Source organism: Streptomyces sp. NPDC091281 (assembly GCF_044757425.1).
Classification (GTDB): domain Bacteria; phylum Actinomycetota; class Actinomycetes; order Streptomycetales; family Streptomycetaceae; genus Streptomyces.
The window spans coordinates 565,228-619,866 of the sequence record NZ_JBIVUY010000004.1; the positions used below are offsets into that span (position 1 = coordinate 565,228).

Annotated in this window: 56 protein-coding genes (2 of these 56 cut by a window edge); 18 read left to right on the top strand and 38 right to left on the bottom strand. The window is 72.1% G+C overall.

Going from position 1 to position 54,639, the window contains the following annotated elements; all coding sequences use genetic code 11:
• The 6 genes from ACIQPQ_RS14120 to ACIQPQ_RS14145 all read right to left on the bottom strand — a co-directional run.
• Positions 1-650 carry the beginning of a DoxX family membrane protein gene (locus tag ACIQPQ_RS14120; RefSeq protein WP_401303415.1) on the bottom strand. Its footprint begins 1,030 nt before the window's first position, so 650 of the gene's 1,680 nt are visible here — the first part of the coding sequence; its start codon is at positions 648-650; its stop codon lies off the left edge, out of view.
• Between the two features lie 136 nt (positions 651-786).
• On the bottom strand, positions 787-1,728 hold the full coding sequence (gene rlmB, locus ACIQPQ_RS14125) for a 23S rRNA (guanosine(2251)-2'-O)-methyltransferase RlmB (protein WP_383769047.1): 942 nt from the start codon (positions 1,726-1,728) through the stop codon (positions 787-789).
• A 131-nt stretch (positions 1,729-1,859) separates the two neighbouring features.
• A complete protein-coding gene (gene cysS, locus ACIQPQ_RS14130; protein WP_383769044.1) occupies positions 1,860-3,260 on the bottom strand; it encodes a cysteine--tRNA ligase in 1,401 nt (466 codons plus the stop codon).
• Positions 3,261-3,415: 155 nt separating this feature from the next.
• Positions 3,416-3,946: a 2-C-methyl-D-erythritol 2,4-cyclodiphosphate synthase gene (ispF, locus tag ACIQPQ_RS14135; RefSeq protein WP_401303417.1), complete on the bottom strand. Its 531-nt coding sequence runs from the start codon at positions 3,944-3,946 to the stop codon at positions 3,416-3,418.
• Positions 3,936-4,697 carry a 2-C-methyl-D-erythritol 4-phosphate cytidylyltransferase gene (gene ispD, locus ACIQPQ_RS14140; protein WP_401303419.1) on the bottom strand — a complete coding sequence of 254 codons (762 nt, stop codon included), beginning with the start codon at positions 4,695-4,697 and terminating at the stop codon, positions 3,936-3,938. Before ispD ends, ispF begins: the two co-directional genes overlap by 11 nt.
• Positions 4,698-5,143: 446 nt before the next feature.
• Complete coding sequence (locus tag ACIQPQ_RS14145; protein ID WP_003953493.1) at positions 5,144-5,626, bottom strand: CarD family transcriptional regulator; 483 nt, start codon at positions 5,624-5,626, stop codon at positions 5,144-5,146.
• A gap of 698 nt (positions 5,627-6,324) precedes the next feature.
• Between ACIQPQ_RS14145 and ACIQPQ_RS14150 the strand changes: the two genes are divergently transcribed.
• Complete coding sequence (locus ACIQPQ_RS14150; RefSeq protein WP_401303420.1) at positions 6,325-7,041, top strand: DUF461 domain-containing protein; 717 nt, start codon at positions 6,325-6,327, stop codon at positions 7,039-7,041.
• A gap of 152 nt (positions 7,042-7,193) precedes the next feature.
• Here ACIQPQ_RS14150 and ACIQPQ_RS14155 read toward each other — a convergent pair whose 3' ends face one another.
• Together ACIQPQ_RS14155 and ACIQPQ_RS14160 are read right to left on the bottom strand one after the other, a co-directional pair.
• Positions 7,194-7,874, bottom strand: coding sequence for a response regulator transcription factor (locus tag ACIQPQ_RS14155; RefSeq protein ID WP_010358452.1), 681 nt, complete (start codon positions 7,872-7,874; stop codon positions 7,194-7,196).
• Positions 7,871-9,154, bottom strand: a complete 1,284-nt coding sequence (locus tag ACIQPQ_RS14160; RefSeq protein ID WP_383769035.1) for a sensor histidine kinase — start codon at positions 9,152-9,154, stop codon at positions 7,871-7,873. The genes ACIQPQ_RS14155 and ACIQPQ_RS14160 overlap by 4 nt, the downstream gene beginning before the upstream one ends.
• Positions 9,155-9,405: 251 nt before the next feature.
• Here ACIQPQ_RS14160 and phoU point away from each other — a divergent pair, with 251 nt between their 5' ends.
• Both phoU and ACIQPQ_RS14170 read left to right on the top strand, forming a co-directional pair.
• Positions 9,406-10,107, top strand: a complete 702-nt coding sequence (gene phoU / locus ACIQPQ_RS14165) for a phosphate signaling complex protein PhoU (protein ID WP_383769032.1) — start codon at positions 9,406-9,408, stop codon at positions 10,105-10,107.
• A gap of 163 nt (positions 10,108-10,270) precedes the next feature.
• Positions 10,271-10,423 carry a hypothetical protein gene (locus ACIQPQ_RS14170; RefSeq protein WP_401303423.1) on the top strand — a complete coding sequence of 51 codons (153 nt, stop codon included), beginning with the start codon at positions 10,271-10,273 and terminating at the stop codon, positions 10,421-10,423.
• A gap of 254 nt (positions 10,424-10,677) precedes the next feature.
• On the opposite strand, the gene ACIQPQ_RS14175 is transcribed toward ACIQPQ_RS14170, so the two are convergent.
• Positions 10,678-12,267, bottom strand: a complete 1,590-nt coding sequence (locus ACIQPQ_RS14175) for a family 16 glycosylhydrolase (protein ID WP_401303424.1) — start codon at positions 12,265-12,267, stop codon at positions 10,678-10,680.
• 218 nt (positions 12,268-12,485) lie between these two features.
• A complete protein-coding gene (locus ACIQPQ_RS14180) occupies positions 12,486-13,127 on the bottom strand; it encodes a type III effector protein (protein ID WP_401303426.1) in 642 nt (213 codons plus the stop codon).
• A gap of 184 nt (positions 13,128-13,311) precedes the next feature.
• Here ACIQPQ_RS14180 and ACIQPQ_RS14185 point away from each other — a divergent pair, with 184 nt between their 5' ends.
• Entirely contained in the window at positions 13,312-13,743 is a 432-nt protein-coding gene (locus tag ACIQPQ_RS14185; RefSeq protein WP_401303428.1) for an Hsp20/alpha crystallin family protein, read from the top strand.
• Positions 13,744-13,973: 230 nt separating this feature from the next.
• Positions 13,974-14,426, top strand: coding sequence for a DUF2267 domain-containing protein (locus ACIQPQ_RS14190; protein WP_401303430.1), 453 nt, complete (start codon positions 13,974-13,976; stop codon positions 14,424-14,426).
• Positions 14,427-15,156: 730 nt separating this feature from the next.
• Here the strand turns inward: ACIQPQ_RS14190 and ACIQPQ_RS14195 are convergent.
• Positions 15,157-15,918 carry a phosphoglyceromutase gene (locus ACIQPQ_RS14195; RefSeq protein ID WP_383769013.1) on the bottom strand — a complete coding sequence of 254 codons (762 nt, stop codon included), beginning with the start codon at positions 15,916-15,918 and terminating at the stop codon, positions 15,157-15,159.
• A 185-nt stretch (positions 15,919-16,103) separates the two neighbouring features.
• Between ACIQPQ_RS14195 and ACIQPQ_RS14200 the strand changes: the two genes are divergently transcribed.
• Entirely contained in the window at positions 16,104-17,474 is a 1,371-nt protein-coding gene (locus ACIQPQ_RS14200) for an MDR family MFS transporter (RefSeq protein WP_401303432.1), read from the top strand.
• 54 nt (positions 17,475-17,528) lie between these two features.
• Here ACIQPQ_RS14200 and ACIQPQ_RS14205 read toward each other — a convergent pair whose 3' ends face one another.
• Positions 17,529-18,071 (bottom strand): DUF2000 family protein, encoded by a 543-nt coding sequence (locus ACIQPQ_RS14205; RefSeq protein WP_401303434.1) that lies wholly within the window; start codon positions 18,069-18,071, stop codon positions 17,529-17,531.
• Positions 18,072-18,120: 49 nt separating this feature from the next.
• Here ACIQPQ_RS14205 and ACIQPQ_RS14210 point away from each other — a divergent pair, with 49 nt between their 5' ends.
• The gene (locus ACIQPQ_RS14210; protein WP_401303436.1) at positions 18,121-19,017 is read left to right on the top strand and encodes an AraC family ligand binding domain-containing protein; all 897 of its coding nucleotides are present in this window, start codon (positions 18,121-18,123) and stop codon (positions 19,015-19,017) included.
• A gap of 40 nt (positions 19,018-19,057) precedes the next feature.
• Here ACIQPQ_RS14210 and ACIQPQ_RS14215 read toward each other — a convergent pair whose 3' ends face one another.
• A complete protein-coding gene (locus ACIQPQ_RS14215) occupies positions 19,058-19,600 on the bottom strand; it encodes a YbjN domain-containing protein (RefSeq protein ID WP_401303438.1) in 543 nt (180 codons plus the stop codon).
• Positions 19,593-20,927 (bottom strand): D-inositol-3-phosphate glycosyltransferase, encoded by a 1,335-nt coding sequence (gene mshA, locus ACIQPQ_RS14220; RefSeq protein WP_383769000.1) that lies wholly within the window; start codon positions 20,925-20,927, stop codon positions 19,593-19,595. Before mshA ends, ACIQPQ_RS14215 begins: the two co-directional genes overlap by 8 nt.
• A 365-nt stretch (positions 20,928-21,292) precedes the next feature.
• On the opposite strand from mshA, the gene ACIQPQ_RS14225 reads away from it, so the two are divergent.
• The 3 genes from ACIQPQ_RS14225 (at position 21,293) to ACIQPQ_RS14235 (ending at position 25,515) form a co-directional block, all read left to right on the top strand.
• On the top strand, positions 21,293-22,195 hold the full coding sequence (locus ACIQPQ_RS14225; protein ID WP_401303440.1) for a class I SAM-dependent methyltransferase: 903 nt from the start codon (positions 21,293-21,295) through the stop codon (positions 22,193-22,195).
• A 302-nt stretch (positions 22,196-22,497) separates the two neighbouring features.
• Positions 22,498-23,622, top strand: a complete 1,125-nt coding sequence (locus ACIQPQ_RS14230; RefSeq protein WP_401303607.1) for an NlpC/P60 family protein — start codon at positions 22,498-22,500, stop codon at positions 23,620-23,622.
• 270 nt (positions 23,623-23,892) lie between these two features.
• Positions 23,893-25,515: a PP2C family protein-serine/threonine phosphatase gene (locus ACIQPQ_RS14235; protein WP_401303442.1), complete on the top strand. Its 1,623-nt coding sequence runs from the start codon at positions 23,893-23,895 to the stop codon at positions 25,513-25,515.
• A 139-nt stretch (positions 25,516-25,654) separates the two neighbouring features.
• On the opposite strand, the gene ACIQPQ_RS14240 is transcribed toward ACIQPQ_RS14235, so the two are convergent.
• From ACIQPQ_RS14240 to ACIQPQ_RS14250, 3 genes are all read right to left on the bottom strand, one after another.
• Positions 25,655-25,972 carry a DUF2516 family protein gene (locus ACIQPQ_RS14240; RefSeq protein ID WP_383768989.1) on the bottom strand — a complete coding sequence of 106 codons (318 nt, stop codon included), beginning with the start codon at positions 25,970-25,972 and terminating at the stop codon, positions 25,655-25,657.
• 226 nt (positions 25,973-26,198) lie between these two features.
• The gene (locus ACIQPQ_RS14245) at positions 26,199-26,945 is read right to left on the bottom strand and encodes a hypothetical protein (protein ID WP_401303444.1); all 747 of its coding nucleotides are present in this window, start codon (positions 26,943-26,945) and stop codon (positions 26,199-26,201) included.
• A gap of 121 nt (positions 26,946-27,066) precedes the next feature.
• Positions 27,067-27,540 (bottom strand): helix-turn-helix domain-containing protein, encoded by a 474-nt coding sequence (locus ACIQPQ_RS14250; RefSeq protein ID WP_401303446.1) that lies wholly within the window; start codon positions 27,538-27,540, stop codon positions 27,067-27,069.
• Between the two features lie 223 nt (positions 27,541-27,763).
• Between ACIQPQ_RS14250 and ACIQPQ_RS14255 the strand changes: the two genes are divergently transcribed.
• Entirely contained in the window at positions 27,764-28,378 is a 615-nt protein-coding gene (locus tag ACIQPQ_RS14255) for a DUF6461 domain-containing protein (RefSeq protein WP_401303447.1), read from the top strand.
• Here the strand turns inward: ACIQPQ_RS14255 and ACIQPQ_RS14260 are convergent.
• The gene (locus tag ACIQPQ_RS14260) at positions 28,350-29,720 is read right to left on the bottom strand and encodes a hypothetical protein (RefSeq protein ID WP_401303449.1); all 1,371 of its coding nucleotides are present in this window, start codon (positions 29,718-29,720) and stop codon (positions 28,350-28,352) included. The two genes, ACIQPQ_RS14255 and ACIQPQ_RS14260, sit on opposite strands and share 29 nt — an antisense overlap.
• A 384-nt stretch (positions 29,721-30,104) precedes the next feature.
• A complete protein-coding gene (locus tag ACIQPQ_RS14265; RefSeq protein WP_401303450.1) occupies positions 30,105-30,995 on the bottom strand; it encodes a TniQ family protein in 891 nt (296 codons plus the stop codon).
• 514 nt (positions 30,996-31,509) lie between these two features.
• Here ACIQPQ_RS14265 and ACIQPQ_RS14270 point away from each other — a divergent pair.
• Positions 31,510-33,492, top strand: a complete 1,983-nt coding sequence (locus tag ACIQPQ_RS14270; protein WP_401303451.1) for a hypothetical protein — start codon at positions 31,510-31,512, stop codon at positions 33,490-33,492.
• 73 nt (positions 33,493-33,565) lie between these two features.
• Here the strand turns inward: ACIQPQ_RS14270 and ACIQPQ_RS14275 are convergent, their stop codons facing one another.
• The gene (locus tag ACIQPQ_RS14275; RefSeq protein WP_401303452.1) at positions 33,566-34,684 is read right to left on the bottom strand and encodes an FAD-dependent oxidoreductase; all 1,119 of its coding nucleotides are present in this window, start codon (positions 34,682-34,684) and stop codon (positions 33,566-33,568) included.
• Between the two features lie 53 nt (positions 34,685-34,737).
• Here ACIQPQ_RS14275 and ACIQPQ_RS14280 point away from each other — a divergent pair, with 53 nt between their 5' ends.
• The 3 genes from ACIQPQ_RS14280 to ACIQPQ_RS14290 all read left to right on the top strand — a co-directional run bounded on the left by ACIQPQ_RS14280 (position 34,738) and on the right by ACIQPQ_RS14290 (position 37,853).
• A complete protein-coding gene (locus ACIQPQ_RS14280) occupies positions 34,738-35,430 on the top strand; it encodes a TetR/AcrR family transcriptional regulator (RefSeq protein ID WP_401303454.1) in 693 nt (230 codons plus the stop codon).
• A gap of 166 nt (positions 35,431-35,596) precedes the next feature.
• Positions 35,597-36,481, top strand: coding sequence for an aminoglycoside phosphotransferase family protein (locus tag ACIQPQ_RS14285; RefSeq protein WP_401303455.1), 885 nt, complete (start codon positions 35,597-35,599; stop codon positions 36,479-36,481).
• 256 nt (positions 36,482-36,737) lie between these two features.
• Entirely contained in the window at positions 36,738-37,853 is a 1,116-nt protein-coding gene (locus tag ACIQPQ_RS14290) for a MerR family transcriptional regulator (protein WP_401303457.1), read from the top strand.
• Positions 37,854-37,920: 67 nt separating this feature from the next.
• Here ACIQPQ_RS14290 and ACIQPQ_RS14295 read toward each other — a convergent pair whose 3' ends face one another.
• The 5 genes from ACIQPQ_RS14295 to ACIQPQ_RS14315 all read right to left on the bottom strand — a co-directional run bounded on the left by ACIQPQ_RS14295 (position 37,921) and on the right by ACIQPQ_RS14315 (position 43,588).
• A complete protein-coding gene (locus tag ACIQPQ_RS14295; protein ID WP_401303459.1) occupies positions 37,921-38,649 on the bottom strand; it encodes a class I SAM-dependent methyltransferase in 729 nt (242 codons plus the stop codon).
• A gap of 5 nt (positions 38,650-38,654) precedes the next feature.
• Complete coding sequence (locus ACIQPQ_RS14300; protein WP_401303461.1) at positions 38,655-39,125, bottom strand: hypothetical protein; 471 nt, start codon at positions 39,123-39,125, stop codon at positions 38,655-38,657.
• 131 nt (positions 39,126-39,256) lie between these two features.
• Positions 39,257-41,509 carry a phosphotransferase gene (locus ACIQPQ_RS14305; RefSeq protein ID WP_401303462.1) on the bottom strand — a complete coding sequence of 751 codons (2,253 nt, stop codon included), beginning with the start codon at positions 41,507-41,509 and terminating at the stop codon, positions 39,257-39,259.
• A 307-nt stretch (positions 41,510-41,816) separates the two neighbouring features.
• Positions 41,817-42,731: an HAD family hydrolase gene (locus ACIQPQ_RS14310; protein ID WP_401303464.1), complete on the bottom strand. Its 915-nt coding sequence runs from the start codon at positions 42,729-42,731 to the stop codon at positions 41,817-41,819.
• Positions 42,680-43,588 carry a winged helix-turn-helix domain-containing protein gene (locus ACIQPQ_RS14315; protein WP_383768969.1) on the bottom strand — a complete coding sequence of 303 codons (909 nt, stop codon included), beginning with the start codon at positions 43,586-43,588 and terminating at the stop codon, positions 42,680-42,682. The genes ACIQPQ_RS14310 and ACIQPQ_RS14315 overlap by 52 nt, the downstream gene beginning before the upstream one ends.
• A gap of 217 nt (positions 43,589-43,805) precedes the next feature.
• Here ACIQPQ_RS14315 and ACIQPQ_RS14320 point away from each other — a divergent pair, with 217 nt between their 5' ends.
• Positions 43,806-43,988, top strand: coding sequence for a hypothetical protein (locus ACIQPQ_RS14320; RefSeq protein WP_383768966.1), 183 nt, complete (start codon positions 43,806-43,808; stop codon positions 43,986-43,988).
• Here ACIQPQ_RS14320 and ACIQPQ_RS14325 read toward each other — a convergent pair.
• The 3 genes from ACIQPQ_RS14325 to ACIQPQ_RS14335 all read right to left on the bottom strand — a co-directional run bounded on the left by ACIQPQ_RS14325 (position 43,978) and on the right by ACIQPQ_RS14335 (position 47,359).
• On the bottom strand, positions 43,978-44,898 hold the full coding sequence (locus ACIQPQ_RS14325) for a winged helix-turn-helix domain-containing protein (protein ID WP_401303467.1): 921 nt from the start codon (positions 44,896-44,898) through the stop codon (positions 43,978-43,980). The genes ACIQPQ_RS14320 and ACIQPQ_RS14325 overlap by 11 nt on opposite strands.
• 396 nt (positions 44,899-45,294) lie before the next feature.
• Positions 45,295-46,551, bottom strand: coding sequence for a GNAT family N-acetyltransferase (locus ACIQPQ_RS14330; RefSeq protein ID WP_401303609.1), 1,257 nt, complete (start codon positions 46,549-46,551; stop codon positions 45,295-45,297).
• A gap of 226 nt (positions 46,552-46,777) precedes the next feature.
• On the bottom strand, positions 46,778-47,359 hold the full coding sequence (locus tag ACIQPQ_RS14335) for an aerial mycelium formation protein (RefSeq protein WP_383768959.1): 582 nt from the start codon (positions 47,357-47,359) through the stop codon (positions 46,778-46,780).
• Between the two features lie 192 nt (positions 47,360-47,551).
• Here ACIQPQ_RS14335 and dtd point away from each other — a divergent pair, with 192 nt between their 5' ends.
• On the top strand, positions 47,552-47,977 hold the full coding sequence (dtd, locus tag ACIQPQ_RS14340; protein ID WP_401303469.1) for a D-aminoacyl-tRNA deacylase: 426 nt from the start codon (positions 47,552-47,554) through the stop codon (positions 47,975-47,977).
• A 37-nt stretch (positions 47,978-48,014) separates the two neighbouring features.
• On the opposite strand, the gene ACIQPQ_RS14345 is transcribed toward dtd, so the two are convergent.
• The 6 genes from ACIQPQ_RS14345 to ACIQPQ_RS14370 form a co-directional block, all read right to left on the bottom strand.
• Positions 48,015-48,980, bottom strand: coding sequence for a YgfZ/GcvT domain-containing protein (locus ACIQPQ_RS14345; protein WP_401303471.1), 966 nt, complete (start codon positions 48,978-48,980; stop codon positions 48,015-48,017).
• Between the two features lie 10 nt (positions 48,981-48,990).
• Complete coding sequence (locus tag ACIQPQ_RS14350) at positions 48,991-49,443, bottom strand: Fur family transcriptional regulator (protein ID WP_401303473.1); 453 nt, start codon at positions 49,441-49,443, stop codon at positions 48,991-48,993.
• A gap of 16 nt (positions 49,444-49,459) precedes the next feature.
• Positions 49,460-50,035 (bottom strand): FABP family protein, encoded by a 576-nt coding sequence (locus ACIQPQ_RS14355; protein ID WP_383768948.1) that lies wholly within the window; start codon positions 50,033-50,035, stop codon positions 49,460-49,462.
• Positions 50,036-50,302: 267 nt separating this feature from the next.
• A complete protein-coding gene (locus tag ACIQPQ_RS14360; RefSeq protein ID WP_401303475.1) occupies positions 50,303-51,133 on the bottom strand; it encodes a hypothetical protein in 831 nt (276 codons plus the stop codon).
• Positions 51,130-51,915, bottom strand: a complete 786-nt coding sequence (locus ACIQPQ_RS14365; RefSeq protein ID WP_383768943.1) for a hypothetical protein — start codon at positions 51,913-51,915, stop codon at positions 51,130-51,132. Before ACIQPQ_RS14365 ends, ACIQPQ_RS14360 begins: the two co-directional genes overlap by 4 nt.
• On the bottom strand, positions 51,912-52,688 hold the full coding sequence (locus ACIQPQ_RS14370) for a hypothetical protein (protein ID WP_401303477.1): 777 nt from the start codon (positions 52,686-52,688) through the stop codon (positions 51,912-51,914). Before ACIQPQ_RS14370 ends, ACIQPQ_RS14365 begins: the two co-directional genes overlap by 4 nt.
• Before the next feature lie 106 nt (positions 52,689-52,794).
• Between ACIQPQ_RS14370 and ACIQPQ_RS14375 the strand changes: the two genes are divergently transcribed.
• Positions 52,795-53,157, top strand: coding sequence for a DsrE family protein (locus ACIQPQ_RS14375; RefSeq protein WP_383768939.1), 363 nt, complete (start codon positions 52,795-52,797; stop codon positions 53,155-53,157).
• Between the two features lie 16 nt (positions 53,158-53,173).
• Here the strand turns inward: ACIQPQ_RS14375 and ACIQPQ_RS14380 are convergent, their stop codons facing one another.
• The 4 genes from ACIQPQ_RS14380 to ACIQPQ_RS14395 all read right to left on the bottom strand — a co-directional run.
• Positions 53,174-53,560 (bottom strand): VOC family protein, encoded by a 387-nt coding sequence (locus tag ACIQPQ_RS14380; protein WP_383768937.1) that lies wholly within the window; start codon positions 53,558-53,560, stop codon positions 53,174-53,176.
• Positions 53,561-53,570: 10 nt separating this feature from the next.
• Positions 53,571-53,831: a DUF3099 domain-containing protein gene (locus ACIQPQ_RS14385; RefSeq protein ID WP_383768934.1), complete on the bottom strand. Its 261-nt coding sequence runs from the start codon at positions 53,829-53,831 to the stop codon at positions 53,571-53,573.
• A 103-nt stretch (positions 53,832-53,934) separates the two neighbouring features.
• Complete coding sequence (locus tag ACIQPQ_RS14390) at positions 53,935-54,222, bottom strand: DUF1416 domain-containing protein (RefSeq protein WP_004986406.1); 288 nt, start codon at positions 54,220-54,222, stop codon at positions 53,935-53,937.
• A 145-nt stretch (positions 54,223-54,367) separates the two neighbouring features.
• Positions 54,368-54,639, bottom strand: the 3' end of a protein-coding gene (locus tag ACIQPQ_RS14395) for a sulfurtransferase (RefSeq protein WP_401303480.1). 574 nt of this gene lie beyond the right edge of the window; the window shows 272 of its 846 coding nt (coding positions 575-846); its start codon lies off the right edge, out of view; it ends in the stop codon at positions 54,368-54,370.

Below are 54,639 nucleotides of genomic sequence, written 5' to 3' on the forward strand. Positions count from 1 at the left end.
TCGCCGTGCCGCCTGCCGCGCCGGGCGGTCTCGGTGGCCGTCGGCTCCGGGGAGAAGTCGTCGAACCGGTCGCCGTCGTAGGCGGACCGGTCGGGTCCGGGCTCGTCGTAGGCGCTGCCGGAGCTCCGCATCGGCGGCAGCAGCCGCTGCTCGGCGCCGGGGGTGCGCTGGGCGCCGACCAGCGGGGTTTCGAGGGTCTGCGCGGTGAGGTCGCCGTCATAGCCGTCGTCGACCCCGACGCGGGGGATGACCTGGGTGGCTCCGGCGTCGGCCGACGGCGGTTCGCCGTGGCCCACGCTGCCTGCCCGGACGGCCTGCAACAGGCGGTGCGCGCCGGTGTCGTCGGGGGCGGACCGGCCGCTCCAGACGACCGGGCGGCGGCGCGCGGCCCCGGCCGGGGCGCCCGCCCGGTCCGCCGCCCCGACGGCCGCCATGCGCGCGGTGTCCTCGGTGGCGCTCAGGTGCCGGGCGATCCGGGGCGACGCGGTGCGCCGTGCCGACGCCCCGAAATGCACACGGAAACTCGCGTGACTGACGATGATCTGCGCCGGATCGCTCGGCACCTTCACCATGCTCAGCGCGGGAGCGTCGTCGAATCCCGACGAGCGGTCCCCCGTGGGTGTGCGGGGTGTTCTGGTGTCCACACTCATCTAACCGAGTGACGTGTGTTTAGGACACTGCTTTGACCCGCCGGATCTGTCCGGACCGCGTCAAGGTCCCGCACCAGCGGATGCGCGACCGCGCGGCGGGGCCGGGGGGTGGTGCGGCCCCGGCCCCGGCCGCGTCTCAGGCCCGGCGCCGAGCCGCCTCGTACAGCACGATGCCGGCCGCGACACCGGCGTTCAGGGACTCGGCGCCGCCCGGCATGGGGATGCGGACGCGGTGGTCGCAGGTCTCGCCGACCAGGCGGGACAGGCCCTTGCCCTCGCTGCCGACGACGATGACGACGGGGCCGTCCAGCGCGGGCAGTTCACCGAGGTCGGCCTCGCCGTCGGCGGCCAGCCCGATGACCGTGATGCCGGCCTTCTTGTACGCCTCCAGGGCGCGGGTGAGGTTGGTGGCGCGGGCCACCGGGGTGCGGGCGGCGGTACCGGCCGACGTCTTCCAGGCGCCGGCGGTCATCCCGGCGGCGCGGCGCTCGGGGACGACGACGCCGTGGCCGCCGAACGCGGAGACGGAGCGGACGACCGCGCCGAGGTTGCGCGGGTCGGTGACGCCGTCGAGGGCGACGATTAGCGGGTCCTCGCCGTCGTCGTAGGCGGCCGCGGCGAGGTCCTCGGGGTGGGCGTACTCGTACGGCGGGACCTGGAGGACGAGGCCCTGGTGGTTGAGGTTGTTGGTCATGCGGTCCAGCTCGGGGCGGGGGGCCTCCATGAGGTTGATCCCGCCGCGCTCGGCCGCGAGCTGAAGCGCCTCGCGGACCCGCTCGTCGTTGTCGATGAACTGCTGGACGTAGAGCGTGGACGCGGGCACGCCCTCGCGGAGCGCCTCGACGACCGGGTTGCGGCCGACGACCAGCTCGGACGTGGACCGGCCGCCGCGCCCGCGGACCACGGGGCGGCGCGCGGCCTGCTTGGTCTTCGCGTTGGCGACGCGGTTCTTCTTGTGGCCCTTGCGCATCTCGGCGGGCGGGGTCGGGCCCTTGCCCTCCAGGCCCTTGCGCCGCTGGCCGCCACTGCCGACCTGCGCGCCCTTCTTGCCGGACATGCGGCGGTTGTTTGCGGCCATGACCTACCTGTTCTGTGGTGAAGGGGCGCGTGGACGTCGGCCACGCGCCGTGGGTTCTCAATGCAGTGTGCCGCCCGGGGACCCGGGCGGCACAATCGATCAAGCCCCGGCCGGGTTCCGGCCCGGGGCGGTCAGCGCGGGCCGAGCGACCAGCGCGGCCCCTGCGGGCCGTCCTCGATGGCCAGCCCGGACTGGTTGAGCTGGTCGCGGATGGCGTCCGCCGTGGCCCAGTCCTTGCGGCCGCGCGCCGACTCCCGCTGGTCGAGGACGAGGCGGACGAGGGTGTCCACGACGCCGTGCAGGTCCTCGCCGCGGTCGCTCTCCCCGGCCCAGTGCGGGTCGAGCGGGTCCAGGCCGAGGACGCCGAGCATGGCGCGGACCTCGGCGAGGCGGGCCACAGCGGCTTCCTTGTCGTCGGCGGCGAGGGCGGAGTTGCCCTGGCGGACGGTGGTGTGGACGACGGCGAGGGCCTGCGGGACGCCCAGGTCGTCGTCCATGGCCTCGGCGAAGGCGGGCGGCACCTCGGCGGCGGGCTGCACGACGCCCCCGGCCTTCTCGACGACGCGCTGGACGAAGCCCTCGATCCGGGCGAACGCCGACTCGGCCTCGCGCAGCGACTCCTCGCTGTACTCGATCATCGAGCGGTAGTGCGGGGTGCCCAGGTAGTAGCGGAGCACGATCGGGCGCCACCGCTTGACCATCTCGGAGACGAGGACGCTGTTGCCGAGCGACTTCGACATCTTCTCGCCCGCCATGGTGACCCAGGCGTTGTGCACCCAGTACTGCGCGAACGCGTCGCCGAAGCCCTTGGCCTGGGCGATCTCGTTCTCGTGGTGCGGGAAGATCAGGTCGAGGCCGCCGCCGTGGATGTCGAAGGCGGTGCCCAGGTACTTGTGGGCCATCGCCGAGCACTCCAGGTGCCAGCCGGGCCGGCCGCGCCCCCAGGGCGTCTCCCAGCTGGGCTCGCCGGGCTTGGCGGACTTCCACATCGCGAAGTCGCGCGGGTCGCGTTTGCCGGTCTCGCCGTCGCCGGAGGGCTGGAGCAGGTTGTCCAGCTCCTGGTTGGACAGCTCCAGGTAGGCGGGGTAGGAGCGCACGTCGAAGTAGACGTTGCCGTCGGCCTCGTAGGCGTGACCGCGTTCGATGAGGCCGCGCATCATCTCGATCATCTCGGGGATGTGCCCGGTGGCGCGCGGCTCGTAGGTCGGCGGGAGGCAGCCGAGGGCCTGGTAGCCGTCGTTGAAGGCGCGCTCGTTCTCGTAGCCGATCGCCCACCAGGGGCGGCCCTGGTCGTGCGACTTCGCGATGATCTTGTCGTCGATGTCGGTGACGTTGCGGATGAAGGTGACCTCGTAGCCGCGGTGGGCGAACCAGCGCCGCATGATGTCGAAGTTCAGTCCGGACCGGATGTGCCCGATGTGCGGGGCCGCCTGCACGGTGGCACCGCACAGGTAGATCGAGACACAACCCGGCTGCAACGGGGCGAAGTCACGAATCTGCCGGGCGTTGGTGTCATACAGGCGAATGGTCACGCCTCCAGGGTAGTGGGCGGGGGCCGGTGCCCCACGCCCTTCCCCCCAAGGGCCACAGATTCGTGACACGAGCATGGTGTACGGCGGGTCGCGCGCCGGGACGGCGGCCGTCCGGGGGCCGTGGCCGCCCGGACCGCCGCACCCCCGCGGGCGGGTCAGGCGGTACGGGCGACCAGGGCCGTCGCGACCGCCATCAGGCCTTCGCCGCGGCCGGGGAAGCCGAGGCCGTCGGTGGTGGCGCCGGAGACGGAGACGGGGGCGCCCGCCGCCTCGGAGAGGATCTTCTGCGCTTCCGCGCGCCGTCTGCCGATCTTCGGGCGGGGTCCGACGACCTGCACGGCGACGTTGCCGATGACGAACCCGGCGGCGCGCACGATCCGGGCGGCCTCGGTGAGGAGGGTGACGCCGGAGGCGCCGGACCACTCGGGGCGGCCGGTGCCGAAGTGCTGTCCCAGGTCACCGAGTCCGGCGGCGGAGAACAGCGCGTTGCAGGCGGCGTGGGCGACGACGTCGGCGTCGGAGTGACCGGCGAGGCCGGTGCCCTCGCCCTCCCACTTCAGGCCCGCGCACCACAACTCGCGGCCCTCCTCGAAGGCGTGGATGTCGGTGCCGATGCCGACCTGCGGGAGCAGCGGGGCCGCCGGGCCGGGGGTGACGGGGTCGGCGGGGGTGGGGTCAGAAGCCATCGTTGAGCCTCCGGCGGGCGAGGACGGCCTCGGCGAGGACGAGGTCCAGGGGGCGGGTGACCTTGAAGGCCTCCTCGTGGCCGGGGACGACCACGACGGTGAGGCCGAGCCGTTCGACCATGCTCGCGTCGTCGGTGACGTCCTCGGTGACCGTGCGGTGGGCGCGCAGCAGGGTGGCGCGGTCGAAGCCCTGCGGGGTCTGGACGGCGCGCAGCCGGGAGCGGTCGGGGGTGGCGAGGACCGGTTCGGGGTCGCCCGTCGTGGTGGCGGGTTCGACCTCCTTGACGGTGTCGGCGAGGGGCAGCGCGGGGACGACGGCGGGGGCGCCGTCGCGGACGGCCTCGATGACGGCGTCGACGGTGTCGACGGGCACCAGCGGCCGGGCGGCGTCGTGCACGAGCACGATGTCGTGGCCGGGGGGCAGCGCGTCCAGGCCGAGCCGTACGGATTCCTGGCGTGTGTCGCCGCCGGGGACGACGAGGAAGTCGGTGCGGTCGGGCAGGGCGTGCGCGTCGAGCAGCGACTTGACCTCGGCGGTGCCGTCGGGCGGGGCGACGACGACCACGAGGGAGACGGCGCGGGAGGCGGCGAGGGCGCGCACCGCGTGGATGAGCAGGGGGGTGCCGCCGAGGGCGCGCAGCGCCTTGGGGGCGCCGGGGCCGAGGCGTACGCCGCGGCCGGCGGCCGGGATCACCGCGGCCGCGCGGACGGGGGCCGGGGCGGCGGGGACGGGACGCGGATCGTCGGACATGGGTTCCTGTGGGTTCCTGTTCGGCGAGGGGGGTGGAAGTCGGCGGACGTTGCCGCCAGGACGCCGGTTTGGCGGCCGGGTCCGGGTGGGTACGGAGTCAGCGTGCCGGGCGCGACGCCCCGACCGGACCCTTCCGTGACATGCCGGTCGAGCCAGCAGTCCGGGCCCGGCACACCAGGTGGTTCCCGTGGCTCCGGGTGGTGCGGTCCGTCGGGACGAGGCGGCGGTGCCGGGTCCGGCGGCCGTGCGGCGGGCGGCGCGGCACCGGCGGCGTCGGGAGCGGTCCGGTGGTCCCGCGGGCGGGACCGGGATGCGACGGCCAGACGTCCGGGCGACCGGGTTCGGTGTCCGGGCACGAACATGCCGCAGCGCCCGGCGACAGGAAATACGTCATCGGGCACCGCGGCATGTTCAGTGTGCTGAGCCGGGGCGGTGGAGCGGCGGCTTCAGGACGCCAGAACCTCGTCGAGAAGAGCTTCGGCCTTGTCCTCGTTGGTGTTCTCCGCGAGGGCGAGTTCGCTCACCAGGATCTGGCGGGCCTTGGCGAGCATGCGCTTCTCACCTGCGGAGAGTCCACGCTCGCGCTCACGACGCCACAGGTCACGCACGACTTCCGCGACCTTGATGACATCGCCGGAGGCGAGCTTCTCCAGATTTGCCTTGTAACGGCGCGACCAGTTCGTGGGCTCCTCGGCGTACGGCGCGCGCAGCACCTCGAAGACCCGGTCCAGCCCGTCCTGACCGACCACATCACGCACGCCGACGAACTCCGCATTGTCCGCTGGCACACGTACCGTCAGGTCGCCCTGGGCGACCTTCAGCACCAAGTAGGTCTTGTCCACGCCTTTGATCTGGCGAGTTTCGATGGCCTCGATCAGCGCGGCCCCGTGATGGGGATAGACCACGGTGTCGCCAACCTTGAACGTCATGTGACAGGTACCCCTTCCGTGGCTATCCAGGGTAACACGGAAACCGTGGGTTCTGAATGGCGTTTTCGCAGGTCAGGGCATATCTCGGGGCTTGACAACAGCGACACGGACGTGCTTCGGACGGGCCCCGGAAGCAGGTATGCGCAGGTCGGAGCGGCTGTCCACGGGGAGTGAAACGCGTACGTTACACGCATCCGGGGGCTCGCCCGAGCGGCCGAACGTACCCAAATGTCCGGTTCCACTTGTGCGACTTACGCTACTCCGTTCGATGATCCCGGCCGGATACCGACCGTTTCCGGAATTGATCACACGGGCGGCCGAACAGCCGGTGATCAATTTCCGGGAGAGCCGCGCATTACGCCGGGAAAAATCGCGCGCGCCTCTGAGCGGCGCTTATGTGAATGCGCGGCGACATCGCGGGGATCGGGGAACGACGGGGAGGGACGGGGGACGATCGGCGGAACGTTCGCGGGCGTGAGTCGGAAGATGCCTATGTGACTCATGAGTCACTTGTGGCACCGGGAGAGGCGTGCGAAGCGCTGTGCCGGAAACCGCCCGGTGGGCCCCCGGAGGGCGCTAGAGGCGGGTCGGGTGCGGTGGCGTGGGAACGGCTCGGTAACCTAAGGCCGCTGACAGACCCTTAGGGCGGCTTTATCCCAGGAGAGCTGCCCCTGCGTTCCCAAGGAGATGCCGCCGCCGTGAGCAGCAGCCTTCGACGCGGCGCCCTCGCCGCTTCCGCCCTCGCGTTCTCGATCGCCACGCTCGCCGCCTGCGGCGCGGGCAACGATTCCCAGACGCTGGAGATCAAGCCGGACAACGCCGCCACCAGCGTCGGTGACATCAAGCTGCAGAACGTCGTCATCATCACCCAGCCCGACCTGGAGTCGACCGGCCCGGCCGCGATCTCGGCGACCGTCTTCAACGCCGGCCGGACCGCGCAGACGCTGGACTCCATCGCCGTGCCCGGCACCGGCAAGACCGCCGAGATCAAGCCCGCCAAGGGCAAGGGCAAGCTGACCGTCCCGGCGGGCGGCTCGGTCGTCATCGGCGGCGCGGACAACGCGACCGCGACCCTGCCGAGCAGCCGTGAGGCCGTCCAGGACGGCAACGCGCAGCAGATCACGTTCACCTTCAGCAAGACCGGCGAGATCAGCCTGCGGGCGTTCGTCGTGCCGTCGGAGAGCTACTTCACCGAGTGGGGCCCCAGCTCGGCGCCGAGCGCCGCGGAGTCCCCCGCCGAGTCGGAGTCCCCGGCCGCCGGGGAGTCCGGTGAGCCGTCCGCGGGCGCGTCCTCCTCGGAGTCGCCGGGCGCGGCGGGTGCCGAGGGTACGGAGAACGAGGGCACCGAGGGCGCCGCGGGTGCGGACGTCTCCTCGTCGCCGAGCGGTCTGGAGACCGAGGGCACGAACGGCTGAGCGCACGGCCGGGCGAGCGGCCCGGCCCGCCGTCGCGCCGCCGCCGTACGGGCCGCGGGCGACGCAGAGCGACGGAAGGAGGGCGGCACCCCGCGTGGGTGCCGCCCTCCTGCTGTTCCCGTGTCCAGGGGCCGGTGCCTGCCGGCCCGTTTCTACGGCTCGAACTTGTAGCCGAGGCCGCGGACCGTGACCAGGTAGCGGGGGGCGCCCGGGTCCGGCTCGATCTTGGCGCGCAGCCGCTTGACGTGGACGTCGAGGGTCTTGGTGTCACCGACGTAGTCGGCGCCCCAGACCCGGTCGATGAGCTGCATGCGGGTCAGGACGCGGCCCGCGTTGCGCAGCAGCATCTCCAGCAGGTCGAACTCCTTCAGCGGGAGGTCGACCTTGGAGCCGGAGACGGTGACGACGTGGCGGTCGACGTCCATCCGGACCGGGCCCGCCTCCAGCGCGGCCGGGGTGACCTCCTCCGGCTCGCCGCGGCGGCGCAGCACCGCGCGGATACGGGCGACCAGCTCCCGCGAGGAGAACGGCTTGGTGACGTAGTCGTCGGCTCCTATTTCCAGGCCGACCACCTTGTCGATCTCGCTGTCCTTGGCGGTCACCATGATCACGGGGACGTTGGAGCGGCCGCGCAGCTGGCGGCAGACCTCGGTGCCGGGCAGGCCCGGCAGCATCAGGTCGAGGAGGACGAGGTCGGCGCCGTTGCGCTCGAACTCGTCGAGTCCGTCGGGCCCGGTGGCCGCGACCGCGACCTCGAAGCCCTCCTTGCGAAGCATGTACGACAGGGCGTCGGAGAAGGACTCCTCGTCCTCGACGACGAGCACTCGGGTCACGGATGGACCTCCGGGGCGGAAAGCGTCTGGTACGCGGTCGGGTCGGGGGGCGGGGCAAACGGGGTGCCGGTGGCGGACCCGTCCTCCACGTCGTCGTCGAGGTCGGGGTGGTGCGGGGCGCGGTCGCGGGCGGCGCCCGCCTCCGGCAGCCGCAGGGTGAAGGTGGAGCCCTGGCCTTCGGCGCTCCACACCGTGACCTCCCCGCCGTGCGAGGCGGCCACGTGCTTGACGATCGCCAGCCCGAGGCCCGTGCCGCCGGTGGCGCGGGAGCGGGCGGGATCGACACGGTAGAAGCGCTCGAAGATGCGCTCCTTGTCCTTGTCGGAGATGCCGATGCCCTGGTCGGTGACGGCGATCTCGATCAGCTCCCCGCCGGTGACGCTGATCCGGCGGGCGGCTATGCCGACGCGGGTGCGGGCGGGCGAGTAGTTGACGGCGTTCTCGACCAGGTTGCCGAGGGCCGCGGCGAGCTGGCCGCGGTTGCCCCACAGGCGCAGGTCGGCGGTGCCGCCCGCGGCCATGACGATCTGCTTGGTGCCGGCCTGGTGGCGGCAGCGGTCGATGGCCTCGGCGACCAGTTCGTCGACCCGGACCGGTTCGGCGTCCTCCAGCGGGTCGTCGTTCTGCACGCGGGAGAGGTCGATCAGTTCCTGGACCAGGTTGGTCAGGCGGGTGGCCTCGATCTGCATCCGCCCGGCGAAGCGTTCGACGGCCTCGGGGTCGTCGGAGGCGTCCATGACGGCCTCGGAGAGCAGGGAGAGCGCGCCGACGGGGGTCTTCAGCTCATGGCTGACGTTGGCGACGAAGTCGCGGCGTACGGCCTCGATGCGGCGGGCCTCGGTGAGGTCCTCGACCAGCAGCAGCACGAGGCGGGAGCCGAGCGGGGCGACGCGGGCGGAGACGGCGAGGGCCTCGCCGCGGCCGGTGCCGCGCCGGGGCAGGTCCAGTTCGACCTGGCGTATCTCGCCGTCGCGGCGGGTGTCGCGGGCCATCTGGAGCATCGGTTCCACGGCGAGCTTGCCGCCGCGCACCAGCCCGAGGGCGTACGCGGCCGAGCTGGCCTTGACGACGGCGTCGGCCTCGTCGAGGACGACGGCGGAGGAGCGGAGCACGGACAGCACGGTGTCCACGCCGGGCGGAAGGACGGGGTCGGTGTGCAAGGAGGTCCTGGTGGGTCGGTTCTGGTCGCGTTCGCTCCAGCGGAACGCCAGCATGGCGATGACGCCGGTGAGCACCCCGGCGATCGCTGCCGCTGCGGCGACCGCCGCGTTCACGTCCATGCGTCCAGGTTAGGCATGGGATCGAGCCTGGCCACAGCCATCGTGGTGCGACCTCGAACACTCGTCGCCCAGAGTTCACCTTGGAGCCAGGGATGGTTCATTTGGGGTGACGGATTCCGACGCGTACGGGGCGGACCGTGGCACCGTGGGTGCACGGCGCCGGTCGAACGGACCGCCGGTCGAACAGCCGGGCAGCCGGCGCCGGGGCCCCTGAACCGCCCCCCAGCACGACGTACGAGAGGGAAACCCTGATGCGGGACGCGTACCACGAGGAACTGGACTCGATCGGCGACGGTCTGGTGGAGATGGCCCGGCTGGTCGGGTCGGCGATCGGGCGCGCCACGACCGCCATCCTCGACTCCGACCTCAAGCTGGCCGAGAGCGTCATCGAGGCCGACAAGAAGATCGACGAGTTGCAGCACGACCTGGAGGCGCGCGCGATCGCGCTGCTGGCGCGCCAGCAGCCGGTCGCGACCGATCTGCGGATCGTCGTCACCTCGCTGCGGATGTCGGCCGACCTGGAGCGCTCCGGCGACCTCGCCCAGCACGTGGCGAAGCTCGCGCGGCTGCGCTTCCCGGAGCGGGCGGTGCCGCAGGACCTGCACGCCACGATCCTGGAGATGGGCCAGCTCGCGCAGCGCCTGATGGCGAAGGCGGCCGAGGTGATCATCACGAAGGACGTCGACCTCGCGCTCCAGCTGGAGTCGGACGACGACGCGATGGACCTGCTGCACCGCACGCTCTTCCAGCACCTGATCGACGACCGCTGGAAGCACGGCATAGAGACCGCCGTCGACGTGACCCTGCTCGGCCGCTACTACGAGCGGTTCGCCGACCACGCGGTCGCGGTCGCCAAGCGCGTCGTCTTCCTGGTCACGGGCGAGCACGCGGACGACTTCCAGCAGGACCTGCCGACCGAGATCCCGCCGGTGGCGGGGGCGGAGGGGGCGTAGCCGGACCGCGCCCGCCCGTTCCCGTGTGCGCCGGTGCGTACCGGCGCGGTCGCGGAGCGTGGTGGGGGCGTGGCGGAGCCACTGTGCGCCGTTGATGCGCCCGTCCCAGCGGGCATGGAATGGGCGACAGGCGCTCCTGCGTCCCTGCCTCCAGGAGGAATCCATGGCCGAGACCCCCAGCACCCCCGACCCCACCCAGGAACGCCCGACCGAGCAGCCCGCCGAGATCAGGAACCTGACCCTGATCGGCGCGTGCGGCTGCGGTTCGGGGTGCGGATGCGGCTGCCAGGCGGGCAGTCCCTGCCAGTGCGGCTGAGCGGACGGGGCGCGACCGCGTAGCGCGTACGCCGTCCCTGCGGGGGGTGTGCGTCGTCCCTGCGGGGGCGTGCGTCGTCCCTGCGGGAGCGTGCGGAAGAGCGAAGGGCCCGAGCGGGGTGACCGCCGGGCCCTTCGCTTGTACGGGGAGGATCGGTGCCGGGTTGGTTCGGTGTCGGGTTGGCTCGGTGCCGGCGTTTCCGGGCCGGGTCCGGGGTGTCCGGCCGGGTCCGGGGTGTCCGGCGGGGGTGGGGGTCAGCCGAGGGCGGTGATCTTCACGGCGCCCGCGGTGAAGGGCTGCTGGTAGCCCTTGAAGCCGACGCGGCCGGTGCCGAAGACGTAGTCGTTCTTCGTCACCTTCTTCACCCCGTCGACATACCCGGTGAGGGTGTTGTCCTCGACGACGAACTTGAGCTTGTACGGGGTGCCCGCGGTGATCGTGAGGGGCGCGGCGGCGAGCACGGTGGAGGTGCCCGCGACCTTCTTCACGAGGGCCACCTGCTGCTTGGCGCGGTCGAGTTGCAGGTAGTAGAAGTTCTGCGCGTCGGCGGCGCGGGCGAGGACGCCGGCGCCCTGGCCGGTCGCGGAGTCGAGGGTGATCGTGGCCTCGGCGCTGACGTTGGTCCAGTCGGGCACGTAGCCGAGGTCGTTGGTCTGCGGCGGGACGGTCACGGGCTTGCCGAGCAGGCGGATGCCGTCACCGCTCGCGGAGGTGCTGCGCAGGGCGCTGCCGCCGTTCTGCGTGACGGTCGTCCACTGGGAGCCGGGGTTCTTCCACCAGTCGCCCGCGTCCTGGGCGAAGTTCGGGGTGACGGTCGTCGTCGGGTCGGGCAGCGGGCCGTGGTTGTAGGTCGCGGGGACCTTGCCGTCGGGGGCGTAGTAGGCGACGCGGTTGACGGCGAGCTTGCCGAAGCTGTGGCCGACGGGGGTGCCGTCGGGGATGTAGGCGACGGTGGTGAGGATGGACGAGATCCAGATCGACATGGGCGAGTTGTACTCGGCGGGCTCGTTGATCGCCGTCGAGGGGAGCGGTTCCTTGATGGGGTTGGGCTGCGTCCGGACCGGCCTGCCGTCGAGGACCCAGGTGAGGGTGGTCGGGGTGTAGTGCAGGCCGAAGCGGTGCTCGGTGCCGAAGAGGGTGCCGTTCGGGTCCTGGTTCCAGCAGTGGCGGGGCTTGAAGTTGGTGTCGTCGACGTCGGCGCCGGACGCGTCGCTGCTCCAGGCGTGGATGCCGCCGTCGAGCTTGGGGTTGCTGGACCCCGGGCACTCCGGCGCGACCGACTGCACCTCGAAGATGTCCAGTTCGGTGAACGGCCGGTTGTACACCGGCTTGGCCTCGACGCCGTCCCAGATCTGGCCCCAGAACGCCGGATGCCAACCGGGCGTGAGCTGGGGGATGGTGGCGGTCAGCTCGTAGTAGCCGTAGCCGAAGCGCTTCTTGGAGGAGATGCCGCCGCCGCGGAATCCGTCCTTCTGGTCGGAACTGCTGACCCGCTTCATGTCGATGAGCAACTTGCCGCCGGAGACGGACACGTTGGCGTCGTTCGACCAGCCCGACTTGCGGACGTTCCACTTGCCGGTGTCGAGGGAGGTCCCGTTGAACTGGTCCTCGAACACCGGCTTGAGGCAGGTGAGGGGGTAGACGGGCGCGGCGGTGGGGCCGGTGGAGGTGGGCGGGGTGCAGGACTCGGCGGAAGCCGAGGCGGAGGCGGAGGCCGTGGCCTCCTGCCCGGCGGGTGCGGTGGCCCCGGCGGGGCCCGCTCCGGAGAGCAGGCTCCCGACGGATATCGCCCCGACGGCGCCCGCGAGCAGGCGTCGGCGCAGAACGGTGGCAGGTACGGACATAGATGCGGCCCTTCGCAGCAGACAGCGGCCAGCCGAGGAGCTGGATGCCGACGAGTCTTGGCTTGTTCATCCACTTGAAGCAATACGCATGCACCATGTGCTTCAAATCTTCACTAGCCAGGTTTCTCATCCGGTGCCCGCCGCCGGTCGGTTCAGTCCTGCGAAGGAGGAAAGGTCAGGCGGAGGCGGGGGGGAGCTGCGGTGGGCCGCGCGCGGGTTCAGGGCGAGGTGAGGGTGTCCAGGCGGGCGGCGAGGTCGGGGTGGGTGGCGGCCAGGTGGGGGCGGGCGGCGGCGAGGGGGGCGACGAGGTCGGCGGGGTCGTCGTGGGCGAGGGCGGCGTGGAGCGCGTCGAGCGGGCGGCGGGCGGCGGCGGGGAGGTCGGTGAGCGCGGTGATCTGCCCGGCGAGAACGCGCAGGTCGGCGGCGTGCGCGCGGGCACGGTCGGCGGTGGTGCGTTCGGCGGCGCGGGCCTGGCGGGTGGCCGTCACCCGCTCCTCGCCGGTGGTCCCGGCGGGACCGGGCCGCCCCCGGAGGTACCGGCGTTCGGCGGCCTGCCGGCTGGCGACGCCGAGGGGGTGGGCGAGGTCCGCCCAACTGGCACCCGCCTCGCGGGCGGTCTCGATGAGGCCGGTCTCCCATCCGGCGAGCTGCTCACGCACCTGACGCAGAAGCAGCAGCGAGGCGAGCGCCTGCTCGGCCCCGGTGCGGGGCGCGACGGACGCGTGCGGGGTGGGCGAAGCCGCCCGCTCGGCGTCACGCAGGGCGTCCCTGATGGCGTCGAGCGCGGCCGCGGCGGTGAGGAACGAGGCCGGACTGTGGGCGTGCGCACCGCTCACGGGCGGCGGGTCGGCTGCGCTCACGGGCACCTCCTTCAACTTGTCGTCGCCATCAGGCATCTGCCATGTGCCATCTACCGTCTGCCATCTGGCGCTTCTGTCATCTGATGGACGACAGATTGTTTGTCATCCATTGGATGACATGATACAACGGTTCCCGTGAGCGCATTGGCAGCAACTGCCTGGACCTGCTGGAGGTGTTTTCACGATGTTGATGCGCACTGACCCGTTCCGTGAGCTGGACCGCCTGGCGCAGCAGCTGATCGGCCCCGGGACCTGGTCGAAGCCGTCGGCGATGCCGATGGACGCCTACCGCGAGGGCGACGAGTACGTGGTGGCGTTCGACCTCCCCGGCGTGAGCCCCGACGCGATCGACATCGACGTCGAGCGGAACATGCTCACCGTGAAGGCCGAGCGCCGACCGGTGGCGAAGGCCGACGACGTGCAGATGGAGCTGTCCGAACGGCCGCTGGGCGTCTTCTCCCGCCAGATCGTGCTCGCCGACACGCTCGACACCGAGCGCATCGCGGCCGACTACGACGCGGGTGTCCTCACCCTGCGCATCCCGATCGCGGAGCGCGCCAAGCCCCGCAAGATCTCCATCGGCGCGGGCACGGGCCGCAAGGAGATCTCCGGCTGAGACGGCCGTACGGAGCTCTCCGACCGAGGCGGGCCGTACGGGTGCGGAGGCGGGGGCTTTCTGTCCCCCGTCCCTCCCCCGCCCTCCGCACCCGGTCCGACGGCGCCCACCCGGCGAGGCCCGCGCTCCGCTCGCGGCCCGCCTGCCGGAGGCCTGCGCCCTGATCCCGCTCGGAACCACCGCCCGCGCATCCCCCACCGCCCCCGACTCCTCGAAAGGCACGCACCGCAGTGATCACCGACGTACGCGAACCGCTCACGCCCGAGCACCGGCGGCAGCCGTACGAGGCGGCGTACGGACACCTGCTGGAGAAGGTCCGCTACGAGGGCGCCTACCCGACCCGCGAGCGGGCCGACGAGGTGGTCCGCCTGGTCCTGGCCGGGCTGGGCCGCCAGCTGACCGGCGACGAACGCGTCGCCCTCGCGGCCTGCCTGCCCCGGGAAGCCGCCCGCGTCCTGACCGCGCAGATCCCCGACACCGAGCCGCTGACCGGCTGGTCCTTCGTCAAGGACCTCGCCGCCCGCACGGGCGCCTCCCTGGCCACCACCCGCTGGGACACCGGCTCGGTCCTCACCACGATCGCCGCCCTCGCGGGCCCCGACCTCACGACCCGCATCCTGGACCAACTCCCGCCCGGGTACGCGCTGCTGTTCGGAAGAGCGGAGTTGAAGCCCGCTGTGTAAGGACGAGGTGTACCGCTAAGGCCTTCCCGTAAAGACTTACTGCTTCTTTCACTTGGCGGCGTACTGGTGAAGCGGGAAGACCACGCTCCAAAACTTCACGGACAAGCTCACAAGGTTGATTGAGCCGGGATAAGCGTGAGAGATTGAGAACCCTGACCAACTTATCCAGTTACGTTGGTCAGGTCGTTCAAGAGAAGCAGGCTGTTCACGTTGCCGGAAGAACGACCGAGGACCCGGACCCGGCGGCAACCGGACCCAGGCCCTCGTGCAGTCAGCGAGCCCGGTCGCTCATCAGCAGACCGGGCTCGCCGCATGGACAGCGCCCGGTCCCGACCGTTCTCGCGCGTGGCCCGCTCATCGAGCGAACTGCACCACGCCGGTGACGATGGTCGCCAGCAGGCCGACGCCCGCGAGCCAGACCTGCCACTTCTCGGCACCGGTCCACTTGCGGGGCGTGTCCTTCTCGAGACTCACCCCCACCACCTCCCTTCCTCTCCCAACGACCCGCTTGCCGGGCCGGAGCTTGGAACTCGCGCACGGATGCGTCGAGTTCAGGGAGAATTCAGGTGAGGCGGCATCAGCATACCGGTCACATCGCCGTTCCCTGAGGCATACAGGGGGGCTCGGCAGCAGTCGGGAACCCCTTTCAGGAAAACCACGCGTACCCCGGACAACGCGAAAGCCCCCGACCCGGGGAAAAGCCGCGGGTCGGGGGCTCGAAGAGGGGGCGTTACTTCTTCTTCCCCTGGTTCTTCACGGCCTCGATCGCCGCCGCTGCCGCGTCCGGGTCGAGGTAGGTGCCGCCGGGGGTGAGCGGCTTGAACTCGGCGTCGAGTTCGTAGGAGAGGGGGATGCCGGTGGGGATGTTGAGGCCGGCGATGTCGGTGTCGGAGATGCCGTCGAGGTGCTTGACCAGGGCGCGGAGGCTGTTGCCGTGGGCGGCGACCAGGACGGTGCGGCCGGTGAGGAGGTCGGGGACGATGCCGTCGAACCAGTACGGCAGCATGCGGACGACGACGTCCTTCAGGCACTCGGTGCGCGGGCGCAGCTCCGGCGGCAGGGTCGCGTAGCGGGCGTCGTCGAACTGGGAGTACTCGGCGTCGACGGCCAGCGGCGGCGGCGGGGTGTCGTACGAGCGCCGCCACAGCATGAACTGCTCCTCGCCGAACTCCGCGAGGGTCTGCGCCTTGTCCTTGCCCTGGAGCGCGCCGTAGTGCCGCTCGTTCAGGCGCCAGGAGCGGTGGACGGGGATCCAGTGGCGGTCGGCGGCCTCCAGGGCGAGCTGCGCGGTGCGGATCGCGCGCTTCTGGAGGGACGTGTGGACCACGTCGGGCAGCAGGCCGGCGTCCTTGAGCAGCTCACCGCCGCGGACCGCCTCCTTCTCCCCCTTCTCGTTGAGGTTGACGTCCACCCAGCCGGTGAACAGGTTCTTCGCGTTCCACTCGCTCTCGCCGTGGCGGAGGAGGATCAGCTTGTACGGTGCGTCGGCCATGCGTATGAGCGTAATCCAAGGGGTTCGGGGGGTGGGCCGGGCGCCCGCGCTGTGGACACCGGGCCCGGACGGCGCAGGCGGGGGCGCCGCCGGTTGACTGGATCTGCTAATCGAGTGGCCCGCCGGGGCCCCGCCCTCGTAAGTTCTGGATGCCGCCAGTGCCGCTTACATCCGGGGGAGCCGTCATGTCGTCCGTCACCGTCCTCAGACGTGCCGCGCGGGAGACCGTGTCCGGGCTGCCGCCCGCGTTCTGGTGGCTGTGGACCAGCACGCTGGTGAACCGGCTCGGCGCCTTCGTCGCCACCTTCATGGCCCTCTACCTCACCCTCGACCGCGGCTACTCCGCCTCCTACGCCGGTCTCGTCGCCGCCCTCCACGGCCTCGGCGGGGTGATCTCCTCGCTCGGCGGCGGGGTGATGGCCGACCGGCTCGGGCGGCGGCCCACGCTGCTGGTGGCGCAGTCGGCCACCGCGTTCTCCGTCGCGGCCCTCGGCTTCGTGCACCACCCGGTCGCGATCGCCGGGGTCGCCTTCCTGGTCGGCGTGGCCTCCAACGCCTCCCGGCCCGCCGTGCAGGCGATGATGGCCGACATCGTGGCGCCCGAGGACCGCGTCCGCGCCTTCTCCCTGAACTACTGGGCCATCAACCTCGGCTTCGCGATCTCCGCCATGGGCGCCGGGTTCATCGCCGAGTACAGCTATCTCGCCGGGTTCCTCATCGAGGCCGCCATGACGCTGGCCTGCGCGATCGTCGTCTTCCTCAAGCTGCCCGAGTCCCGTCCGAAGCCCGGCGGGAAGACCGCGGCGGGCGCGGCGCCGGTCGGGCTCGGGACCGTGCTGCGCGACGGGCGGTTCATGATCCTCGTCGGGCTGTCGTTCCTCGTCGCGTTCGTCTTCCAGCAGGGGTCGATCGGCCTGCCGGTGGCGATGGGCGCGGCCGGGTTCACCCCGGCCGACTACGGCACGGCCATCGCCGTCAACGGCTTCCTGATCGTCGTCCTCCAGATCCCCGTCACCCGCTTCATCCAGCACCGCGACCCCGGCCGCCTGCTGGTGATCTCCTCGGTCCTCGCGGGCTACGGCTTCGGCCTCACCGCGTTCGCCGGGTCGGTCGGGGTGTTCGCGCTGACCGTGTGCGTGTGGACGCTCGCCGAGATCGTCAACGCGCCCACACAGACCGGGCTCGTCGTCCGCCTCTCCCCCGTCCACGGCCGGGGCCGCTACCAGGGCATGTACAGCCTGTCCTGGTCGGCCGCCGCGCTCGTCGCCCCGCTGGTCTCCGGCGTCGTCATCGACCGGTACGGCGCGGAGTGGCTGTGGGGGATGTGCGCGGCCGTGGGGACCGTCGCGGGGCTGGGGTACTGGGTGCTCATGCGGGGGCTGCCCGCGGAGACACCGACGACCGTGGTCACGGAGGCAGCGACGACCGTGGTCACGGACACGCCGACGGCCCTGGTCACGGAGGCACCGGTGTCCGGGACGGTGCTGCCGGGTGGCGGCGTGGAGCGTGCGGCCTCGGAGACGGGTGCGGAGGCGGGTGCGGAGCGGGCCGTCTGAGGGCGGCCCGCTGAGCGCGCCCCGTCCTCGTACCGCCGTCCCTCACGGGTGGCCTCACGGATGCATCCGTGCCCCCTTCAGCACCTTGTCCACCGCGTTGCGGGGGCCGTACACCGCGAGGCCGACCAGGTCGAGGGCGTCCGTGGGGACGGCGCGGACCGCGGCGCGGTTGTCGCGGTCGTTGCCGGTGGCGAAGAGGTCGCCGGTGAAGACCGCGCGCGGCAGGGCGCGGGAGAGCACGCGCGCGTGGGCCGCCGTCAGCGTCTCCTTGTCGCCCTCGAAGACGAGGACGGGCTGGCGGAACATGGGCTGGTAGCGGACCCCGTCCGCGTCCTCGTACGGCTCTCCGAGCACCTCGGGGGCCGCCGTGCCCAGGCCGCTGACCAGGAAGGCCGTCACGTTGAGGCGCTGCCAGGTCTCCAGGTCGGCGCGGAGCAGCACGGCGATCTTCGTGTCGAAGCGGACGGGCGGGAGGGCAGCGGGTTCAGCGACGGGAGCGGGGGCGGAAGCGGGTGCGGTGGTGCCGGAGGGGGCCGGTGCGGGGGCGGTCGTGGAAGCGGGTGCGGGTGCGGGTGCGGCGGGTGTGTCGGTGGTCATGCGTCGAGACTGCCGACCCGTCCGCCGCCGGGTCTTGTACGTTCTTTGCATGGCCGTATCCCGTCCGGCCCCCCGCGCCGCCACCGCCCCCGGCGGCAGGGCCACGCCGGAGCACACCGACGGCGACGTCGCCGCCGACACATCGGGCGAGGTCACCGCGGACGTCACCGCCTGGCGTCCCGCCGTCGCCGGTGTCGTCGAGGTCTTCCACGCCCGTTTCACCGGCTACGCCTACCCGATGCACGTCCACGAGGCGTGGACGCTGCTGATCGTCGACGACGGCGCCGTCCGCTACGACCTGGAGCGCCACCCGCACGGGACCCCGCACGACACGGTGTCGCTGCTGCCGCCGCACGTGCCGCACAACGGGTCCGCCGTCACCGCCGACGGTTTCCGCAAGCGGGTGCTGTACCTGGACGCGAGCGTGCTCGGCGAGGAGCTGATCGGCGCCGCGGTGGACGGCCCCGACCTGCGGGACCCGCTGCTGCGGCGGCGCGTGGGGCAGTTGCACGGGGCGCTCGCGCGGCCCGGTGACACCCTGGAGGCCGACAGTCGGCTGACGTTCGTCGGGGAGCGGCTGCGCGGTCTGCTGCGGCCGGGGGCGCCGGGCCCGGCGGAGGCGGAGCGCCGGGACCCCGTCCTCGCGGGGCGGCTGCGCGACCTGCTCGACGCGCGCGCGACGGAGGGCATCACCCTGGACACCGCGTCCGGGCTGCTCCAGGCCCATCCGGCGCATCTGGTACGGGCGTTCAGCGGCGCGTACGGCATCGCGCCGCACCAGTACCTGACCGCCCGCCGGGTGGACCGGGCGCGCGGGCTGCTGCTCGGCGGGGCCGCACCGGCGGAGGCGGCCGCCCTCGCGGGCTTCCACGACCAGGCGCACCTCACCCGGCACTTCAAGCGGCTGGTCGGCGTGACACCGGGCCGCTACCGGCGGGGGGCCTAGGTGTATTGACCCGCGGCGTTGTTGATGCGGGTCAATACACCTAGGCCCTGTCCTGGCTCGTGGGCGGGCGTTCCGTGAGGTGGCGGAAGGCGTCCAGGTTGCGGGTGGACTCGCCGCGCGACACCCGCCAGGCGTACTCCTTGCGGATCGCGGAGGCGAAGCCCAGTTCCAGCAGCGGGTTGAAGGCGCCGTCGGAGGCCTCCAGCACCTGCCCGAGGAGCCGGTCGGTCGCCTCGGGGGTGACGGCGGCGAGCGGGAGCCGGCCGGTGACGTAGATGTCGCCGAGCGGGTCGACGGCGTAACTCACGCCGTACAGCTTGAGGTTGCGCTCCAGGAGCCAGCGGTGGACGGCCGGTTCGTTCTCGTCGGGGTGGCGGATGACGAACGCGTTGAGCGACAGGGAGTGGCGGCCGACGATCAGCGAGAGCGTCGTACGGAGTTTGCGGGTGCCGGGGAGCTGGACGACGTACGTGCCCGGCTCGGGGCTCTCCCACTCCAGCTCGGCGTCCTTCAGGACGTCCTCGACGACCCGCGCGGCGCCCCCGCCGTCCGCACCTGCGGCGTTCTTCCCGTCCTCAGCCATGCGGGGAGCGTACGCGACGGCGGTGGGCCTGGGCGGCGGCCCAGTAGACGTCGGCGGTGGCGGCGGCGGCCGCGTCCCAGCCGAACGACCGGGCGTGCAGCGCGGCGGCGGCGCCCATGCGGGCGCACAGGTCGGGGGCGTCGGCGAGGTCGGCGAGGACGCGCGCGTAGGCCGCCGGTTCGTGGCCGTGCACCAGGAAGCCCGTCTCGCCGTCGCGCACGGCCACCGGCAGCCCGCCGACCGCCGCCGCCAGCACCGGCGTACCGGCCGCCTGCGCCTCTATGGCGACCAGCCCGAACGACTCGCTGTACGACGGCACCACCAGCACGGACGCGGCCCGGAACCAGTCCGCGAGCTGCTCCTGCCCGACGGGCGGCCGGAACCGTACGACGTCGGAGATGCCGAGGCGGGCGGCGAGCTTCTGAAGGCCCTCCGGCTTGGCGAGGCCGCTGCCGCTGGGGCCGCCGACGACGGGCACGACGAGGCGCGTGCGCAGTTCGGGGCGCCGGTCGAGGAGGACGGCGACCGCGCGCAGCAGCACGTCCGGGGCCTTGAGGGGCTGGATGCGGCCCGCGAAGAGGGGGATCAGCGCGTCCTGCGGGAGACCGAGGCGGGCGCGGGCGGCGGCGCGGCCGTCGGCGGGGCGGAAGCGTTCGAGGTTGACGCCGGGGTGGACGACGGCGAGCTTGGCGGGGTCGGCGGCGTAGTGCCGGACGAGTTCGCCCGCCTCCTCGGAGGTGTTGGCGATGAGCCGGTCGGCGGCGGCGACGATCTGGGTCTCGCCGATGACGCGCGCGGCGGGCTCCGGGGTGTCGCCGTCGGCGAGATTGGCGTTCTTGACCTTGGCCATGGTGTGCATGGCGTGCACCAGGGGCGTGCCCCAGCGCTGGGCGGCGAGCCAGCCGACGTGGCCGGAGAGCCAGTAGTGCGAGTGGACGAGGTCGTAGTGGCCGGGGCGGTGCCCGGCCCACGCCTGCATCACGCCGTGCGTGAACGCGCAGAGCTGCGCGGGCAGTTCCTCCTTGGCGAGGCCCTCGTAGGGTCCGGCGTCGATGTGCCGGACGAGGACGCCGGGGGCGAGGTCGACCGTGGGCGGGAGGCCGCCGGTGGTGGCACGGGTGAAGATCTCGACCTCGATGTTGATCGCGGCGAGGCGTTGCGCCAGCTCGACGATGTACACGTTCATGCCGCCGGCGTCGCCGGTGCCGGGCTGGTGGAGCGGTGACGTGTGCACGGAGAGCATCGCCACCCGGCGGGGACGGCGGTGGAGCCTGAGCCGCGAGGCCGCCGGGGAACGACGCCCGAGCCTGCTGACGTACTGGCTCACGGGGCGTTCCTCCTCCTTGCTGCGGGCATGCCGAACGGAGGGTGTGGGGCGCCCTCCGCTGCGGTGCAACGCGGAGGCTCGCATTCCCATTCCGTACGGGTGTACGGGGTGAGGGTTTTTGCCAGGACATTACCTTTTGTCGCTCAACCGTTCGAGGACGGTACGGCGTCCGGAGGGGGGTTGGGGGCGGGGGTGGTCCGGGGGGCGGGGGTGATCGGGCGTCCGCCGGGTTGCCGGTCCGCTGGGTGCCGGACCGCTAGGCGCCGGTCCGCTGGGTGCTGGCCCGCCGCCGTACCGCCGTTCCCCGCTCCGCCGAGGGGCCGTCCCGCGCCGGGTGTCGTCCCGCCGCCGATACCCTCGTCCCCATGTCCCCCCGGCCCCCGTCCCCCCGGCCCTCGGGCTCCCCCCTCCGCCCGGTCGGTACGGTCACCCGTGGGACCACCAACCCCAACCGGCTGCGCCGCATGGACCGCTGGATCGCCGCCACGCACGGCGCCGTCCTGCGCCGCGCCACCGACCCGCTCGCCGTCGACCTCGGCTACGGCGCCGCCCCCTGGACCGCCGTCGAACTGCTCACCCGGCTGCGCCCGGCCGCGCCCCGCGTCCAGGTCGTCGGCGTCGAGATCGACCCGGCGCGGGTCGCCGCCGCGCTCCCGTACGAGCGCGAGGGCCTCACCTTCCGGCACGGCGGCTTCGAGGTCCCGGTGGAACGGCCGCCGCACCTCATCCGCGCGGCGAACGTGCTGCGCCAGTACGACGAGGAGCAGGTGGCGGCGGTCTGGGCGCGGCTGTGCGCACGGCTCGCCGCACCCGAGGGCGCGGGCACGGACACGGGCACGGGCGTCGGCGGGAAGGGGGGCGGCGGGGCGCCGCGGAGCAGCTCGCGGGACACCGGTGGGCTGCTCGTCGAGGGGACCTGCGACGAGGTCGGGCGGCGGCACGTGTGGGTGGCGCTGGGCCCGGAGGGGCCGCGCACGGTCACCTTCGCGGCCCGTCTCGGCTCCCTCGACACCCCCTCCGACCTGGCGGAACGGCTGCCGAAGGCGCTGATCCACCGCAATGTGCCGGGCGAACCGGTGCACGCCTTCCTCCGCGACTTCGACCGCGCCTGGGCCGCCGCCGCGCCCTACGCCTCCTACGGCGCCCGGCAGCGCTGGATGCGCGCGGTACGGGACCTGACGTCCGACTGGCCGGTGACGGACGGGCCGGTGCGGTGGCGGCAGGGTGAAGTCACCGTGGCGTGGGAGGCGTTGGCGCCTCGGGGGTGAGGCGGACCGACGCTCCCTCGCCCCGCCTGCCTCCAACCGCCCGCACCCACTGCCCGGACCGGCCACCCCCACCCCCTGCTGCCGCCGCCAACTGCCGCCCGCGCCAAGGGAACGATCACCCTGAGGCGTTCGTCACAAAGGGTGGGAGATCGACGTACGGGGGCGGATGAGGGGGTAGCGCAAGGAGCGGTGCCCCCGGTGCCGCGCTCCCCCTGTCACTTTCGGCCGTGGCATGGCACGATCCCCCGGGCGAACAGATGTTACTGACGGTTAATCAGCTGGGGGGACCTATGGGTACGGGCATACGTACGGGCAAGCGCGGCCTGCTCGCGGTGGCCGTGACCGTGGTCTGCGCGATCACCGTCCTGGGAGCGCCGGGCGCGGCGTTCGCGGCCCCCGGCCCCACCCCGGCCCCCTCGACCTCGCCGACCGCACGGACCACGAACCCGGATCTGACGCCGCCGCCGGCGGACCCGGCGCCGTCCGAGGCCGACAAGGCACTCGAAGCGGTCCGCGAGAAGCTCGACTCGCTCTACCACGACGCCGCCGTCGCCACCGACGCCTACAACGCGGCCGAGGAGAAGGCGAAGGAGCAGTCCGCGCAGATCGTCGCGCTGGCCCGGAAGATCGTGCAGGGCCGGGAGAAGCTGGACGAGCTGAAGGACCGCGCGGGCGCCGCCGCCCGCTCCCAGTACCGCGGCGGCGGCCTGCCCGACGAGGCGCATCTGCTGCTCAGCGACGACCCGCGCGAGTTCCTCGACGGCGCCGGACGCGTGCTCCAGGGCCACCGCGCCACCAAGGGCCTGCTCGGCGAGATGACCCGCACCCAGCAGGACCTGGAGCAGTACGCCGCGGACGCCTCCACGCAGTGGCAGAAGCTGGAGTCCCACCGCAAGGCCAAGGCCGAGGCGCAGAAGAAGATCGAGAAGCAGATCTCCGAGGCGCGGGCGCTGGAGTCCCGGCTGGAGAAGAAGGAGAAGGAGCGCCTGGCCAAGCTCCAGGAGGAGGCCGCGCGCAAGGCGCAGACCGCCTGGATCGGCACCGGCGCCCTCGACAACGCGACCGGCCAGGGCACCTCGGCGGGCGAGCGCGCCATCGCCTACGCCACCGCACAGATAGGCAAGCCGTACGTGTGGGGTGCCGAGGGACCCGACTCCTTCGACTGCTCCGGGCTGACCTCCGAGGCCTGGGCCGACGCGGGCCGGACCATCCCGCGCACCTCGCAGGAGCAGTGGCGGCAACTGCGACGGGTCGCCGTCTCGGACATGCGCCCCGGCGACCTGATCATCTACTTCGGCGACGCCAGCCACGTCGCGCTCTACGTGGGCGACGGCAAGATCGTCCACGCCCCGCGCCCCGGACGGAACGTCACCGTCGCGGGCGCGGGCACCATGCCGATCCTGGGCGTGGTCCGACCGGACGCGTAAGGGCGGCCTGCCCTCGGCTCTCGGCCCGGTCCGTGTGACCCACGGCACCCGCGGCCCGTCCGAAACCGTCCGCCGACGTGACCTTCGTCATCCCCTCCCCCGGACCGGCCTGCCCAACTGCGGTACGGATCGCGGCATATGACTCTGACCGGAGTTCAACCTCCCGCCCGCACACCATTCCGTTGCGGCGCACTCTGCCGCTAGGGTCCCCGTCGGTGGGTCGAGGTCCCTCGTCCCCACCGCCCCGGGGGGAGGGAAGGAACCGACACGATGCCCGTACCCGTACCGCGGCAGAGAGCGATCCCGGCCGCGGAGTGCGGCCAGGCACCGTCCGCGACCACAGCCGTGAACCCGTACGCGGAGGGGACCCCGGAGGGAACGACGGAACCGCAGACAGCACCCCGCGCCGAGACCACGACGCCCTCGGCGACCGCCACGCCGACGACACCGTCGGCTGCGGCGACGGTCACGGCGACCGCGACGGCAGCGACCGCGACCGGAGCGACCGCGACGGTCCCGCGGCCGGAGACGCCGGACGCGCAGGCGGTAGCGGGGGGAACGCCGACAGCAGCGGGCGGGGCACAGGCGGCACCGGGCGTGCAGGCGGCACCGGGCGTGCAGGCGGTGCCGGGCGTGCAGGCGGTGCCGGGCGTGCAGGCGGTGCCCGGAGCGCACGGGGCAGCGGGCCCGCCCGGGGCGTGGAAGGTGCCCGCGGGCCCGCCCACCAACCTGACGCTGCTGCTCATCGAGGACGACCCGACGGCCGCCCCCATCGTGCCCGGCCTGCTCGACTCGGCCGGGAAGCCGATCCGGGTCCGCACCGCCCGCAACCTCACCGAGGCCGGACGGCTGCTCACCGACGACGTGCACTGCATCCTGCTGGACCTCGCGCTGCCCGCGCCCGGCCGCGCGGCCGACGGCGACGAACTGGCCGTCCTGCGGCACGTCCTGGAGATCGCGCCCCGGCACGCCGTCCTCGCCCTCACCACCTCCGGCGACGCCGAGCGCGGCGCGGAGGCGGTGCGGGTCGGCGCGCAGGACTACCTGTTCCGCGACGAGCTGGACGGGCGGCTGCTGAGCCGCGCCATCCGCTACGCCGTGGAGCGCAAACGGTCCGAGCACGCCGAACGGCGCCTCGCCGAGGGCCGCCTGCGCGCGCAGGAGAACGCCCGGCTGGAGCGCGGCCTGCTGCCGACACCGCTCCTGGAGGGCTCCGCGCTGCGCTTCGCGGCCCGCTACCGCCCCGGCCGCTCGCGGGCGCTGCTCGGCGGCGACTTCTACGACACCGTCCGCACCCCGGACGGCACGGTCCACGCGATGATCGGCGACGTCTGCGGGCACGGCCCGGACGAGGCGGCGCTCGGCGTGGAACTGCGGATCGCCTGGCGGGCGCTGACCCTGGCCGGGCTGTGCGGGGACCGGCTGCTGAACACGCTCCAGCAGGTCCTGGAGCACGAACGCAACGACGACGAGATCTTCGCGACGGTCTGCACGGTCGACATCTCCCCCGACGGCCGCCGCGCGGGACTCTGCCTCGCCGGGCATCCGGCGCCGCTCGTCGCGGGCCCCCACTACCCGGCCCGGCTGCTGCCGTACGAGAACAACGGCCCCGCGCTGGGGCTGCTGCCCGGCGCCCGCTGGCCGCGGATGCAGGTGGAGCTGGGCCCGGAGTGGAGCCTGATGCTCTACACCGACGGCCTGATCGAGGGCCGGATCGGCACCGGCCGGGAGCGGCTGGGGCAGGACGGGATGGTGGAGATGATCCGCCGTCAGCGCGCCCAGGGCCTGCGCGGCGAGGACCTGCTGCGGGCGGCGGTGAGCGAGGTCCGCGACCTGAACGGCGGGGAACTGACGGACGACGTGGCGGTCGTCCTGCTGGACCGCGAGCCGTAACGGACCGCAGCGGACCCGGCCCCCGTAGAACCTCGACGGGCCCCGACAGGCAATGGCGAGCGGCGGCGGTGGTGAGCCCAGACGGACGGTGATGGGCTCTACCAGCGGTGACGGGCTCCGACGAGCCCCGACGGACGGGTCAGCGACCGCCGTTGTACGGGCCGTACGGACCGTCGCTGCTGGAGCCGCCGCCTCTGCTGCTGCGTCCGCCGCCGGGCAGGGAGCGCAGGGCGGGCCGGACGTCGACGATGTACACGATGGACGCGATCAGGCCGATGATCGGCAGGAACGACAGGATCGGGAAGATCAGGCTCACCACGAAGGCGATGCCGAGGATGATCAGCCAGAACGGCTTGGTCTGCTTGTCGGCGGCCCGGTAACCGTCCTCGCGGCGGATCGCCGCGTCGATCAGAGCGAAGCCGCTGAACACGATCAGGGCCAGGCTCAGCAGAGACATGAAGCCCGCGAAACCTTCCAACAGCACTACGTCCACCACCCGTCTCGGCAGGTCTGCACTCGTCCGTACGCGGTCACCGTACCCGCAACCGCGCTTCCGTCACCCGTTGAACGGCCCGGGCCTTCCCGGAGTGCCCGGCCCCCGCCGCGCCCGCCCCGGTTCACCCGTACGAGTGGGTGTCACGGGACCGGGCCGCGTGGCCGTCATCTGACCGGAGACGGGGCCGTCACTTGGCCGGGGGCGTGGTCTTCTTCGCGGTGGGCTTGGGGGCGGCGGTGGTGGGCTTGGCCGCCGTCGACTTGGCCGTGGTGCTCTTGCGGGGCGCCGGGGCCTTCTTGGCGGCGGCCGGGGTGGCCGGGGTCTTCTTCGCCGCGGGGGCGGACTTCGGCTCGGTCACGACGGCGGTCGGGCGGGGCGTCGGCTTCGGGGCGGCGGCGGGCTTCGCGGCGGCGGGCTTGGGGTCGTCCTTGCCTTCGACGACGATGGCCAGCTCCTCGATCTCCTCGGCGGCCCCGCCACGCCAGGTCCGTACGGCCTGCTCGCCGTGCTCGGCGACCTTCTCGTAGGTCTCACGGGCCTTGACGGCGTACTCGGCGGCGACGCCGACGCTGCGCAGGGCCAGGTCCTGGGCGGACTCGCCGAGCTTCTTCAGGTCGGAGTCGAGGTTGGTGCCGATCTTCTTGAAGTCGCCGTCGAGGTTGGCGATGAAGCCGTTGACCTTGGCCTGGAGGGTCTCCTGCGCCTCACGGGCCTTGGAACCGGCCTCCTTGGCGCGGGTGGCGGCGCGCTCCTGGACGTCCTTGGGGTCGGTGTTGCGGACGGCCTCGAACCGCGCCGGGGCCTCGGCGCGCAGCTGCTCGACCAGCCCGGGGAGCTTCAGCGCCTGCTGGAGGGCGAGGTCGGCGGTACCGGCGGCGAAGTAGAGCGGAGTGGGGTCGCTGAGGGTCTTGCGCAGGTCGTCGGTGATGGCCATGGTGAGGTTCTCCCGTATCAGCGGTCGTGTCGTACGTACGTGCTTCTGTCCGTGGCGTTCGATGCGCTCGTCGATGGGGCGGATGCGGTTCCCGCAGTCGGCGGCCGGTCCCCTGGTCCGGTCAACCGGCCGTCTGCTGCGGTGCGGCGTCGTCCCCGCCGATCGCACGGGCTTCCCGTACGTCGGCCGCGCCGCCCGGCGGACCGTCGTCCTCCGCGTCGTCGCCCGTGCCGCCGTCCCCGGCCACGAACCCGTTCTCCTTGCGGAACGAGTCGTAGATCTGGAGCAGCACCTGCTTCTGCTGCCCGGTGAGGGTGGGATCGGCGAGGAGGACGGCCCGCGTCTCCACCTCGTCCCGGTCCCGCTCGGCGTCGAGGATGCCGGCGCGCACGTAGAGCGTCTCGGCGGAGATCCGCAGCGCCTTGGCGACCTGCTGGAGCACCTCCGCGCTCGGCTTGCGCAGCCCGCGCTCGATCTGGCTCAGATACGGATTGGACACCCCGGCGGCGTCGGCGAGCTGCCGCAACGAGAGCTGCGCGTTGCGCCGCTGCTCGCGCAGATACTCACCGAGATTGCCGACGTTGAGCGATGCCATGCCTCCACCCTGCCCCACCCCCGCTAACTTTTGCAAGCAGGCGCTTGCAAAAGTGTGCTGGGTCATGTCGGGGGGGGTGTGACTGCTCGCGATAGTTGACACTTCGCAGCGCTGGTTGGCACCGAGCGGCCAGCGCCCAGCCTTCGCGGTGCGTAGTCAGTCCCGGAATGCTGTGGGCACCCAGACCTTTCCGATGTCAGTGCCGTCGGGAAGGATCTCTCGCATGGCTACGACGGCTGCTGACTACATGTGGTTCGAGGAAGACTTCCCGGATCTCGCCGAGTCCTACTGCGTCACCCTCGTGCACGACGTGCCACCGGACGAGCTGCTGCACAGGCTGGACGGCCAATCCGAATCCGAGGTCACCGGGATCACCGCACTCGTCGACACCGCGTTCGACCTCTGGGGCCCCAGCACCACACGGACGTACTTTGGAATGACGACGCTCGGCCCCTGGACCCTCATGATCGAGCCTAACGGCTGGCACGGCGTGAACGAGAAGAAGGCCCTGCCCGCATCAGCGGGCACCCGTTGGATCTCCCACTACGACAACGCGAACGCCAACAACGACGGCTCGTTCCTCTGGGTTGAGGACACCGAACTCCAGCTCCACTTCGAACTCCGCGACGTCGGCTGCCGCTCCGGTACGCGTGCCGACGACCTGCTCGACGTCATCCGCCGCCTCGGCTTCACCTTCCCCGAAGAGCCCACTGAAACGGACGACGACCTGGCCGTTCCGGCCGCCTTCGCGCTCGCCGAGTACATCACCGACATCCGAGTCAACCCGGCTCTCCTACAGGACACCACCTTCATCTGCGGCACCGCCGACTTCCGCTAGGGCAAATCGGCGACGCCGGCCGAGCATCATAGAGGCGGCGTTCAGCTGGCAGGCTCCGCTTCTGCGGGTGCATCATTCTGTTGTTGCTCAAGGTCCGGACCCTGTTCGCCTTCGACTCCGTAGAAGAGCTGAAGGTCGAGAATGGCTCGCCGGATGGCTCTGTGATCCTGCATGGGGACGTCGATATCTGCGTACGCCTCGATACCCCCTTCATCGAAGATCGGCAGGACTCCAGCCGGAGCACTCTGTGTCTGCACCAAGTCGACGTAGGCACCGTAGTCAATGCCCCAGATGTCGAACCGCTCGCCCGGCTGATCCTGCGCGGAATAGCCACGACGGAGAATGTGCAGTACGCGGGCATCGAAGAGAGCGAGAAGGAGGTCGTCCGGGCATCAGCGGAGTTGACCAGAAAGGCGCGGGCGCGCTTGCCCCGGATCACCTCAGTGATGATCCACTCAAGGAGTCGGCGTGCCTCGACCAAGCTCGTTAGCCCGGTCATCTTGTCCCCGTGATACCAGCCGCGGGTAGCGTCCCGAACCAGGGGGACCGAGATCTTGCTCTGCCCTGCCTTCATCGCAGCCTTAGCCGCAATGTACAGAGCATCCCTTGGAACTCCCTCGGCCGCCCTGACAAGTTCGTCAAACGCTCGCTTGTCCGTGAACCCCGCAGAGACGAGGCTCCCTTGGATTTGCCCCAACGGCGAGTTGGAGGTGTCTGCGGCAATGCTATGGAGATGCTTGACGAACAACCCTTGGAAGAACGAGCGCGCCCGCTCTTCGTTGCCTTCAAAGACCAAGAAGTCATCGAGGTTCACATGGGCGCCCATGTTAGCGCCGAGCTCGATCCCGATCGTTGCACCGTCGACCTGAGTCCTGAAGTTCGACTGCTGTTCGATTGCAGCAATCTTGACGGTGAACTTATGAACGGGCAGGACGCAACGAGTCAGGAACTGAGCCAAGTAGGGCTGAAGATCTCGCGGGACGCTGCTCCACTCATCCAGGAGGATCCACACCCGTCGACTGCAGAGCGTTCCTCCAAGTTCACGTAGCGCCTTGGCCACATCACTGAAGTTGAGGCTGATCTGTTCGGTGCCCTTTCGGGTCTCCCGATGCAGCCCGCGATCTTCAGATGACGCGTCGCTGCTGATCTTGCCGGACACCCGGACATCCTGGGGCGTGACACGTGCTTCAAGCGATCTACCGGACTTGACGCCCGTCTTGTTCTCCGCCTCTGCAGTTTGCTCAACCTCGCCCAGGACTCGGACCGAGGTAATCGCCGCGATGAGCTGATCGGCCTTCTCTACGAATCGGCCGTCCTCCATCAACGAGTCATCTTCAAGCACCGCGTTGAGCAATGACTCATGCAGCTGACCGAGAAGATCACGAGCAAGCGAGCGGCCCGCTCTGTGATCGGAGCCGACTGCGGATCGAACAGGCCGTTAGCCGATCCAATGGTGCGGAGGTCTATGTACAGAGCCAGATCACCGTTGGCCGATACCTCTGCACCCAGGTAGCTGAGGGCGTGGGTCTTCCCGGTACCTCGTCGGCCGTAGATGACCTGGTGATCGACCGTGTTGATCACATCGACAACCCCCGAGTCAACGAAGGTCTCATGGAGCTGAGGGCTCTCTTGCTTCTCTGCACGCTTCGGGATTTGGTTGAAGGCACGGTTCAGTGGCGAGAGAGCTGACAAAGGGGAAGACTAGACCGCTCCCGACTCACCCGCCTCAACATCGGGAAACAGAGGTACGTCGCAAGGGATGCCGCAGGAGCAGGGCTCGTAGAGCTGGTGAGCACCGGTTGTTCACGCGAATCACGTTGGCGCTGCGCGGGTCAGACTTCGTCGCTGCTTCAAGGAGCGTTGCGATCAGTTGCTGTGCTGCCGGCCGGGCGCTGTTGAGGAGCCGCTCAGCGATCGCGAGGACAGCAGCGCATGCGGTGCTGTCGGCGGGTGGATGGTTCCAGTAGAGCGTCGTTCCCTTCCGGCCTCGGGCCACCGCGTTCTCCGCCACTTCAGTGAGCCGTCGATCCACCTCATGGGCGATGACTTCGTCGCCTTCCTTGACCGGGTTGAGTTCACGAGTGTGCGGCCAGGACAGGAGAACAAGGGCCGCAAGGAGGTGCAGGTCAGCAAAGTACTCAGCCGTCGTGACTGGCATTCCCGCGCTCATAGGCCTCAGGTCTGTCACGGACGTGAGCAGCTCCAGGAGACGGCGCTGAAGGTGCAGGTACGGCTCCAGGGGCTTCGCCTCCTTGGCGGTGCTGCTGCTGAGCTGCGTACCGCAGACGGGCGGAAGCACCCCGTGCCGGGGAATCGGACCGGTAGTCCTTCGGTATTGCGTCGGGTGGAGGGTCGCGTCACCGATCCGAGGGATCAAGGAACGTTGCAGGTCAGCGTGGATAGGGTGTCGGCATCCTGGGCACTCGTGGATCAGCATGCGTCGGTGTTTGGGGCAGGCAAACACAGCGGCGAGCCGCCATAGGCGCTGCCATGAGCCACCAAGTTGCTCCTGGATGGTGCTGCCGTCGCCGGCGAGGCATTCGGGGCAGCACCGGGTGTTGGCGGTGAAGACCCACGGGTTGTGCACTGCGAGGTAAGCCAGGTCGTCGCGACGCATGACATCGAGGTTGAGCGGCCCATAGCGGGCCCCAGTGGGGCCAGAGTGAGGCCCATGATCTCTTCCGTGGCGAGCTTGATAACCAGGCTGAAAGTTGGCGCCCGGTCGGTGTCACAGAGGTTGATCAGGAAGCGGGCGGGGATCTGGAAGTACATGTGCCCAATGCCGGGTGTGGGCAGCAGTCCCGTCATGACGGCGAGTTGGCTGGGCGTCGTCCCAAGCCGATACGACAACCGCAGGAGGTAGCCGGGGTCCGCACTTGATCGTGTCCTGAAGGGGCCTTTGACGTCGGCACCGAGACGCTCCCAGGTCCGGACGTCTGAGAGTTCTCCGGGCACCCCGGATCAGAGGGCCCCGGATGCCAGGACCCAGCTGAGACAGGACAGGTCGCGGCGGTGGACCTCGCGCAGCCGTGACCGGCGCACCGGTCCCGCCGGGGACGGCCCCTGAGCCCCGGCTCATCTCCGAGGCCTCCCATGGGTTTTGTCGACAGCCTGCCGGTAGGGTCGCGCGCATGTGGTCGGGATTGGATGCGGTCGACTGGGCTGCGCTGGAGCACAACTACGGGTCCGCCGAGGATGTACCCGGCTTGCTCCGCCGATGCGCGGGTCCGGATCCGGACGATGCGGACGATGCCGCGTCCGAGCTGCTCAACCTGCTCTTCCATCAGGGCGGTTGGGTCTGTTCCGGCGCCTCGGCAGCGCTGCCCTTCGTGCTGCGCCTGGCTGCGGCACCGCAGGTCCCGGGCCGCCGCGCGTTGCTGGAGTTCGTGGCGTTGCTGGCAGCGGAAGCCGGTCAGGTCGAAGCCCGGTTTCTTGATCCCGGCTGGGCACCGGCCTGGGAACGGTCCCTGCCGGAAGTGTTGGGCCTGCTCGGTGACCCCGAGCCGGAGATCCGGCGGGCCGCGGCCGACGTGCTCGGTGCCTGCGGCAGTCCCGGTGAGCTGGTGCTGCCCGGTCTGCTGCGGTGCTGGGAGGCCGAGAGCGATCCGGCGACCCGCCTCGATCTGGTCCTCTCACTCGGCCAGGCGGCTCTGCGCGCGCCGACCGGCGGACGTGGCACCGAGGTGGTCGGCCTGCTCCACGGTCTGCTCGGTGATCCACAGGCGCAGATACGACTCGCGGCGGTGCACGCACTCGCCCCTGTCGACCCTGGCCTGCCCGCCCGTCGGCTGGACCTCGTCCTCGCGGCGGTCCGGGACCCGAGCGTCGAGCTGTGGCTCCGCACCAGCTCGATACAGACCGGAGTTCTGGGTGTCCACGGTTGGACCGCGGGGCTGCTCCCCGGCCCCGCCCCCGACTTCACGCTCGGTCTGCTGGCGGACCATCACGACGACGAACAGCGGATCGCCGCATTGGCCCGGGCCGGCAGCCTCCTGTCCCAGTGGAACTCGCCGACCGCCGCCCTCCTGCCACGTCTCGCGGCGCGCCTGGACGATCCCGCTCCCGAAGCGCGCTTCCGAGCGACCGAGCTGATGGCCTGTCTCGGCCCGGCGGCCACCGCTTACGCCGACGAGATCGCCACTCTGCTCCCTGACGCCGCCGCCCGCACCACACGCACGCGGGAGACCGTCGGCGAGGCGGCTCTGTGGGCCCTGGCCCGCATGAACGATCCCCGCTGCCTGCCGGGCCTGATCGAAGCGATCGCCGGCGCACGCTCCGGATTCGCCTCGGCTTCCGCCCACTACCCCGCCTCCGACCTGCACTCTGTCGGCCTCCCCACGCTCGCTGAGGTGCTGGGCTACCTCCCGGACCACGCCGAGCACCTCGTTCCGCCGATCTGCGGCCAGCTCCACACCGGCGCGGACGAGCGCGTACTCGACAGGCTCTGCGAGGTTCTCGCAGACTGGGGGCCTGCGGCAAAGGCAGCGGTTCCCCAGCTCATCGGCCTGCTGGAGGAAGACCGGACCTGGACCGCGGCGGCGAAGGCCCTGGCAGGCATCGGAAGGGCGGGAAACGGAGCACGCGGCCTGCTCCTGTCCCGTGCGACCGCCGCGGGGCCGCAGCGGGAACTCGCGGCTTGGGCGTACTGGAGGGTCGGCGGCGGACCGGAACCAGCCCTGGAAGCACTCGGCCGTGCCGCCGCTGAGCGTGAACACCCCCATCCTGTCCTGCGCAAGCTGGCCGACCTCGGGCCGCATGCCGCCCCTCACGCGGACCGGCTCCGGGCGCTGACCGCTCACGGCGACCTCTGGACGCGCGTGGAGGCGGCGCACGCCCTGTGGGCTGCGACCGGCGACACCGAGGTCGCCGTCCCCGTGCTGACGGCTGCCGTGCGGGATCTGGCTCCGGGCTCCTACCGGCCCGTCATGCTCCCCGCGGTGAACCACCTGGCCCGGCTCGGCCGGGCGGCCCGGCCCGCCGCCCTTCTCCTGCGCGACGTGGCCGCGTATGACCAGCGGTTGCGTTGTGACGGCGGCTGGCGGGGCTTCGCCCAGGACGAGGACATCCGCGCTGCCGTCGGCGAGCTGCTCAGCGCGTCCGGGCTGGCCACCTGAGGCGGGTGGTCGGGTCGGCGCGTTCCTGGACCTGCGCGGCGCGTGCTGACGCGCGCGCTCGCGGGCTTGGCGGTCAGGACGGCTGGACTTCGTCGAAGAGGGCCAGGGCTTGGGCGGGGTCCGGGCTCACGAGGCGTTCCAGACCGGCCGTCGCGATCGTCGCCCACCTGGCGGCCCGTGCCCACATCCGTTCCTCGAAGGCGCGAACGGTCTTGTCCAGATCCTCGGGGCCGACGGCGAGGGACTCGGCGAGTTCGGCGCCGTCCAGCATCGCGAGGTTCGCGCCGACCCCCAGCGGGGGCATCAGATGGGCGGCGTCACCCAGGAGTGTCACCCCGGGGACGTGGGGCCAGGTGGGGGACACGGACAGGACGTGGAGGGGGCGGGAGGCGAAAGCGGTGCCGTGGCGGAGGAGATCGAGGACGGGAGCGGCCCAGCCGTCGAACAGAGCCAGCAGACTCGATCGCACGGCCTCGACGTCGGTCAGGTCCAACTCGGTGTGCCAGTCCAGCGGCGCGCGCAACGTGGCGTACACCTTCACGTGGCCACCGCTGTTGCGCTGCGCGACGAGGTTGCGGTTCACGCCGTACACCGCCACGGAACCATCGCCGACCAGCCGGGCAAGGTCGGGGTGGCGGGTGTCGATGTCGTCGACGGAGGTCTCGACCGAGGTGACGCCGGTGTAGTGCGGTCTCACCGGCGAGACCGCCGGGCGGACCCGTGACCATGCGCCGTCCGCGCCGACCACGAGGTCGAATGCCTCCTGTCGCCCGTCCGCGAAGTGGATCAGGGCGCCGTCCCGCGTTCCCGGAACCACCTGGGTCACGCCCCGGCCCCACCGGACGTCGAGAGGGCCGAGCAGCAGGTCACGGAGTTGCCCACGGTCGATCTCGGGGTGGGCCCGGTCGCCAGGGCGGGGCCGCCAGTCACGCAGAACGGTCCCGTCCGTGTCCAGGATGCGCATGGCCTGCCCCTCGGGACGGGCGAGCTCCTGGAACTCCGCCAGCAGCCCCGCCTTGTCCAGGGCGAGTTGGCCCGTCCCTTCGTGCAGATCCAGCGTGCCGCCCGGCGGTCGGGCGGCAGGGGTGGGATCACGTTCGAGGACGGTGACGGAGTGGCCGTGGCGGTGCAGGACGCGAGCGAAGGTGAGACCGGCAGGACCACCCCCGACCACCGCGATGCGATGTCTCATGGCAATACACTGTATTGATTTATTACGCCGTATTGCAACGGTACGGTGGTGCCATGACTGTGTGGGACCGGCCGGAGCCGCCGACCCGCCCCGTGCCGCTCGACCGGGAGCGGATTGTCGCCGCCGCGATCGCGCTGGCCGACGAGGGCGGGCTGGAAGCGGTGTCGTTGCGCAAGGTCGCCGGCCGGCTCAACGCCGGGCCGATGCGGCTGTACGGATACATCGCCACCAAGGAGGAGCTGTTCGACCTCATGGTGGACGAGGTCTACGCCGAGATCCTCCCCGGTGAGGCGCCCGGCGACTGGCGGGAAGCGCTGCGCGTCCTCGCCCACCGCACCAGGCAGGCGGCTCTCCGCCACGCATGGCTGGCCGACCTGCTGGGCCGCCGCCCGGCCCTGGGCCCCAACGGCCTCGCCGTCACCGAGGCCACCCTGTCCGCCCTCGACGGCCTCACCGACGTCGATACCGTCATGCGGGCGGTGGAGACAGTCAGCGCCTACTTCACCGGCGCGATCAGGCGCGAGATCACGAACCTACGGGCCGAGCGCGCCACAGGCCTGTCCAAGCACGACTGGCAGCGCGCCCATGGCCCGCATGTGACGAGAATGCTGGCCACGGGCCGCTTCCCGTCGCTGGCCAAGGTCGTGTACGACGGCACGGACACCGACGCCGAGACGTCCTTCGCGATCGGCCTGGACTGGGTCCTCGATGCCGTGGCAGCCAAACTGACCCGGCCGTCGGCGTGACGCTCGGCCCCGGCCGCGGAGGCCAACCGTGAAGGCAGCCACCTACGCCCTCCCTGAAGCCCCAGACTCGGAACGCGAGGCGTCCGCCGTGAGATGAGGCCCGCGCTGGGAAGTCCGGCGAAAAGCGATGTCCCCTCGTCGGCTGCTTCATTAGGGTCTCGGACCGATGATGCACGAGAACGAGATCCCGACCGACAGCACGCTGGTGCGGCTCCTGCTCGCCGAGCAGTTCCCGCGGTGGGCGGATCTGCCGATCACCGTGGTGGACTCCGCGGGTACCGAGAACGCGATCTACCGGTTGGGGGACGGGCTCGCGGTCCGGTTGCCCCGGACGGAAGGCGCTGTCGGCCAAGTAGCCTTCGAGAAGGCCTGGTTGCCACGCCTGGCTCCCCTCCTTCCCACAGCCGTGCCGGAGCTGATCGCCGTGGGGCGAGCGGGGCCCGGGTACCCCTTTCCGTGGGCGATCAGCCGCTGGATCGACGGCTCGCACCCCGCCACCGAGCCGGCTCAGCGCCCCGACGACCACCGGCTCGCCCGCGACCTCGGCGAGTTCGTCACCGCGCTGCGCGAGGCCGACAGCACCGGGGCCCGCGCGGGCTACCGGAGTGTGCCCCTGCGGACCCGCGACGCCACCGTGCGGGAGTGGACCGCCAGGGCGACGGACGACGTCGACGCGCCCGCTCTCCTGGCCGCGTGGGAGCAAGCACTCGACCAGCCCGACTGGGACGGCCCGGCCAGGTGGACGCACGGCGATCTCATCCCCGGCAACATCCTCGTCGAGGACGGCCGACTCCGAGCCGTGATCGACTTCGGTACGGCGGGAGTGGGCGACCCCGCCTGCGACGCCATCCCCGCCTGGACGTTCCTCAGTGCGGAGGGCCGCAGGACCTTCCGCGCGGCAGGAGGGTTCGACGACGCCGCCTGGGCCCGGGGCCGAGGATGGGCCCTCACCTTCGTGAGCGGGATCGACTACTACCGCCACACCAACCCCGTCATGGCCGAGCTGGGACGCCGCGCCGTCGCCGAGGTCCTCGCAGACCGGGACGGATGAATGACACCTCCGCTGCGAAGGGCACCCGGGTCACGAGATCGCTCCGTCCGGCGCGTCGCCCACGGCGTTGTCCGTGGTCGAGGTGGCCGAGGTCTCCGAGGTGCGCGGTCGGATCGACCTGGCCGCTCTTCTCGCCGCCCTCCCCCAGGACTGACGTGTCGCGTGCGGGCGCCCCGTGCTTGACCTTCCCCCTGGGGCAGCCCGCAGCATCGGTGGGGCCGGGCGGCGGGTCCGGTGCGAGGAGGGGCGGGCGGGTGTGGAGTTGCTGACCATCGGGGCGTTCGCGAAGGCGTCACGGCTGTCGCCGAAGGCGCTGCGTCTCTACGACGAGCTGGGGCTGCTGACGCCCGCACGGGTCGATCCGGTGACCGGCTACCGCCGTTACGCGCCGGACCAGTTGGAGCGGGCCCGGCTCGTGGCCTGGCTACGGCGGCTGGGGATGCCGCTGGCCCGTATCCGGCGGGTCTGCGCGCTGGACGCCGACCGGGCGGCCGGGGAGATCCGCGCCTTCTGGGCCCAGGTCGAGGCCGACACCGCCGCACGGCGTGACCTGGCCGCCTTCCTCGTCGATCACCTCTCCGGGAAGGACCACCCCACCATGTCCACGACCACACCGCCCCTGGGCCTGCGCTACGCCGCCCTCTCCGACACCGGGCTCGTCCGCGAGAGCAACCAGGACACCGTCCACGCCGGGGCCCGGCTGCTCGCCGTCGCCGACGGCTTCGGCGGCCGGGGCGCCCCGGCGGGCGCCGCCGCCGTCGACGCGCTCGCCCGGCTGGAGACCGACGGCGTACCGGCGGGCAGCCTCCTCGGCATCCTCGACGACGCGATCGAGCGGGCCACCCGCGCCGTCCTCGCCGCCACCGAGTGCAGTGAGGAGACGGGCAGCGGGACGGGCGGGGCCGAGGACGGAGGCGGCCAGGAGGCCGGCACCACGCTCACCGCGCTGCTCTGGACCGGATCGCAGCTCGGTCTCGTCCACATCGGCGACTCCCGCGTCTACCTGCTGCGCGACGGCGAGTTGCTCCAGATCACCCACGACCACACCCTGGTCCAGTCGATGGTGGACGAGGGGCGCCTCACACCGGAGGAGGCCGCCTCCCACCCGCAGCGTTCGCTGCTGGTCCGCGCGCTGGGCCGGGACGCGGACACCACGCCCGACCTGCGGCTCCAGGACGCCCGCCGCGGGGACCGGTACCTGCTCTGCTCCGACGGCCTGTCCACCGTGGTGCCGGCCGGGGAGATCCACCGGGTGCTCTCCGGGACCGGTGATCCGGAGCAGGCGGTCCGCGACCTCGTCGGCCTCGCCAACGGCTCCGGCGGCCCGGACAACGTCAGTTGCGTCGTCGCGGACGTCGTGGACCTCCCGTAGCCCCGGACGGAACCCCGGAAGGACTTCCGGACGGAACCCCGGACGGAACCCCGGCAGCGCGGCGCCCTCACGGTCTGCGGGCCACGAAGACGAACTCGCGGCCGGGGCGGTCCGGGGCGTCGCGTACGGCGTCCAGGGTGTAGCCGTGGGCGGTCAGGTCGGCCTCGGTCTCGTCCCGTTCGCGGAAGCGGAGGGTGGAGTCGGAGGTCAGGGCGGGGCCGGGGCCGGGGAGGACGTAGGTCGAGCGGAAGGTGACCAGCGGGCCGTGTACGTCGGTCGTCTCGATCCAGTGCGCGACCGGGCCGGTGCCGGGCACGTCGGTCACGCGGTACGAGGCCGCGCGGTTCCACGCCTCCCAGGCGCGGCGGGCCGGGTCCCGGGTCTCGAAGACCAGGTGTCCGCCGGGGCGCAGGGCGGTGCGGGCGCCGCGCAGGGTGCCGTGCCAGGCGTCCGGGTCGACGATCTCCTGGGCCGCGTTCGCCGTCATCACCGCCAGGTCGACCGCGTCCAGGGGCGGCAGGGACGTCGCGTCGCCGTGCAGCCAGCGGACCCGGTCGGCGCCCGGCTTGGCGCGGGCCACGTCGAGGGAGGCGCGGGCGGGGTCGACGCCCACCACCTCGATGCCCCGCTCGGCGAGGAGCAGCGCGAACACCCCGGTCCCGCACCCGATGTCGAGGACCCGGCGCGCCCCGAACTCCTCCGCCATGCCGACGTACGCGTCGAGGTCACCGCGGTCGGCGTCCAGCGGGTCGTAGAGGGCGGCGAGGACGGGGTGGGTGAAGCACTCGTCGGGCATACGGTTCACCGTACGGCGCCGTCCGGGCGGCCGAGCCAGGCCCGTACCGTCGCGAAGTCGGCGTCCGTCAGGCCGCGTTGCGGATCGACGCGATGCAGGAGCGCGGGCGCGGGATGGGCGGCGGCCACCCATGTCCGGTCCGCCTCCCCGATCTCGTCGTCCAGCCAGACGAAGGGACGCCCGGCGGCCCGCGCGAGCAGCGGGAGCGTCTTCCAGTGCAGGCCCCGTACCGGCGCCTGCGGCCCGTCGGGGTCGTCCTCGACGGGCAGCACCGGCAGCGGGGGCAGGCCCAGCCACGGGCCCACGACCGCGTTCGCGTCCGCGCCCCACGTCGTCGCCCAGACCGGCGCGCACCGCAGGGCGAGCAGCCGGGGCCCGAGCGCCGGGTCGATCCGGGACAGCAGCGGGTGAGCGGGCGGCGGGGTCCCGTCGACGCCGTACTCCGGGTACGGGCCCGGCCCCCCGAACGGGATCAACGGGCCGTCGACGTCCAGGAAGAGGAGAGGGAGAGGGAGAGGGAGGGGGAGGGGGAGCGGAGGTGGAAGCTGGGGCGGGGGTGGGGGCGGGGGTGGAAAGGGCATCGCGGTCCAGGATGCACCGCCCCCGCCTACACCAGTGCCCGTCCCAGGTAGGGGTTGGCCGTCGCCGGGAGGGGCAGGCCCAGGGCCGCCGTCGCCGCGTGGAGGGTGTCGGCGTAGGAGCTGACGGCCCGGCTGACGTTGGGGACGTCGAGGCTGGCGCGGGTGACGAGGCGGTCGAGGTCGATGTAGGCGGAGCGGACGAGTTCGATGCGGCGGTAGACCGTCCAGTCGCGGCGCCAGTTCCGGGTGTGGTCGGGGGACAGCCGCCGTTCCCAGCGCCGGAACATGCGCTCCTTGATCTCCGGGCGGGTCGGGGTGAGGTGGAGGTGGCGGACGAGGTCGTAGAGGGGGTCGCCGACCAGGGCCATCTCCCAGTCGATGATGGTGACGCCGAGGGCGTCGTCGCGGCAGACCAGGTTCCAGGGGTTGAGGTCGCCGTGCAGGAGGACGGGCAGGCGGTGGCCGACCCGGTCACGGGCGAGGAGCTGCCGGAGCCGGTGGTGGTCGGGGAGACCGAGGGTGCGGGCGAGACGGAGCGATTCGGGCGGCAGGTCCCGTACCAGGGTGACGAGTTGGCCGGTCAGCCACTGGTGGAAGTCGCCCGCCCCGGCCGCCGGGTCGATTCCCGTGAAGTCGACGGCGGTCAGCGCGCCGAGCTGGTCGACGAGGCCGTCCGCCTCGTACGGGCGCAGGCCGTTGACGGGGTGGCGGGGCGGCAGGCCGTCGCGGGGTCCGACGTACGTGTGGATGGCGAACCGGTTCTTCGGGTAGCTCTCGCCGAGCGCGAGGACCCTCGGGGCGGCGACCTCGGCGCCGGAGTCCTGGATGGCGCGCAGCACGGTGTGCTCGCTGAGGTGGCTGGGCTCGCGCCGGGAGACGCCGGGGAGCTTGCGCCGCAGGACGACCGGGGTGGGGCGGTCGGCGACCCGGACGACCGTGTTGAGGTGGGCGGTGCCCTTGAAGACCTGGTCGGCGCGGGCGGCGCCCTCGGCGCGCAGGGCCTCGCGGACGGCGGCGTCGGGGAAGGCGGCGCACGCGGGCAGGCGCGGGTCGGGCGTCCAGTCCAGGGCTCGGGCCGAGCGGTGGTGCCCCGAGGAGGCGACCGCGTCGGAGGCACCGATCGGGTCGGAGGCACCGGCCGCGTCGGAAGTACCGGTCGGGCCGGAGGTACCGGCCGGGCGAGAGGCGCGGGTCGGGTCGGAGGCGCGGGCCGGGTCGGGGGTGCCGGTCGGGTCCGTGTCGCCGCGCGAGGCGAGCCAGCGGAACAGGGCGCCCTCGATCTCCCCGGTCTCCGGGACGCTCCGCAGCCGCAGCGGCCCGGCCGCCGCCGTCAGGGCGCGGCGCACCTCGGCGGTCGCCTCGTCCAGGTTGCTCTGGGTGAACGGGCCCCGCAGCGACTGCGCGGCCCGCATGACGTCGGGGTACACGGACTGGGCCCGCTCGAAGTCGAGGTAGTGGCGCAGGTCCCTGGGGAGTCCCGCGACGGCGGCGGGCCGGACGCGGAGCATGGCCTCGGCCCACGCGTCGACGACCTCGTCCCGCTGCTGCGGCGGATAGTGCATGCGCACCAGGTGGGTCGCGAGATCGTGGAGGGGGTCGCCGTAGGTGGCGAGTTCCCAGTCCACGCAGATCAGCGGCGGCTCCCCGTCGAAGGAGACGATCACGTTGTCCCGGTGGAGGTCCGCGTGGAGCAGGCTGTAGGGGCGGCGGGTCAGCGCGGGGACCCGGTCGGCGAAGTCGAGGAGGGCCCGGTCGGGAAGACCGAGCGCCTTGAACAGCCCACCGAAGACAGTCCAGTTGGGCCGGCGGATCTGTTCGTCCGCGCACCGGGCGAGGGTGCGCAGGAAGCCCTGGCTGTCGGTGTGGTGGGCGGGCCATCCGACGGGCAGCGGGGGCAGCCAGGAGCGGCGTACCGCCGTCATCCGGGCGAGCAGGTCGGTGAGCGCCTTCATCACCAGGGTGTCGACCGGCTTGCCGTTGCCGCAGATCGTGGAGAGCGGGACGCCCTCCACATAGCTGTGGACGGCGAACCCGTCGCCCTTCAGGAGGCATTCGGGCGCGTGCGGCAGGGCCCGGCGGACACCGGCCAGGATCGCCGCCTCGTCGTACCAGGTCCTGATGACCACCGGCAGGACGTCCGTACGCGGCAGCCGCACCGTCACCTCGGTGCCGACCGGGCGGCCGACCAGGGGCGCCGTCTCCGCGGTGAGCGGGACGACGTAGTTGCGGTTGTGGTGGCCACGGTGGGCGGTCGCGGACCCGGTGTCGCGCAGGAACACCTCCGGGGAGGCCGCCCGGGGACGGATGTGGCCGGCTCGGCCCCCGGGCGGTCGCCGGGGGGCAAGGGGTTCGAGCACGGGCCGCTCCGGATCGTGACGCTCACGGGGATGGGTACGGCAATCGTGGAGTGCCGTAGGCCGCGCCGCACGACCAGGATGACCGGTGGAGTGAGCACGTGGGTGGGGATCACTCGTCCGTGTCTGGCCGTTCGAATGCGGGATGTTCGCCGTCTCATACGGAGGAGACAAGGCGTTTGTTCGCGCGCGGTGCGGGGGATACTAGCGCACCCTCATGTCGGCGGTACGGCTACGAGGTTGCGGGGCGAGCCGCGTCCAGGACCTGTTTGAGGGAGTGCACGACCGCCGTCGCGCCCGCGTCACGGAGGTGTTTCTCCTTGCGCTCGTTGCGGGCGTAGCCGAGGAAGGGCACCCCGGCCTCGCGGGCGGCGAGCAGGTCGGAGGGGGTGTCGCCGATCATCAGGGCGTCCCCGGGCGCCGAACCCATCGCGCGCAGGGCCCGGTTGAGGCAGTGCGGGTCGGGTTTGAGGAGGTGCAGGTCGCGTGTACGGCCGTAGACGTGCGGGGCGAAGCAGGCCGTGAGGCCGCGGCCCGCCAGGTACTTGGCCACCACCCGGGGCGAGTTGTTGGTGGTGACGGCCAGCCGGAGGCCGAGCGCGGTCCAGGTGCGGATCAGGGGGTCGGCCCAGGCGGTCGGCATCGCGCTGTCCGCGGCGCGGAGTTCCTCCTGGGTGAGGCGTTCCTCCAGTTCGGCCAGGAGGTCGCTGCCGGGGTGCCTGCGGCCCACGGCGCGCAGGACGAGATGGGGGTCGGGCGAGTCCCGTTCGGGCGCCGTCAGCAGGCCGTGCAGGCCCCGTCCGGCGAGCCATTCGACGAGCCGGTCGGCGACCCGTTCCGCGGTGTGTCCGGCGAAGAGGCGGCAGACCGGCCCGTCGAAGTCCCACAGGACCACCCGGGCGCGGGATATGAGGTCCCGCAGGTCCGCCGCCGCTCCGGCCGGGTCCGGTGCCTGGGTGGCGTCCGGTGTCCGCGTACCGTCCGGTGCCTGTGTGTCGTCCGGCGCCTCCGCGCGCTGCCTCGCCTCCGTGCGATCCGCCGCCTCGGTCCCGGTGTGGGGGGTCACCTTCGCTGTCTGCTGCGCATCAGAAGTCACTAGGAGAGTGTCAGGTCCGTCGTGATGGTTTCCCAGAGGGCGTCGAACCACTTCTGGGATTCCTCCACGAACGCGGCGTCCCGCTGGCCCGCGGACTTCTCGAAGGAGAAGAGCAGCGACTCGGTGCCGAGCACGTCGTACATGTCGAGCGTGCCGTCGTCCGTGGACTCCGCGCGGCGGGTGACCGTGTAGTACGCCATCAGGGCCTCCTCGCCGTTGAGGAGGTAGAGCTTGATCGGCGGGGTGAAGGGCAGCGCGCGGAAGGTGACGTGGACATCGACGCCGTGCGAGCGCAGGGTGAGCAGGTTGTGCCGCAGCACATGGCCCTGGGCGTTGCGCATCGCCAGCCAGCGGCTGTGCACGGGGTCCTCCTCCTCGCCCGCCCCGCCGGTGCCCGGCTCGTCGCCCCGGCCGTCGACCTGGACGGGGAAGGCGAGGTTGATGTCGCGGGACGGCAGCATGATGCGGACATCGATGCGCTGCGGGCGGATGCTGCCGCCGTGGATCAGGCGGAGCGGTTCGCCCAGGGCGGGGATGAGGCTCTCGGCGGTGAGGCACGCCGCGTCGATGCGGATGTGGTCGGCGCGGAAGGCCTCGGTGAGCCGGGGCGCCAGGGCGACCATGGTGGGCTGTGGTTCGTCGCGTGCCGGGGCCTGTTCGGCGATGCGCGGCGGGCTGCCCTTGCTGACGTGGGTGAGGAGACCGTCGTCCTGGAGGGAGCGCAGGGCCTGGCGGACGGCGCCGCGCTCCACGCCGAACTCGTCGGCGAGTTCGGCCTGGGTGGGGAGGCGGTCGCCCGCTCTCAGCTCACCTGCGCGGATGCGGTCGCGGAGCACGTCGGCGATCTCCTGGGGCGAGAGCCTTCTGTCGCCGTTCACAGCCACCACGTTCTCCTTGGTCACGACCAAACGCTACAACTGCCGCCCATCTGACGGAAGTTGCCCGGAAGTTGTTTAGGAGTTGCCACCAAGTGGGGACAACGAAGTTAAAGTTGGCAACCAACTTACCCAAGATGAGCGAAGTTGGCGGAGGTTTTGACTTCCCTTCCTCGCACCCGCGCACCCGCGCCCCGCTCCCCCGCAACTCCGCAACTCCGCAACTCCGCCTCCGGAGGGAGGAACCACGATGCCCGCCCTCGCACTCCTCTCCATCGCCCTGGAGCAGACGGTCCAGTGGAAGTACGGCACCGCCGGGACCGTCGGCCTGCTCCTGCTCACCGTCGGCATCAAAGCCCGGCGTCCGGGCCTCAGTTCGGCGGGCGCGGTCATCCTCGCCCTGCTGGTCACCGGACCGGCGGTCAGTTCGTGAGCACCAGCTCCGAGCTGATCGTCCCCCACAGCGCGTCGAACCAGCGCAGCGACTGCTCCACGAACGCGGTGTCCCGCGGTCCGGCCCCCTGCTCGAAGGCGAACAGCACCGACCGGGTGCCCTCGGCGTCGTACAGCTCGAACTGCTCCTGGTCGACCTGCTGTTCGCGCCGTTTGACGGTGTAGTAGGCGAACAGCGCCTCGGTCCCGTTGAGGAGGTAGAGCTTCACGGGCGGGGTGAAGGGCAGCGCGCGGAAGCTGACCCGTACGTCGATGCCGTGGGTCGAGCGCAGCGCGAGCAGGTTGTGCCGCAGCACCTGCCCCTGGGCGTTGCGGTGGGTCAGCCAGTGCCGTTGCAGGGTCCGGCCCGCCGCGCCGCCGTCGACCGGCGCCGGGAACGCGAGGTCGATGTCCCGGGACGGCAGCAGCACCCGTACGTCGATCTTGGCCGGTTTCAGCTCCCCGGCGTGGATGCGCCGCAGCGGTTCGCCGATGGCGAGGGTGAGCGAGACGGCGGTCAGGCACAGCGCGTCGATCGCGACGTGCCGGGCGGCGAAGGCGTCCGCGATGCGCGGGGTCAGCGCCGCCATCGTGGGCTGCGGGGCCGATCCGGGGCCGGCCCGGAAGCCGCCCGCGGGGAGATCCGGGGCGACCGTCGCCGGGGCGCCCTTGGAGACGTTGGTGAGCAGCCGCTCCTCCCGCAGCATGCGCAGCGCCTGGCGCACGGTGCCGCGCTCCACGCCGAACTCGTCGGCCAGCCGGGCCTGGGTGGGCATGCGCTGGCCCGGCCGCAGCACGCCGGACCTGATCCGGGTGCGCAGCTCGTCGGCCACGTCACGGGGAGACGGCTGCGGTCGCGGTGACCGTTCCGCGCTCTGCCGCCCCTTGACGGAGGCATGTTCCGGCTCCACGAACGCACAGTACAACTTCTCGCCATCTTGCGGCAGTTCACGGAGAGATGGTTATAGGACGCTTCCAAGCGGACATAAGAACAGTGAAGTTGGCTGCCAACTTCCACAACATGGTCAAAAAGACGGATGGTTGGCCAGCCGGGTTCTCATCCGGAGGGGAGCCGGGAGCCCGAAGGCCGGCACGACGCACAGCCACAACCGAAGAGCCTCACCGCGCACAGCCACAACCGAACAGACGGCGGAACGACGCCGTCACCCCCGCACAGTCACAACTGAACAGCCCCACCGCACAGCCACAACTGAACAAGCACGACGGCACCTTCACCACCGCACAGCCACAACTGAACAGTCACCGCGTACCACCGGCGCTCCGGACGGCTCGGCAGAGGGGAGCGATCAGAAGATGTCCGGGCACCAGGGGCGCCGGGACGTACGCAGCAGGGCGTCGGCCTCACGGGCGGCGCCCGCTCGCTGTTCCGCCAGCCGTCCGAGCGCCGCCAGCCGCACCGCCGACCGGTCGCCCAGCCACAGCGGGGCCAGATCGGCCACGTCGAGCGCGAGATCGGCGTCCCGCGTGGTCGGCGCGCAGGACGCCCCGTCGGGACCGGCCTCCAGCAGATAGCGCCCGCCCGCGTACCCGTCCCGGTCGGCCACCTCCAGCACCAGCGCCCCGGACCCCTCGTACGTCCGCGCCTCCAGAGCCCGTACGACGTCCAGGAACCGCACCCACAGCCAGTCGGCCTGCGTCGTGACGCGGGCCGCGCGCGGGTCGGGGAGCAGGTCGGGCAGGAGGTCGTCGGGGCCGCGCGTGCCCGACTTCACCCGCGTCACCCAGTCGACGGAGCAGAGGTAGTGCCACAGGGCGCGCTCGGCGGCCGGGGTGACGGCGAGCAGCCAGTCCACGGTGGCCGTGGTCGCGGGCTGCTTGGAGTCCTCCCACCGGTCGTCCGCGCGGTAGGCGACCAGGCCCCGCACCTCGCCGTCCGCCGCGCGGTACACCGCGTAGAAGGGCTCGGTCCACTCGCCGTGCAGGGGGAGCAGGCCGGTCTCCACGTCCCACCAGTGGTCGGGGCGGCTGACCGCGCCCGGCTGACCGCGGCGCAGCCGGTCGTGCAGGTCGGGGCCGATCACCCGGACCTCCTCGGGCCGCACCAGGTCCACCCGCCCGCCGTCCGCCGGGACCGGGAGCCGGTCGTCCAGGCCGGAGCGGGCCACGTCGACGGTCCACTCGGTGAGCGAGGTCGCCGGGCCGAAGCCGTAGCGGCCGTAGATGCGGTACTCGGCGGCGATGAGGGTCGCCACGACGTCGCCGCGCTCCTTCGCGGCGTCGAGGTCGGCGCGCATCAGCCGGGTGAGGAGACCCCGGCGGCGGTGCGTGGGGAGGGTCGCGACGTTGGAGATCGCGTCGGCGGGGACGGTCGCGCCGCCCACCACGGTCAGCTCCTGCGGGAAGGACCGGAAGCAGGCGACACAGCGGCCGTCGTCGAAGGCGCCGTAGGTGCGGGAGCCCGCGAGGACGCTGCGGCGGGCGGCGATCTGGTCGTCCGGGGCGGTCGGGGTGCGCAGGAAGCCGGTCCGCAGGGTGCGGAACCAGTCCGGGACGTCGGCGTCCGTGACCGCGCGGAGCGCTATCCCGGGGCGGGAGCCCGCGATGGGCCGGGCGGCGGGGGCGTCGGTGACGGCGGAGGCGTCAGGGACGGCAGAGGCTTCGGGGGCGGCGGAGGCTTCGGGGGCGGCGGAGGCTTCGGGGGCGGCGTCGGCGTGGCGGGTCATGGCGCCACGGTAGGCCGGACGGGCGACGGGGCGCCGGGAAATTTCCGCCGCAGCGCGCCCCGCTGCTCCCCCGCCCCGTCCCGCGCCCGCCCCCGGCGGGAGCCCGCTACACCAGCAGGTCGTCCACCTGGGCCTCGCCCTCCCGGTACCGGCGGGTGATCTCGGCGCTGCACCCGTCGGCCGTGTGCTGGAGGTGCTGGCGGCGGCCGGAGACCTGGTGCTCGTAGCGGACCAGGCGGGCCATGGCCGCGTCGAGTTCGGGGTCGGTGCGGGCGCCGAGGTCGGACAGTTCGACCTCGCCGAGCATCTCGGCGGCCAGCAGCCGGTACTCCTCGCTGTGCGGGGTGCCCAGCGTGACGTGCCGGGCGGAGGAGCGGTGCCGGGCCGGGCCGTCGGTGAGGATCTCCGGCAGCCGGTCCACGACGGACGCCGCCCCGGCCGGGGAACGCCGGGCCCGCTCCGCGCGCAGGATGTCGATCCGGCCCTGGAGCAGCCGCCGTACGTAGCTGAGGTCGGCCTCGTCGCGCTGGGCGTCGCGGCGCAGGGTGCGCAGCTCGGGCAGGCTCAGCCGGGCCAGGTCGGGCGCGGGCGGGGCCGTCGGCAGCAGGGCGCGCGGCGGCGGGCTGTCGGCGCGCTGCGCGGGCGGCCGGCCGAGCGCGTCCAGCTGCCCCGTACTCGGTGTGCTCATGTGCTCTACCGTCCCCTCGCCCCGCGTGTGGGAAGCATCGTGCCACCCCAAGTGGCCACAAGGTGACCGAGTGCCCCCGAACGGCCCAGACATGGGCCAAAGGATCAAAAGGACGAGCAAGCGGACGGACCCGTGGGCGGGCAAGTGGCGGCCCGCGCGGGAGGGTTGCCGGGGCACGGCATGATGGGGCGCATGCGAGCGGTGGTGCAGAGGGTGGACGGCGCGAGCGTCGTCGTGGACGGCGAGACGGTGGGCGCGATCGAGGGCGAGGGCCTGTGCGTCCTGGTCGGCGTCACCCACGAGGACACGAAGGAGAAGGCGGCGCAGCTCGCCCGCAAGCTGTGGTCGATCCGCATGCTGTCCGACGAGCGCTCGTGCAGCGACGTCGACGCGCCCCTCATGGTCGTCAGCCAGTTCACGCTCTACGGCGACGCCCGCAAGGGCCGCCGCCCCACCTGGAACGCGGCGGCCCCCGGCGAGGTCGCCGAGCCGCTGGTGGACGAGGTCGTGGCACAGCTGCGGGCGCTCGGGGCGACGGTGGCGACGGGCCGGTTCGGCGCGCAGATGCGGGTCGCGCTGACGAACGACGGCCCGTTCACCGTCCTGATCGAGATGTGAGCCCCGAGCCGCGGGTCCCCGGGGTGAACCGCCGGGGTCAGGGCTCGACGACGACCTCCTGCGCCGCCGCCGTGGTCCCGGCCAGCAGGGGCGCGTCCAGCGGCACGTTCCGCTTGACGAGGGCGAGGGCGACCGGGCCCAGCTCGTGGTGGCGTACGGACGTGGTGATGAAGCCGATCGCGCGGCCGTCGGGGCCGTCGTCGGCGCGGCGCAGCTCCGTACCGGCGACCGGGAGGTGGACCTCGCTGCCGTCGAGGTGCAGGAAGACCAGGCGGCGGGGCGGCTTGCCCAGGTTCTGCACGCGCGCGACGGTCTCCTGGCCGCGGTAGCAGCCCTTCTGGAGGTGGACGGCGCTGCCGATCAGGCCCAGCTCGTGCGGGATGGTGCGGTGGTCGGTCTCGAAGCCGAGCCGGGGCCGGTGCCGCTCGACGCGCAGCGCCTCGTACGCCAGGATGCCGGCCGCCGGTCCCGCCGCCGCGGCGAACTTCTCCAGGCCGGCGCGGGGCAGGAACAGGTCGCGCCCGTACGCCGTCTCGCGGACCACGGCGTCCTCGGGGACCTCGGCGATCGACCCGGCGGGCAGGTGCACGAGGGCGGTGTCGGCGGTGCGGTCGGTGACCTCGACCCGGTAGAAGAACTTCATCGACTCCAGGTAGGCGATCAGCGCCTCCTGGCTCCCCGGTTCGACGTGGGCCCAGACGGTCGTGCCGTCGTCGACCAGGGAGAGCGCGTGCTCGATGTGGCCGTTGGCGGAGAGGACCAGCGCCTCGGTGGCCTGCCCGGCGGGCAGGTCGCTGACGTGCTGGGTGAGCAGCAGGTGCAGCCAGCTCAGCCGGTCGTCGCCGGAGACGGTGATCACACCGCGGTGCGAGAGGTCCACGAAGCCGGTGCCGTCGGCGAGGGCACGCTGCTCGCGGAACAGGTCGCCGTAGTGCGCGGCGACGTCTTCGTCCACGCCCTCGGCGGGCACGGCGCCGGGCAGGGACAGCAGAGGGCTCTTCATGGAGGCAAGCCTACGACCCGGCGGGCGCACCCTCGTCGGGCGAACCCGTGCGCGCGCACCGCTCGCAGCGGCCGAAGATCGCGAAGTGCTTCATGTCGGTCTCGAAGCCGAACGTGTCCCGCAGCTTCGCCGTGAACTCGGCGGCCACCTGCACGTCCGCCTCGATGACGTCGGAGCAGTCCCGGCACACCAGGTGGAGGTGGTGGTGCCGGTCGGCGAGGTGGTAGGTCGGCGCGCCGTGCCCGAGGTGGGCGTGGCTGACCAGGCCCAGTTCCTCCAGCAGCTCCAGGGTCCGGTAGACCGTGGAGATGTTGACCCCCGACGCCGTCCTGCGCACTTGCACGAGGATGTCGTCGGGGGTCGCGTGTTCCAGGGTGTCCACGGCTTCGAGAACAAGCTGACGCTGCGGCGTCAGCCGGTAGCCGCGCTGCCTGAGGTCGCTCTTCCAGTCGGTGCTCACCACACCCCCGAGTCTAGGACTACTTGAAGAAGGCGATCCCGTCGTCGGGCAGGTCGTCCGGCAGGGCCTTCGCCCAGCGCTCGACCTCCTCCGGGGTGACGACCTTCTTCAGGTGCGCCGACAGGTAGGGGCGCAGCTCGACCTCGGGGGTCTGCTTCTCGCCGACCCACATGAGGTCGCTCTTCACATAGCCGTAGAGCCGCTTGCCACCGGTGTACGGGCCGGAGGCGGCGGTGCGCGCGACCGCGTCGGTGACCAGGTCGATCTGCGGCTTCTTGGCGGCCAGCTCGCCGTACCAGATCTCGACGACGCCGTCGTCGCGGACCATGGTCACCTCGACCTTGCGGTCGGCGTCGATGCGCCAGAAGCCGGACTCGGTCTCCAGCGGGCGGACCTTCTCACCGTCCTGGTCGAGGACCCAGGTACGCGAGTGGTACTCCAGGAACGGCCGGCCGTCGTGGCCGAAGGTGACCTCCTGCCCGAAGTTGCACTTCTCGGAGCCGGGGAAGTCGTGCACGCCCGCGCCCGCCCAGGTGCCGAGCAGGAAGGCGAGCGGGAGGAGGTCCTTGTGGAGGTCGGACGGGATCTCGATCATGAGTGGCGGTTCCTGGACGTCGGAGTCAGCGCTGGCCCTGGTACAGCTTCTTCACGGTCAGTCCGGCGAAGGCGAGCACGCCGACGCAGACCAGGACCAGCAGGGCTTCGAAGAAGATCTCCACGGGGTGCTCCTCGGATGAGCGTGGTTTCCAAGTACGGATACGACAGGGCCGGGCCCCAGCTTACGCGGCCGGGACCCGGCCCTCCTGACGAGGTGCACCCGCACGGAACCCGCACGGGGCCCTCGCGTGGCCCCTCGCGGGGGTCAGCCCAGCAGCTGGCTCTGGAGCGTCACCGTCTGCTGGAACGGCACCGCCGCCGCGCTCCCCTTCCGGCTCTGGAATACCACCGCGTACACGTCCCCGGCGGCGATGTGCGCGAAGCGGTCCTGTTCGGCGCCGTAGGGCTTCGCCTCGACGTACGGGGAGGTCGTGATGCCCGCCAGTGCCGCGCGCGGGGGGAAGTGCTCGTCGTAGACCGCGCCGGCGGCGCCGCGCACCTCGTGCGTGGGAGAGGTGAACGGTACGGCGTCGGTGGCCTGGAGGAACTCCGACACCGTGCCGGTGGCGAACTGGAGCAGGTAGATCCGGGTCCGGGTGCCGTCCGGGGTGGTCCAGCCGCGGGCCGCGACGTGCCGCAGGGCGTGGTTGCGCAGTTCGGCGCGGAGGGTGTCGCGGTGGTAGCCCCCGGTGTACTCGGCGAGGTACTTCTCCGTGTCCAGCCAGCCGTCGGAGCCGTTCAGCGCCTTGTCCTCGACCGCTCCGGCGGGGGCGGGCAGCAGCAGGGCGCGCAGGTCGGCGTGGTGGCTGCCCGCCGTGTTCGACTCGGCGAACGGCGCCGGACTGCCCGACGGCAGGGGCGGCCGGACGAGCACGGGGTAGTCCCAGCGCCCGTCGGACTCCGTCGCCAGCCCCGGTACGTCGGTCCGCTCCATGCCGGTCACGCCGTACGCGGTGGCGGTGCCGACGGCCGCGAACACGGCGACGGCGGCGGTCCAGCGGAGCACGGCACGCAGCAGGGGGCGGCCGGGAGCGCGCGCGGGGGCGGGCCCGGTGTCCTCGGCCTGCCGCGGGCCGGTCGGCTGCTGGTCGGTCATACCGCCTCCCCGGGCGCGACACGGTCGAGCTGGGCCCGTACGAACCCGGCGACCGCCTCGGTGTCGATCGGGTGCGGGGCGCGCGCCGTGGTGCTGACGAAGACGTCGGCGGCGTACGCGGTGCAGAACAGGGTGTCGAGGTCGTCGTCCGTGGCGCCCTCCGACAGGAAGCACCGGGCGCCTCGGTGGCCCTCGATCACGGGCCCCCTGCGCACGAAGCCGTCGGCGGCGTCCATGAAGTCGGCCTGTGTCGTGACCAGGTCGCGGACCGCGGCCCGGTCCTCCATGCGGGTCAGGACGACGTTCACGGCGAAGACGTCGTCCTTGCTGTAGACGTCGGGCTCCTGGCTGTAGTAGCTGCGCATGGCCGTGCCGCGGATCTTCAGCTTGTCGATCCGCTTCTCCAGTTCCCGCCGCTGCGCACGCGGGAGATCACGGAACGGCCGCTTCTCGACGGCCGTGGACCTCGCCCCGTCGAGCTGGACGTCGGCGCCGAACTCCTCGATGTCCGGGCCCCGCGTCCAGCCGCCGCCCGCGCCGTACGGAAGCAGCAGACCGGCCAGTCCCTCCTGGGCGGCGGACTTCTCCCCGCCGCCGCTCCGGGGGAAGGTCCAGGTCGGCGCACCGGGGTCGCGGTCCGCGCCGCGCACGGTGACCACCGTGGTGGTGACCAGGGCGAGGACGGCGAGCGCGAGCAGCGTCGCGCCCGCCACGGAGGCGGCCCGTCCGCGGCGGCCCGAGCGGGGCGCGGCGGGCGGCGGTGTGTTCCTGTGCTCGCTCACAGCCGCTCCATCTGCCGGGTCGCCAGGTCGAGGATCGTCTTCTTGCCGACCGGGCGGAGACTGCGGACCAGGACGATCATCGCGATGTCACCCCGCCACGCGTACGCGTCCGCGACGTACGGCGCCCCCGGCCGGGTGTTCTTCGTGCTGTACGCCATGCCGCCGTCGGTCCCGGGAATCTTCCAGGCCCCCGCGTTCTCCTGCCGCTCGAAGAAGTCCTGGTCCTCACGGGTGTAGCGGGAGGCCTGCAATGCCTTCTCCTGCCGGAACTGGAGCAGCCTGATCTCCACGGTGAGCCGACCCCCCTCGTCCGTCTCCCAGCCGGTGGTGGCGCCACGGCGGAACTCGTCGACGGTCAGGTCGGGAAAGACGCGTGCGGGGTGCTCGAAGAACTCGGCGTAGTCGGCGAGGTCGAGCATCCCGTCGGAGGTCAGCCAGTCGGGGCGCTTCGCCCCTCGCGGCTTCTTCAGCAGCAGGGTGCGCAGGTCGCCGTCCGTCCTCACCTTCTTGTCGGTCGTCGCCGACAAGGGCTGGGGTGGCTTGCCGCGGGACTGTTCCACCGTGGGCTGCGACAGGGGCGGCAGCGCGGTGGGCTCGCGGTCGGCCTGGACGAGGTAGCCGGTGCAGGTGCCGGCGAGGACGCCGAGCGCCGCCGCGGCGGCGATCAGCAGCGTCGTACGGCCGCGCGGGCGGGCCCGCACCGGGGTCGCCGCCTCGCCCGGCGATGGGTCCTTGTCCTGCGGTCCCGGCGTCTCGGCCCCGGGCTCTTCCACTGCGCCCCCAAAAAAAGAACATGGAGCGCGCCGTCCACGCGGCACGCTCCACAGGAGACTCATGATCGACACCGGCAGTTGTAGGCGCGGTGATTACGATTCGGGCATGGCGAAGAAGCTCGTGATCAAGGTGACGGCGGGGGCGGACGCCCCGGAGCGGTGCTCGCAGGCGTTCACGGTGGCGGCGGTGGCCGTGGCGAGCGGGGTGGACGTCTCGCTGTGGCTGACCGGGGAGTCCGCCTGGTTCGCGCTGCCGGGCCGGGCCGCGGAGTTCGAGCTGCCGCACGCGGCCCCGCTGCCCGACCTGCTGGACGCGATCCTGGCGGGCGGCCGGGTCACCCTGTGCACCCAGTGCGCGGCCCGCCGGGACATCACCGAGGCGGACGTCCTGGCGGGCGTGCGGATCGCGGGGGCACAGGTGTTCGTGCAGGAGGCGCTGGGGGACGGGACGCAGGCGCTCGTCTACTGAGCCCCGTACGACGGAGTCAGGGGGTGGCCTCCACCCAGAGGCAGAAGGGGTGGCCCGACGGGTCGAGGAGGACGCGGACGTCGTCCTGGGGCTGGTACTCGGCGATACGGGCGCCCTCGGCGACCGCGCGGGCCGTCTCGGCGTCGAGGTCGTCGACCTCGATGTCGAGGTGGAGCATCATCTGCTGGTCACCGGAGCGGCGGGTCGGCCAGACGGGTTCGGTGTAGGCGCCCTCGGTCTCGAAGGCGAGGGCGGTGCCCGGTTGGCCGGGCGGGGGTCCGATGAGGACCCAGTCGGGTTCGTCGGCGCGCACCTCGTAGCCGAGCAGACGGACGTAGAACCCGGCCAGCTCGTGCGCGTCGTGCGCGTCGAGCACCACGGTGGAGAGTCTCGCGGAGGACATGCCCCCCTTCCTACTGGTGCCGCTTCTTCCCGTCCAGCTCGTCCCACCACTCGTCGGACTTGGGATCACCGGAGGGGTCGTCCCACCAACGGTCGTCGGGGCCACGCCGGTTGGCGACCATCGCGGCGAACGGGGGGATGACCATGGCCACCACGCACATCCCGACGGCCACCGGGACCGACCAGAGACGTACGACGGCCCAGGCCAGGACGAACAGCGCCACGCAGGCGCCCATCATGGCGAAGTACACGTGCCTACGGCGGGCGTACATACCTCCAGCGTAGGTCCGGACGCGCCGCGGGGCCGCACCCCGGGCATCCAACCCGTGGGGTGCGGCCCCGACGTCTTCCGGTGCCCCGCGGACGGGGTCCGGCTCAGACCGCGATCGCGACCTCCGCGAGACCGCCCTGCTGGGCGACGACCGTGCGGTCGGCGGTGCCGCCGGGGACCAGCGCGCGGACGGTCCAGGTGCCCTCGGCCGCGTAGAAGCGGAACTGTCCGGTGGCGGAGGTGGGGACCTCCGCGGTGAACTCGCCGGTCGAGTCCAGGAGACGGACGTAGCCCGTCACCGGCTCGCCGTCGCGGGTCACCTGGCCCTGGATGGTGGTCTCACCGGGCTTGATCGTCGAGGCGTCCGGGCCGCCGGCCTTCGCTCCGCACATGTCTTTCTCCGTAAGGTCCGTAAGGGGGATCTGACCGGAAGGCCGGTCGGGGGTGATCGGGTGATCGGGTCGGTCGCTGCCGGGCCCGCGGCGCACCGCGGGCCCGGAGGGTGGAGCGGGAGGGGTCTGCCGGGTGGGCGGGTCCCTACTTGGCGGCGCCCAGCTCGATCGGGACGCCGACGAGGGAGCCGTACTCGGTCCAGGAGCCGTCGTAGTTCTTGACGTTCTCCACGCCCAGCAGCTCGTGCAGCACGAACCAGGTCAGGGCCGAGCGCTCACCGATGCGGCAGTAGGCGATCGTGTCCTTGGCCAGGTCGACCTGCTCGTCGGCGTAGAGGGCCGTCAGTTCCTCGTCCGACTTGAAGGTGCCGTCGTCGTTGGCGTTCTTCGACCACGGGATGTTGCGGGCGCTCGGCA

What these genes read in the sequence shown, in the direction of transcription:
- ispF (WP_401303417.1), bottom strand. Translation starts at nt 3,946, where the DNA reads ATGGCTTCTGACCCCACCCCCGCCGACCCCGTCACCCCCGGCCCGGCG.
- ACIQPQ_RS14245 (WP_401303444.1), bottom strand. Translation starts at nt 26,945, where the DNA reads ATGGCCATCACCGACGACCTGCGCAAGACCCTCAGCGACCCCACTCCG.
- ACIQPQ_RS14185 (WP_401303428.1), top strand. Translation starts at nt 13,312, where the DNA reads ATGTTGATGCGCACTGACCCGTTCCGTGAGCTGGACCGCCTGGCGCAG.
- ACIQPQ_RS14355 (WP_383768948.1), bottom strand. Translation starts at nt 50,035, where the DNA reads ATGATCGAGATCCCGTCCGACCTCCACAAGGACCTCCTCCCGCTCGCC.
- ACIQPQ_RS14380 (WP_383768937.1), bottom strand. Translation starts at nt 53,560, where the DNA reads ATGTCCTCCGCGAGACTCTCCACCGTGGTGCTCGACGCGCACGACGCG.
- ACIQPQ_RS14215 (WP_401303438.1), bottom strand. Translation starts at nt 19,600, where the DNA reads ATGGCTGAGGACGGGAAGAACGCCGCAGGTGCGGACGGCGGGGGCGCC.
- ACIQPQ_RS14195 (WP_383769013.1), bottom strand. Translation starts at nt 15,918, where the DNA reads ATGGCCGACGCACCGTACAAGCTGATCCTCCTCCGCCACGGCGAGAGC.
- ACIQPQ_RS14235 (WP_401303442.1), top strand. Translation starts at nt 23,893, where the DNA reads ATGCCCGTACCCGTACCGCGGCAGAGAGCGATCCCGGCCGCGGAGTGC.
- ACIQPQ_RS14390 (WP_004986406.1), bottom strand. Translation starts at nt 54,222, where the DNA reads ATGTGCGGAGCGAAGGCCGGCGGCCCGGACGCCTCGACGATCAAGCCC.
- phoU (WP_383769032.1), top strand. Translation starts at nt 9,406, where the DNA reads ATGCGGGACGCGTACCACGAGGAACTGGACTCGATCGGCGACGGTCTG.
- ACIQPQ_RS14265 (WP_401303450.1), bottom strand. Translation starts at nt 30,995, where the DNA reads ATGCGTCGCGACGACCTGGCTTACCTCGCAGTGCACAACCCGTGGGTC.
- ACIQPQ_RS14170 (WP_401303423.1), top strand. Translation starts at nt 10,271, where the DNA reads ATGGCCGAGACCCCCAGCACCCCCGACCCCACCCAGGAACGCCCGACC.
- ACIQPQ_RS14275 (WP_401303452.1), bottom strand. Translation starts at nt 34,684, where the DNA reads ATGAGACATCGCATCGCGGTGGTCGGGGGTGGTCCTGCCGGTCTCACC.
- ACIQPQ_RS14205 (WP_401303434.1), bottom strand. Translation starts at nt 18,071, where the DNA reads ATGACCACCGACACACCCGCCGCACCCGCACCCGCACCCGCTTCCACG.
- ACIQPQ_RS14255 (WP_401303447.1), top strand. Translation starts at nt 27,764, where the DNA reads ATGGCTACGACGGCTGCTGACTACATGTGGTTCGAGGAAGACTTCCCG.
- ACIQPQ_RS14345 (WP_401303471.1), bottom strand. Translation starts at nt 48,980, where the DNA reads ATGAAGAGCCCTCTGCTGTCCCTGCCCGGCGCCGTGCCCGCCGAGGGC.
- ACIQPQ_RS14210 (WP_401303436.1), top strand. Translation starts at nt 18,121, where the DNA reads ATGGCCGTATCCCGTCCGGCCCCCCGCGCCGCCACCGCCCCCGGCGGC.
- ACIQPQ_RS14320 (WP_383768966.1), top strand. Translation starts at nt 43,806, where the DNA reads ATGCCCGCCCTCGCACTCCTCTCCATCGCCCTGGAGCAGACGGTCCAG.
- ACIQPQ_RS14160 (WP_383769035.1), bottom strand. Translation starts at nt 9,154, where the DNA reads ATGGACGTGAACGCGGCGGTCGCCGCAGCGGCAGCGATCGCCGGGGTG.
- rlmB (WP_383769047.1), bottom strand. Translation starts at nt 1,728, where the DNA reads ATGGCCGCAAACAACCGCCGCATGTCCGGCAAGAAGGGCGCGCAGGTC.
- ACIQPQ_RS14280 (WP_401303454.1), top strand. Translation starts at nt 34,738, where the DNA reads ATGACTGTGTGGGACCGGCCGGAGCCGCCGACCCGCCCCGTGCCGCTC.
- ACIQPQ_RS14250 (WP_401303446.1), bottom strand. Translation starts at nt 27,540, where the DNA reads ATGGCATCGCTCAACGTCGGCAATCTCGGTGAGTATCTGCGCGAGCAG.
- ACIQPQ_RS14295 (WP_401303459.1), bottom strand. Translation starts at nt 38,649, where the DNA reads ATGCCCGACGAGTGCTTCACCCACCCCGTCCTCGCCGCCCTCTACGAC.
- ACIQPQ_RS14225 (WP_401303440.1), top strand. Translation starts at nt 21,293, where the DNA reads ATGTCCCCCCGGCCCCCGTCCCCCCGGCCCTCGGGCTCCCCCCTCCGC.
- ispD (WP_401303419.1), bottom strand. Translation starts at nt 4,697, where the DNA reads ATGTCCGACGATCCGCGTCCCGTCCCCGCCGCCCCGGCCCCCGTCCGC.
- ACIQPQ_RS14335 (WP_383768959.1), bottom strand. Translation starts at nt 47,359, where the DNA reads ATGAGCACACCGAGTACGGGGCAGCTGGACGCGCTCGGCCGGCCGCCC.
- ACIQPQ_RS14240 (WP_383768989.1), bottom strand. Translation starts at nt 25,972, where the DNA reads ATGTCTCTGCTGAGCCTGGCCCTGATCGTGTTCAGCGGCTTCGCTCTG.
- ACIQPQ_RS14375 (WP_383768939.1), top strand. Translation starts at nt 52,795, where the DNA reads ATGGCGAAGAAGCTCGTGATCAAGGTGACGGCGGGGGCGGACGCCCCG.
- ACIQPQ_RS14360 (WP_401303475.1), bottom strand. Translation starts at nt 51,133, where the DNA reads ATGACCGACCAGCAGCCGACCGGCCCGCGGCAGGCCGAGGACACCGGG.
- dtd (WP_401303469.1), top strand. Translation starts at nt 47,552, where the DNA reads ATGCGAGCGGTGGTGCAGAGGGTGGACGGCGCGAGCGTCGTCGTGGAC.
- ACIQPQ_RS14385 (WP_383768934.1), bottom strand. Translation starts at nt 53,831, where the DNA reads ATGTACGCCCGCCGTAGGCACGTGTACTTCGCCATGATGGGCGCCTGC.
- ACIQPQ_RS14145 (WP_003953493.1), bottom strand. Translation starts at nt 5,626, where the DNA reads ATGACGTTCAAGGTTGGCGACACCGTGGTCTATCCCCATCACGGGGCC.
- ACIQPQ_RS14175 (WP_401303424.1), bottom strand. Translation starts at nt 12,267, where the DNA reads ATGTCCGTACCTGCCACCGTTCTGCGCCGACGCCTGCTCGCGGGCGCC.
- ACIQPQ_RS14285 (WP_401303455.1), top strand. Translation starts at nt 35,597, where the DNA reads ATGATGCACGAGAACGAGATCCCGACCGACAGCACGCTGGTGCGGCTC.
- ACIQPQ_RS14270 (WP_401303451.1), top strand. Translation starts at nt 31,510, where the DNA reads ATGTGGTCGGGATTGGATGCGGTCGACTGGGCTGCGCTGGAGCACAAC.
- ACIQPQ_RS14200 (WP_401303432.1), top strand. Translation starts at nt 16,104, where the DNA reads ATGTCGTCCGTCACCGTCCTCAGACGTGCCGCGCGGGAGACCGTGTCC.